Origin of the sequence: Pseudoalteromonas sp. SG43-7, from assembly GCF_014164295.1 — a bacterium.
GTDB lineage: Bacteria > Pseudomonadota > Gammaproteobacteria > Enterobacterales > Alteromonadaceae > Pseudoalteromonas > Pseudoalteromonas rhizosphaerae.
Genome location: NZ_JACJEY010000043.1, coordinates 1 through 42,275, shown reverse-complemented (window position 1 = coordinate 42,275; position 42,275 = coordinate 1). Strand labels below are relative to the sequence as shown.

Below are 42,275 nucleotides of genomic sequence, written 5' to 3'. Positions count from 1 at the left end.
GGAATGGCGCCTAACACACCGGCTATAATCCACGTTACTGTGGCGTAAATAAGTGCATCTCTGAATGTTGCGGCGGTTAGATCAGTTTTACGTAAATTGATAAGTAGCACTAAAGCGACAGAGATGCAAGCCACGGTCATCCCCATCATGACGAGCCCCGAGTTTGGTATGCTAAATTATTTGATATCAGCTTTTTTATATTGGCAGGGATCCAATTTATTGTCCTAGCAATCATTAGTGCATTGTATCTAGTGGTTGGCACTCAAGCCGACGACTACCGGCAACAGGGGAATATTAGTGTGTATACCTCGGATGTTGGCGCGTTTGGCAAAGCAACGCATTATTTTTCTTATCAATGCACTGATAAAAATGGCTTTTATACTTTAACACCGATAGCCACCCTCGATTGGTTAGGGTCGTTCACATTTAGTGAAAAAGCGAATACCTTAATCATCAAGCATGACGATCACAGTGGTAAAGGCGAACAAATTAAACCAATAGATATCAGTGGATTTGGCTGTAATGTGTTAAGTTTTAAACGGTAAGCTTTAAGTTGCTCTGAGCTAAATTTAATATCAGCATGATAAATTTATATTATTTGCGTTTGTAGGTTTACTGTACGAGGTTAATAAGCGAATGATTGTATTTTAGATACTAAAGGAAGCTTTTTATATGGCTAAAAAAGAGTTGGTCGACCAAGATGGACAAGTCGACTTTGGTATTTTTCCAGATGGAGTAGATGACATCAATTACTTGGATTTTGACCTGCGTAGTACTATGGGTAAATCCAGAAGTACGCTTTTTAAAAAGTTAAGCTTTAATCAATTTCAATTTATTAGTTTGAGTTGTGAGCAGTTAATTATTGGTTTAGCGATTGTTGATTTAAAAATTGCGAGTCACTGTTTTGTATATGTATACGACCCACAAACGACAGAATTCGATGAAGTCAGTTTTATCAGCTTACTGGCTTTAAATACGTGTATTGATAGCACACCAAACACCGGGCAAGCGACTTTTCGAAAAGGGCGTAACAGCGTAACTATTAATACAACCGCTAAGCCGCAAATACGCTCGGTAGAGGTAAATTTAAAGTCCGGGCTGAAAATTAGTGCCTGTATTGATGAATCGATAAATTATAACCCGCTTGCGGTGTGTGTTCGTGCCGGTTTTACAGGCTTTCATTTTACCCAAAAAACTGCCGCATTACCCTGTACTGGAACACTTCAGTGGCGTGGTAACAAATATGTATTTGAAGAGCTTAAAATACTGGCAAGTGTTGATTGGAGCGCGGGTTTCATGCGTCGCGAAACCTTTTGGAACTGGGGGAGTTTAGCCTGCACATTAGCTGATGGCCGCCGCTTAGGTTTAAATTTAAGTGCGGGGGTTATTGAAACAGGTTTTACCGAAAACGCCTTGTGGCTCGATGGCACGCTTTATAAAATTGATATGGTCGATTTTCAATTTGAGCGCTATGGTAATGCTAAAGCAACGAGTAAATGGCGGCTGCGTTCAAACGACGGTATCATCAATTTATACTTCGAACCCGCAGGTAAACGCCAAGATAAAACCAACTTAATTATTATCGCGACTAACTTCACTCAACACTTCGGCCGTTACTATGGTGAAATAACTCTTGCAGACGAAGTTATCACACTTAACGGCGAATGGGGATTTACCGAAGACCACTATGCGAAGTGGTAAAGAGTACTTAATACCAATCGACTTAAATATTTAACCACCCTAGCGAGCTAAATAAAGCGCTAACTGCGTTATAATTTTTTCAAGTAGAACAACTGCATGTCAAAATTTATGCCTTGTTATCACTGCATTTATCTGTAGTTATAAATGGTCAGTAACTTTACACGATTGGTATAACCTGACTATCGTTTAAAAATGAACTTAACATCTATCCCAAGATCAGCTCGTTGCCGCGTCACTAAATTCAATCGATTTGTTCAACGACTATAGTGCTTAATGCACTGTGTGATAAACCAAATCGAATCTTGTATTAGGTAAACACCGACAGCACCCAACGTGAGTAAAGTCGCGGCAGCTTGCAACAGCAAATGCTGCGACACATGCTTCGCCAGCAAGCCGTTGTTAAGATAGCTCCCCAGCAGTGAGCCAAGTCCCAAAAAAATCTCACTATAACCAAATTGCTCAGGCGTGAACCCCAGCGCTGCGAATTAAATCCGCCCAGTTGGTAATAAGAAAAAAGGGAAATGTTGTAAAGTGCCACCAACAATTACCACTGACATTTTTTAACTAACTCAAACCAAGAACGAGTAAACTTTTTAGGGAGGATTTTCTTTGGTGGTACGATAGGGACTTCGAGCTTTTTAGCAAAGTAACGGTGTACAAAGGTTTTCATTTGATCGCTTTCTAATTGCTCGTAAGCTATTTGCAATTGTGCTACGTCCTTTCGGCTAACATAATTTCCTTTAAGTTTTTTAAAACGCATTTCCAGCCACAGTAATAAAGCTTGTTTAGCCTCATTGGGAAAGGCATGGGTTAAAGTGGATGTGGGTCCGTATAATCTTTCAAAGTTTATTGTTTGATCTTGGATCAAAAATACCATTAACAGATTTAATCCTGCAGAAATTTGTCCCGCTCGCTTGTCAATAATTTGATAACGGCTTAAGGCACTACGAAAATAATGTTCAGCTTCTGGGATTTTATTCTCATCAAGTGCCAAATAGCCCAAGTTACTTTCTATCATGGCGACAACGTTAGGGAGGTTTAAACGCACCGTGAAATTATAGCTTTCGGCATATAGGTTACGCGCTTCGTCATTGTTATTTTGCCATAGCGACCAGTGCCATACTGTTGGTAAGCGTCAAGCGTTGACGATCATTTTCAGCGTATTTATAACCACATTGAAAACTTAGTTGGGCATCGTCTAAATACTCTGCATAGCGTAGCCAAATACCTAACGCACTCATAATAGACGTTATTCTCTTTTTGAAATAAGGGGCTTGCTGCTGACTAAATATCGCATCTACAGACTGATGAAGGCGGTCAAATTGGCTGGTCGGAACGGCTGCTCGGGCGTTAATAAGATGCCAACGAATAAATAACTCAGGTGAAACTTTATCGATATCGTCAAGATTTTCAAGAATAATAATAGATTGCGCTGGGTTGACAACAAGGTAGTCTTCAGCTTCGTTTAACTTATTTTCAAAAGTGCTTAGTTCAGTAGCAAAAGCTTGCTGAAAACCAAGTAACAGGAACCAACATATAACGAAAAGCCGTAACAACTTGATCTCAATTACTTAATGATGTAATTGATAATTATAGTTGCCGCAGTCATACAAATCAAAGCTAATAAACCAGAATAACTTCTTAGCTATCAAGTATGTTGTATTTAAAGGTGATATTTATCATAAAAGAGAAAATAACACAGATAGAAAAAGCCCTAGATCTATATAGATTTAGGGCTTTCATTTATTTATTGTTAATGTCAATCAGCTTATCGGTTAGAACTTTTCAGCTCTCTATTATTCGTCTATCGATCTCAATAATGCATTAATCCCTACTTTTTCGCGGGTTTGCTGATCTACTTTTTTCACGATAATTGCAGCGTACAAGCTGTGAGTACCGTCTTTTGATGGCAGTGCGCCTGGAACAACCACAGCACCTGCTGGTACGCGGCCGTAGTGGATCTCGCCAGTTTCGCGGTCGTAAATGCGAGTACTTTGGCTGATGTAAACACCCATTGAAATAACAGCGCCTTCTTCAACGATCACGCCTTCTACAATTTCAGAGCGTGCACCAATAAAACAGTTATCTTCAATGATAGTAGGATTGGCTTGTAATGGCTCTAAAACGCCACCTATGCCAACACCTCCTGACAAGTGTACGTTCTTACCAATTTGTGCACACGAGCCTACAGTGGCCCATGTATCAACCATAGTGCCATCATCAACGTAAGCACCAATGTTTACATATGATGGCATCAATACTACATTTTTACCGACAAAGCTGCCTTTACGGGCAACAGCGTTTGGTACAACGCGCATGCCACCTTGCTGAAATTGCTCCGGTGTATAGTCGCTAAATTTAAGTGGTACTTTGTCATAAAACTGGTTTACGCCGTCGTTCATTGGTTGATTGTCACGAATACGAAACGACAGTAACACGGCTTTTTTTAGCCATTGATGGACAACCCACTCACCACTGATTTTTTCAGCAACGCGTGCGGCACCACTATCAAGTAGCTCAAGTACATCGATTATGGCTTGTTTTACATCACTAGGTACTGTGCTCGGGCTGATGCTATCACGGTTATCCCAGGCGTTTTCAATGGTGGTTTTTAAATCTGACATAAGATCCTCTTATTCGGTTTCTGCGTTGAGTTTTTTACGCAATGCTTGATGAATTTTTGCTTGTTCTTCGTCGGTAAGAGCTTGGTATTCGTTATTCGATACCACGAAGAAATCTTCTGCACGTTCACCTACGGTGGTGATCCGCGCGGCGTGTATATGTAATAAATGGGCTTGAAACACTTCGGCAATTTTGGTTAATAAGCCAGGAATATCTACCGCTTGAATTTCGATTAAGCTGCGGTCTTTACGCGGGTGAGGGCGCAGGATAATTTTTGGTTTAATATTAAAATCTTTAAAGCGTTGTGAGCGATTCTTTTTAAAGCGAATTTTCTTTTTCGGATCAGCAAGCGCTTGATCAAGGCCGCGTTTGATTGACTGCGCTTGAGCGCTGGCAATCGGGTCGCCACTGACTTCAAGTACTACAAAGCTAAACAGCACATAGCCGTCGCGAGTGGTGAGCACTTGAGCATGTTGAATTTGCGCTTTTTTAGAGCCGATCACACTTACTAAACGGGCAAATAAACCGCCGGAGTAGGGGCTATAAACAAAAATCTGTGTACCGCCGTGCATGGCTGTATTTGATACCGCAACACTGGGTTGGCTTAAATCAACGCAGTTTAGTAAATGTTCGGTGTGCCATGATAGTTGTTGTTCACTAAAGGCCGTAAAGTAATTTGCTTTAAAACGGCTCCAAATTAAATCAATCTGATTTTCATCATAGCCATTGTTGATTAACCGTTGTTTGGCTTGATGCTTTTTATCGCGAATTTGGTCGCGCTGATCCATAGGATTTTCAAGGCCTAACCGTAACGCCCTTTGAGTATGCAGGTAAAGCTCACGCAACAAGGTGTTTTTCCAATCATTCCACAAGTTGTCGTTAGTGGCGCGAATATCTGCGACGGTTAAGCAGTATAGGTAATCAAGTTGTCGTTCGGTTTTAACTCGAGTAGCAAAGTCTTTGATCACATCTGGGTCATTAATATCTTTGCGCTGTGCAGTTACAGACATAAGTAAATGGTTACTAACTAGCCAAGCAATCAATTTGCCATCGGAAGTTGAAAAACGATGTAATTTGGCAAAAGCAATGGCATCAACAGCACCGAGTTCTGAGTGATCGCCGCCACGGCCTTTGGCAATGTCATGGAAGATGCCTGCTAAATACAGTAGCTCGGGCTTGTCCATGCGGGTGACTATTTCACAACAAATAGGAAACTCACTGACGTTTGCTTTATCAAAATATTGATAAATGTTATTGATCAACTTATGAGTATGTTCATCCACAGTATAAGCGTGAAATAAGTCAAATTGCATCTGTCCAAAAATGTTTCGCCACTGGGGTAAATAAGCGGCAAGCATGCCGTGCTTGTGCATTAAAGTAAATGCACGGCCCATGCCGTTAGGGTGTTTAATTAGCCGTAAAAAGGCTTCACGACAGGCGGCATAATCTTGCAAATCTCCTAACAGACGACGGCGCACTTGGCGGATGGTACGGATAGTACTTGGGTAAATATGGGTAATTTCAGGGTTATCGGCAATGTGTTCGAACAATACAAATAGTTGATCACGGCGAAAGAACACGGACGGATTTTTTACCCTAATTTGATGGCCAACACGTTCGAAATTACGATCGAGTTCAACCACTGCTTGTTCGTTACTTTCCGGTAAAATGCTTTGTTCAAAATATGATAACAACATTTGATTTAGCTCACGGACCCGGCTCATGATCCTAAATAATCGCTTCATCATCCGCTCAACTGAGGCTTTACCATCGCTACCAAAGCCAAGTAAATCAGCAGCCAGTGGTTGATGATCAAATAACAACCGGTTCTCAGAGCGTCCAGCCGCTAAATGCAGCGCAAAACGGATATTCCAGAGATTTTCTAAACACTCCAACAGCTCTTGGTATTCTTCATGAGTGAGATAGCCGTGGCTAATAAGCTCTTGTAAGGTTTCGGCTCTAAAATGTTTTTTAGCAACCCAAATGATGGTTTGCAGATCTCGCAGGCCACCGGGATTTTCTTTGATATTTGGTTCGAGGTTGTATGCTGTACCGTGACATTTTTTATGACGCAGTTGTTGCTCATGTACTTTTGCTAAAAAGAATTCGTCAGAGTGCCATACAGGCGTATCAAGAATATGCTCTTTGAGTTTTTCATATTCAATGTGATTACCGAACAGTAGTCGACTTTCAAGCAAGCTAGTGGCAAAAGTTACGTCGGCACGTTTTTGCTCAATCGCTTGCTCAATGGTACGCACACTGTGGCCAATTTCTAAATTAAGATCCCATAGCATGGTCACAAATTGGCCGATTTTTTCACACACTGCATCACTAGGTTGCTCAGAAACTAGCAGTAAAAAATCGATATCTGAATAGGGGTGCAGCTCACCGCGACCGTAACCGCCAACGGCGATCAAGGCTAAATCTGGCTCATGGGCTAAATCATAAACATGAAACAGTTTAATCAGTAAGCGGTCGATAAACTCAGCCCGGGCATTAATCAAATTACCGACTGGCTGTTTTGAAAACTCGTTTTGTAACCATTTATAAAAATAATTAGAACAATCGCGATAATCGGTTAATTGCTCAGCATCGCTGAGCAATTTTTTAACTTTATTGGGTAATGCCACGTGGGCTGGCTCCTTAGCACACTAATTTCACCCTAAGTCGGGTGAGTCAGTATTTAATGTTCAATGATCCGGTCAATCGTATCATCTGATCGAAGCGTTAAAATTTCAACACCATTTTCAGTTACTAATAAAGTGTGTTCCCACTGCGCAGACAAGCTACGGTCTTTAGTAACCACAGTCCAGTCATCTTTTAGTAGTTTACACTGGCGTTTACCCGCGTTAACCATTGGCTCAATAGTCAAACACATACCTGCTTTTAGGGCTTCGCCAGTACCAGCGCGGCCATAATGCATTATTTGTGGTTCTTCATGAAACTCTGCACCAATACCATGGCCGCAATATTCACGAACAATTGAGTAGTTAAAGCTCTCTGCATATTTTTGAATCGCTTCGCCGATATCACCTAAACGCACGCCTGGTTTAACCATTTTTATAGCTAAATAAAGGCTTTCTTGCGTTACTTCAGCAAGACGCTTGCCTTGGATGTTTGGCGTGCCAACATGAAACATTTTTGATGTGTCGCCGTGGTAGCCATCTTTGATAACCGTGATATCGATATTGACACTGTCGCCATCTTTTAATGCTTTGTCGTTAGGAATACCATGGCAAATTACATGGTTTACTGAGGTGCAAATTGATTTAGGAAAACCATGGTAATTTAGTGGGGCAGGAATTGCCTTTTGCACATCGACAATATAATTATGACAAATTGTATTTAGTTCATCAGTGGTTACACCGGGAACTACATGTGACTCTATCATTTCCAGGACATCTGCCGCTAAGCGCCCGGCTACACGCATTTTCTCTATTTCTTCAGGGGTCTTGATCACAGCACTCATGGAGGCTCCATTGTCGAGTTTTACACATTTATCGTCGCACAAATTTTGCACGCGACGTTGAATATTTGTTTTTAATATGGTATAAAGCGCGCCGTCTTTTTACAAATAAATTCTTAAATGATTTTTTGTATTTAAGGCAAACACAATTTTATTTTAACACACACACGTATCGTCACATACACTTGGGTGCATTTCAGTTTCATTTAACTGCGGTGTTGGTGCTATGGGGTATGTGGAGGCCTAACCCTAAACTAAACAGAGGAAATACAAAATGGCAAACGTTTCAATGCGCGACATGCTTCAAGCTGGTGTTCACTTCGGTCACCAAGCACGTTACTGGAATCCTAAGATGAAGCCTTTCATCTTCGGCGCACGTAACCGTGTTCATATCATCAACCTTGAGCAAACTGTTCCAATGTTCAACAACGCACTTAAGTTTTTAACTGGTGCTGCGTCAAACAAAGGTAAAGTTCTTTTCGTTGGTACTAAGCGCGCAGCAAGCGAGTCGGTTAAAGAAGCCGCTATCGCTAGTGATCAGTATTACGTAAATCACCGTTGGTTAGGTGGTATGTTGACTAACTGGAAAACAGTTCGTCAATCAATCAAGCGTCTTAAAGACCTTGAGATCCAAAGCCAAGACGGTACTTTCGAGAAGTTAACTAAGAAAGAAACGTTAATGCTTAACCGCGAAATGGAAAAGCTTGAAAAGAGCCTTGGCGGTATCAAAAACATGGGTGGTCTTCCTGACGCACTTTTCGTTATCGATGCAGACCACGAGCACATCGCTATCCGTGAAGCTAACAACCTAGGTATTCCAGTTGTTGCGATCGTTGATACTAACTCTAACCCAGACGGTGTTGATTTCATCGTACCTGGTAATGATGATGCTATCCGTGCAATCAACCTTTACACAGGCGCAGTTGCAGCAGCAATTACTGAAGGCCGTGAGAGCAATATCGTTGCTCAAGCTGAGAAAGACGACTTCGTAGAAGCTGAGTAATTAGCTGTCATCAAGTCTTCATCTAATTTTAGATGAAGACTTGCTATTCTTGTAGAGCGGGTAACCCGCTTATCTAAACCTGAATTCAGATTTGAGGATTTACTAATGGCTGTAACTACTGCCCTAGTTAAAGAATTACGCGAGCGTACCGGCGCTGGCATGATGGATTGTAAAAAAGCGTTAACTGAAACTGATGGCGACATCGAGTTAGCGATTGAAAATATGCGTAAAAGTGGCGCTGCAAAAGCTGCTAAAAAAGCAGGTAACATTGCTGCTGAAGGTACTATCATCATCAAGCAAAACGCAGGTGTTGCAGTACTAGTTGAAGTTAACTGTCAAACTGACTTCGTAGCAAAAGACGTAAGTTTCTTAGCATTTGCTAATAAAGTTGCTGATGCTGCTATTGCAGAAACGATTTCTATCGAAGACTTACAAGCTAAGTTCGAAGAAGATCGTGTTGAACTAGTTACTAAAATTGGTGAAAACATCAATGTACGTCGTCTACAGTACATCGCTGGCGAAACGCTAGTTGAGTACCGTCACGGTGAGCGTATTGGTGTTGTTGTTGCAGGTGTTGCTGATGAAGAAACACTTAAGCACATCGCAATGCACGTTGCTGCTTCAAACCCAGAGTACCTAACACCTGAAGATGTACCTGCTGACGTTGTTGAAAAAGAAAAGCAAGTACAAATCGAAATCGCGATGAACGAAGGCAAGCCTGCTGAAATCGCTGAGAAGATGGTTGTTGGTCGCATGAAAAAATTCACTGGTGAGGTTTCTCTTACTGGACAAGCTTTCATCATGGAACCTAAAAAATCTGTTGGCGAAATTCTTAAAGAGAAAAACGCAACAGTTACTGGCTTCGTACGTGTAGAAGTTGGTGAAGGTATCGAGAAGAAAACTGAAGATTTTGCTGCTGAAGTTGCTGCACAGATTGCTGCTGCTAAAGGTCAATAAAATCGATTTCCTTTGACGAAAAAGTGAGTTAGATGAAATTATTCTGTTATTTGCTTTTGCGTCATCGCTGAAAATTCTTTAAAATAACCGCGCTCTTTATGTGAAAATCATAAGCGCGGTTATTTTTTATCCTTTTTTTATAAAGTTGGCCCAAATACTATGACAATCAATCGTAAACCTATTTTTAGACGCGTTCTTCTCAAATTAAGCGGTGAAGCACTGATGGGAGACGAAGGCTTCGGCATCGACCCAAAAGTATTAGACCGTATGGCGCAAGAAATCAAAGAGCTTGTAGAACTCGACGTAGAAGTGGGTTTAGTTATCGGTGGCGGTAACTTTTTACGTGGCGGCTCACTTGCTGAAGCAGGTATGAATCGCGTAGTTGGCGATCATATGGGGATGCTAGCAACTGTCATGAATGGCCTTGCAATGCGTGATGCGTTGCACCGTGCATTTGTAAATTGTCGTTTAATGTCAGCTATCCCACTTAACGGTGTGTGTGATGCATACAACTGGGCTGAGGCAATTAGCTTATTAAAAACGGGCCGTGTAGTTATTTTTGCAGCCGGTACTGGTAACCCATTCTTTACAACGGATTCGGCCGCGTGTTTACGTGGTATTGAAATTGAAGCCGATACCGTGATTAAAGCCACCAAGGTTGATGGTGTTTACAGTGATGATCCGGTAAAAAATCCAGAGGCGACACTTTACCGTCACTTGAGCTACAATGAAATCATTGAAAAAGAATTAAAAGTAATGGATCTTGCGGCATTCACCCTTGCGCGTGATCACAAGATGCCGTTGAGCGTATTTAATATGAATAAATCAGGCGCATTAAAGCGTGTAATTATGGGCGAAGAAGAAGGCACTCTTATCTCTTCACAAGCCTCAGATGAAGTTATTAACTAGATTAGGATTGAACCGTGATAAACGATATTCAAAAAGATGCTGCAGAACGTATGCAGAAAAGTGTAACGGCACTTAGCAGTCAACTATCTAAAATCCGTACTGGCCGTGCTCATCCGGCAATATTAGATGGCATTATGGTGCCATACTACGGCGCACCAACGCCATTGAACCAAGTTGCCAATGTAACGATTGAAGATTCACGTACACTTGCGTTAAGTGTATTTGATAAATCGCTTGCACAAGCGGTAGAGAAAGCAATCATGGCATCTGACTTAGGTTTAAACCCAATGTCAGCAGGTTCTGTGATCCGTGTACCACTTCCTCCGCTAACTGAGGAACGTCGTAAAAACTTAATTAAAATCGTTCGTGGTGAAGTTGAAAGCGGCCGTGTTGCAATCCGTAATATTCGTCGTGATGCTAACGGTGACGTTAAAAACTTATTGAAAGATAAAGATATTTCTGAAGATGAAGCGCGTCAATCTGATGATGCAATTCAAAAGCTTACGGACAAATTCATTAAAGAGATGGACACTCAATTAGCGGCGAAAGAAGCCGAGTTGATGGAAATCTAAGCTAGTAAATTTATTAGTTTTGAAACGCCGTCTGGGGTATACTAGGCGGCGTTTTTTTATGGAATACTCGATATTTATGGTTCTTAACGCTGATAAAATTTCCCAGCAATGTTTACCCAAGCATGTCGCTATAATCATGGATGGCAATGGTCGTTGGGCACAAGCCAAGAATAGGCCACGTGTGTACGGTCATAAAAAAGGCGTGGATGCGGTTCGTCAGTCTGTGCAGTTTTGTACTAAATTAGGAATAGAGTCATTGACTCTATTCGCTTTTAGTAGTGAAAACTGGCATCGCCCCGAAGATGAAGTCAGTACCTTGATGGAGCTGTTTTTGTTTGTGCTGAGTAAGGAAGTTAAAAAGCTACACAAAAATAATGTTAAGTTAACCATTATTGGTGACTTATCTCGTTTTTCAGATACTTTGCGCAGCAAGGTTGATGCAGCACATGAATTAACGGCTAATAATACAGGTTTGCAACTGAATGTAGCGGCAAATTATGGTGGTCGATGGGATATAACAAATGCTGCAAAGCAATTAGGTAAGCTGATTGCTGCAGGGACGTTAAACCCTGATGATATTACAGAGCACGATTTAGCCGCCCATATGAGTATGCAAGATCAGGCTGAACCTGACTTGTTGATCCGTACTGGTGGCGATTTACGCATAAGCAACTTTTTATTATGGCAAGCTGCTTATGCTGAACTTTACTTTACCGATACGCTTTGGCCTGACTTCAATGAAGCAGCTTTTGCTGATGCTATCGCTTGTTACGTTGCCAGAGAGCGACGGTTTGGTTGTACTGGCGAACAAATAAAACAATTACTCGCTGAAACCTAATTAAAAAGGGTAACACTTTGCTAAAACAACGAATTTTAACCTCTTTAGTGCTAGCGCCTTTGGCACTGGTGTTGGTTTTTTATACACCTCTTACATTGTTTAGTTACATCGCTGGCGCGATTGTTTTATTAGGCGCGTGGGAATGGTCGGCATTTATGGGGTTATGCGATAAAGTTAAACGTTTTTCGTTTGTGACGTTTATTGGCTTGTTACTGGTACTGCTTAATTGGCATTGGCCAATTGATGGACTGTGGGTCGACGGCCAGCTCGTAGGAGACGCAAATTATATATTCACACTGTCATTTTCGTGGTGGATTGTAGCCACCTACCTAGTGTGGCGCTACCCAGCAATGGCTAAAGCATGGAACGAAGGAGTGGTTATGCGCGCTATTGCCGGTATTCTCACCTTAGTACCGCTGTGGCTTGCGCTTAATACACTGCGCAGTGCTAACTATGAGCAATCAACGCACTTTGGTTCGATGCTTATTTTAGTGGTACTGGGGATCGTATGGAGTGCTGACATTGGTGCATACTTTACGGGTAAAAACTTTGGCAAGCATAAGTTAATGCCAAAAGTGAGCCCTAATAAAACCATTGAAGGTTTAGCTGGTGGCTTAGTTGCTGCGGTAATTTTTGTTTTAGCGTTTTGTCATTTTACCAATGTAGATATGTCTGTTTGGCCAATTTACGCGATTATGACTGTATTCATCGCGTTATTCTCAGCTATTGGCGACTTACTCGAAAGTATGTTCAAACGCGAAGCTGGTCTTAAAGATAGTGGCTCATGTTTGCCTGGCCATGGGGGGATTTTAGATCGCCTTGACAGCCTAACTGCTGCAGCCCCCATTTTTGTGTTGTGCTATGCATGGACACTTAGTTTATGAGTTGTAGACAACAACTCGTCATTCTCGGCGCGACAGGTTCCATTGGTTTAAGTACCTTAGATGTTGTTGCGCGTAATCAAGAACAGTTTGCTGTATTTGCACTTGCGGCAGGTAATAATAGTGAATTGATGGCGCAATTGTGTATTGCTCATCAACCACGCTTTGCAGTGATGGCAGATGACAGCGCTGCAGCTAAGTTAAGCCAACACTTATCGGGCAGTGGCTGCAAAACAGTGATCCGCAGTGGCATTGCCGCCATGAGTGAACTGGCCGCTCACCCAGACGTTGACGCGGTAATGTCGGCGATTGTTGGTGCAGCAGGGCTCATACCTACACTCAGTGCGGTAGAAGCAGGTAAAAAAGTATTACTGGCGAATAAAGAATCTTTAGTCATGTCAGGTCAGTTGTTTATTGATAAAGTAAAACAGCATAAAGCCACTTTACTACCGATTGACAGTGAACATAATGCCATATTCCAGTGCCTGCCAAGTGCACTGCAAGGCTCTAAAACCAATGCACAGTTACATGAACATGGGGTAAGTAAAATTTTACTTACCGGTTCTGGTGGGCCTTTTTTAACGTGTGATATTGCCTCTTTAAAAGACGTTACTGTGGCACAAGCCGTGGCGCATCCAAATTGGTCTATGGGACAGAAGATATCTGTTGATTCAGCCACTATGATGAATAAAGGCCTTGAGTTTATTGAGGCTAAATGGCTATTTAACTGCCAGGCAAACGATATTGAAGTGGTCATTCACCCGCAAAGTATTATTCATTCAATGGTGCAATACCAAGATGGCTCGGTGCTAGCACAAATGGGGAATCCAGATATGCGTACACCGATTGCTCATGCTTTAGCATACCCACAGCGTATTGATGCTGGAGTAACACCACTGGATTTTTCACAGCTTGCTGATTTTACCTTTACGAAACCAGATTTTGCCCGCTATCCCAATTTACAATTAGCTATTGCTGCGTGTAATACTGGACAAGGTGCTACAACGACAGTTAATGCTGCCAATGAAATTGCTGTGCAGGCATTTTTACAAGGGCAGATAGGCTTTACTGATATATACCGCATTAATGCACAAACATTAGACACAACGGTTGATGTAAACGTACACACGCTCGATGAAATTCTTGAATGTGACCGTTTAGCTCGACTTCAAGCGACGCAACTCATTGCAAAGGTAGTACGCTAATATGTTCGATTTTCTGTGGAATTTAGGTTCTTTTATTCTAGCGCTGGGAATTTTAGTAACAGTGCATGAATATGGCCATTTTTGGGTTGCCCGCAAAGCGGGTGTGAAGGTATTAAGGTTTTCTATTGGCTTTGGTAAACCGCTAATAAAATGGCACGATAAACACGACACTGAATATGTTATTGCAGCAATTCCTTTAGGCGGCTACGTGAAAATGCTTGATGAACGTGTTGATGAGGTGCCTGCTGACCAACGCCACTTATCATTCAATGCCAAGTCAGTACAAGCGCGTATCGCGATTGTAGCGGCAGGGCCGCTGGCTAACTTTATATTTGCTATCTTTGCTTTAGCTGCGATGTACATGGTTGGAGTTCAATCGGTGAAGCCGGTGGTCGGCTCAGTAAATGAGGGTAGCCGCGCTGAGCAGGCCGGTATTATGCCTAGTCAACAAATTGTAAAAATTGGCGATGCTAATATTGCGACTTGGCAAGATGCTACGTTTGCATTAATGGCCAGCCTAGGTGATAAAAGTGTTGCTGTTACCGTGCGTGACGAGCAATTTCAAGAACAGGTTAAAATGCTTGATATTGATGGTTGGAAACTTGATCAACAAGATGTGCCACCATTAGCTTCATTAGGTATTGTGCCGTTTCGTCCGCAGGCTACTTTAACCGTTGCTACAATTTCGCCAAACTCTGCTGCAGCAGACGCTAATTTACAAGCAGGCGATGAAATTATCGCCGTAAATGGTGAAACAATAACCAGTTGGACGCAGTTAGTTAATGTTATTCAGCAATCCGCTAACAAATCATTACAATTTAGTGTAAAAAGACAAGATAGTATAGAACTGCTAAATGTTACCCCGAAAGGACAACGTAATAGTGATGGCTTGCTACAAGGCTTTTTAGGTGTAGCACCGGTGGTTGAAAAATGGCCAGATGGTTACATTGAAACTAGACATTATGGCCCACTCGATAGTATGGTGCTGGGCGTAACTGAAACATGGCGCTTGATCAGCCTAAGTTTTGATATGATTGGTAACTTAATTACTGGTCAAGTATCAGTGAAGAATTTAAGTGGTCCAGTTGGTATTGCTGTAGGGGCGGGAACTAGCGTAAGCTATGGCTTAGTGGCGTTTTTAGGCTTCTTAGCATTGATAAGTGTAAACTTGGGCGTATTTAATTTATTGCCCTTACCAGTGCTTGATGGTGGGCACTTAATGTATTACATAATTGAACTTTTTCGTAAAAAGCCGGTCTCTGAAAAGACACAAGAATTTGGTTTTAAAGTGGGTGCCTTGCTACTCATTTTTCTTACATGTTTCGCTTTGTTCAATGATGTATCGCGATTGTAAGCAATTGCGACAGTCTCGAATTAAAACACGATTGTAAAACACCGCTAAAGTATAATTTTAAGGTGTTGAGCGGTAATACCGTTGTAAAGGATAAAGATAATAAAATGGCTATAAAAAAACATTTGGCAGTAACAAGTTTATTAGGTGCTAGCTTTGCAGCCCTAGGCCAAAACTCCTTTATTGTTGACGATTTAAAAGTTGAAGGTTTGCAGCGCGTAGCGTTGGGAGCAGCATTAACACATATTCCTATTAACGTGGGTGATAGTGTTGATGACTATACAATTTCAAAAACGATTAAGTCTTTGTATAACTCAGGTCACTTCGACAATATCAAGGCACTACGTGATGGCAATAATGTTATTTTTAGAGTAACAGAGCGCCCAACAATTAGCGTTATTGAGTTTGAAGGTAATAAAGACATTAAAGACGAGCAGCTTAATCAGTCGCTTGATCAGCAAGATATTCGCCAAGGTGAACCACTGGATAAAACTGTGGTTGATAACATCGAGAAAGGCTTAATAGAGTTTTTCCACAGTATTGGTAAGTACAACGCAAAAATTGATGTCAGTATCACTAAGTTACCGCGTAACCGCGTTAAGCTAAAACTTAAGTTTGATGAAGGTGATGCCGCATCTATTCGTCAGATCAACTTAGTTGGTAACGAATTGTTTAGTGATGAAGACTTGTTAGCACTTGCTGAGTCACAACAAGATTTACCTTGGTGGCAGTTTATGGGCAGCGATCGCTACCAGAAACAAACCATTGAAGGCGATCTCGAGAAAATTCGTAGTTATTATTTAGACCGTGGTTACTTACGTTTTAATATTGACTCAACACAAGTATCAGTAAGTCCTGAACGTGAATCTGTGTATGTAACAGCTAACATCACCGAAGGCGTTAAATACAAAGTGAAAGGCTTTGACTTCATTGGTGATCTACTTGGCCGTGAAGAACTGATCAAAAGTGTTATTCCACTGCGTGCCGGTGAACTTTATAATGGCTCAGTGGTTACCTCATCTGAAGAATTTATCAAAAGTTATTTAGCGCGTTTCGGTTATGCGAATGCGGAAGTTCGCACCATTCCTGAAATTGATGACGAAACCAAAGAAGTTCAGTTAACACTCTCAGTTAATCCTGGTCAGCGTGTTTATGTGCGTCGTATTATTGTTGGTGGTAACCAAAATACCGCAGATGAAGTATTACGTCGTGAAATGACCCAGCTGGAAGGCGCATGGTTATCGAATCAGAACCTTGAGCGTTCAAAGCTACAAATTCAACGTCTTCCTTACATGGAAAGTGTTGATTTTAATGTTGTGCCAGTCCCTGGTATAGATGACCAAGTTGATGTCGATTTTACCGTTAAAGAGCAATCAGCTGGTAGCTTTAACGCAGGTCTTGCTTATGGTTCTTACTTAGGTCTGCAATTTAATATCGGTGTGACTGAATCTAACTTCTTAGGTACGGGTAACCAGATTGGCTTTAACATCAATACTTCGCGTGGTTCAGAACGTGTTAGTTTATCGTATACCGACCCTTACTTCACCCCAGATGGTGTGTCGCAAGGCAGTAGTATTTTCTACAGTAATTACGATGCAAGTAAGTTTAGCCTCATCGATTACAAATCAAAAAGCTACGGCATTGGTACAAATATAGGCTTCCCAATTGATGCGGTAAACCGTATCAACTTTGGTGTACGTTGGATCCAAGAAGAGTTATCTGAGATTGCTGAATATGAGCAAACGCTTGTTATGCGTGAGACCTTCCTAGACGTGAATAACCCGGATAAAGGATTTGATTTTACTAAGTACGAACTCAGCGTTGGTTGGTCTCGTGTGACAGTAAACCGTGGTTTATTCCCAACGGCAGGTTCGCGTCAAACATTAAACTTAACCGGTACTACGCCAAACTCTGATTTAACTTACTTTAAGGTAAATTACGACTCGCGTTTTTATTGGCCACTTACTAATAACCACCGTTGGGTATTCTCAACGCGTGCTGCATTTGGCTATGGTAACGGTTATGGCACAACCAATGGTTACGATCAAACATTACCATTCCAAGAATATTTCCGTATAACCGAAATGGAATTACGTGGTTTTGACCGTAATACTATTTTGCCGCGTGCAATATCGCGTACACCACAAGTAATTCCAGGCAATTCATTGGCAGATGGTAGTCTAACTGGCAATATAGGCGGCTCGCCAGAGTTTGATGTGTTAACACCGGGAGGACGTATTGGTGGTAATGCCAAAGCGGTTGCAGGCATGGAGTTAATTGTGCCAACCCCATTTTTGGATGAAGATAATACCAGTTCTGTACGTACTAGTTTCTTTGTTGATGCTGCAAACGTATGGGATACTGAATTTAACGTTGACCGTTATAAAAATTTAGGGCCGAATGAACGCGCTAAGCTTGAGGATTATTCAGATCCGCTGCGCTTTAGGGTATCAACCGGTTTATCATTACAGTGGATCTCACCTATGGGTCCAATGTTGATTAGTTTTGCGTATCCATTGCAACAAGAAGAAGATGACGATACGAAGACCATCAGCTTTAACATTAGTAATACATTCTAAAGGAGTTTTTTGTGAAAAAATCATTTAAATCATCGGCAATTGCCATTTTAGCAACACTTATGATGGGTACTTCTGCAAGTGCTTTTGCACATAAAGTTGGTATTGTAGATATGCAAGAAATCTATAAGCAAATCCCACAAATGGCAAAAGTTGAGCAAACACTGCAAGCTGAATTTGCTGAGCGTCGTCAAGAACTTGAAAAGCTACAGGGCGATATCCGCTTTGAAGCAGAAAAATTCAAGCGTGAAAGCACTACAATGAGCCAAGCGCAAAAAGATGCGTTGCGTGAAAAAGTGGAAGGCATGCAAAAAAATCTTGCTGAAAAAGGTCGTCCTTTAGAGCAAGAAATTAAAACTCGTCAAAACCAAGAACTAGCTAAAGTTCAAGGTATTATTATCAAAGCAATCGAAGATATTGCTAAAGATGGTAAGTACGATGAAGTTAAAGTTAAAGATACTACTATCTACTTTAACCCTAAAACGGTCGTTGATTTATCAAGTAAAGTTGTTGATAAAGTAAGTAAGCAATAGAACTGATATATGCATAATTATACGCTTTCGCAGATTGCGGAACTTCTAGGCGCCACGCTTGACGGTGATGGCGCTTGGGAAATCTCAAAAATTGCTACACTTGCAAATGCCCAGTCTGGGCATATTGCATTTTTAGCGAATAAGAAATATCGCTCACAACTTAGTGATACTAAGGCGGGGGCAGTGATCCTATCTGCCGCAGACGCAGAGTATTATCAAGGCAATAAGCTCATAGTGGTTAACCCCTATGTTTGCTACGCGAAATTAGCCCAGTTACTCGATACAACGCCACGCTCAGCGTCACCAGGTATTCACCCAAGTGCGGTGGTCCATCCTGATGCTACAGTTGCAAGCACAGCCGCTATTGCAGCTAATGCGGTGATTGAAGCCGGAGCGGTAATTGGTGATAACGCGCAAATAGGCGCTAATTGCTTTATTGGTGAAAACACAAAAATTGGCAATGGCACAAAACTGTGGGCAAATGTCAGTGTTTATCACGATGTAGAAATTGGTAGTGATTGCTTATTTCAATCAAGTAGCGTAATCGGCAGTGATGGCTTTGGTTATGCAAATGATAAAGGCCAATGGATAAAAATTCCTCAGCTTGGTCGCGTTATTATAGGTGACAAGGTTGAAATTGGCGCTGGTGCTACGGTTGACCGTGGTGCAATTGATGACACGATTATTCACAGCAATGTGATTATTGATAACCAATGTCAAATTGCCCATAATGTTGAAATTGGTTCAGGCACAGCAATTGCTGGCTGTACCGTGATAGCAGGTAGTACAACTATTGGTAAAAATTGCCAGATTGCCGGGCTTGTCGGCATAAATGGTCACATAGATATCTGTGATGGTGTTATACTTACGGGTATGAGCATGGTGACTAAAGCGATTACGAAACCTGGTATTTATTCCTCAGGACTTCCACACTCTTCAAATAAAGAGTGGCGCCGAAACATTGCCCATTTCCGTAATTTGCCAGAGATGAAAGTTCGCCTTAAAGCGCTAGAGACTCTGACTAAGTCATTAAACGTTGATAATTAATAAGGATGCTATTTTGGCAAACGAATTAAATAGCCTTGATATACAAGAAATTTTAAGCTTACTTCCGCATCGTTACCCGATGCTACTAGTTGACCGTGTACTTGATTACACCCCAGGTGAATCATTACATGCAATTAAGAACGTAACTTTTAATGAACCGATTTTTACCGGCCATTTCCCTAACCAGCCAATTTTTCCTGGTGTATTAATTTTAGAAGCCATGGCACAGGCAACCGGTTTATTGGGGTTTAAAACTGTCGAGAATCGCAGTGAAAATGAACTATATTTATTTGCAGCGATAGATAATGCGCGCTTTAAACAACCTGTAACGCCTGGTGACACCATGCATTTACACGTTCAATTTTTAAAAGAGCGTCGTAATATTTGGAAGTTTGCAGCAGAAGCAAAAGTTGATGGCAAAATAGTATGTAGTGCCGAAATCATGTGTGCGAGAAGAGAGCTTTAATTGTGATCCATCCTACAGCGATAATCGAACCAGGTGCAAAGTTAGGTAATAATGTATCGGTTGGCCCGTATAGCTACATTGGCAACGATGTGGTTATTGGTGACAATTGCATTATCGAATCTCATGTTGTGGTCAAAGGTCCGTCAACAATAGGTTCAGGCAATCATATATTTCAATTTGCGTCTGTAGGTGAAGCCTGCCAAGACAAAAAATATAATAATGAGCCAACCACACTTATCATTGGCGATAACAATGTTATTCGTGAATGCGCTACCATCCACCGAGGTACAATTCAAGACCAAGGTGTGACTAAGATTGGCAGCAATAACTTATTTATGGCTTACACTCACGTAGCCCATGATGCGGTGATTGGCGATAACGTTATTTTTGCTAATAATGCATCTGTTGCAGGCCATGTACATATTGGTGACTGGGTTATCTTAGCGGGCAATTCAGGTATTCATCAGTTTTGTAAAGTGGGGGCACATGCCTTTGTTGGTATGTACTCTGGCGTGAACAAAGATGTGCCGCCGTTTGTAACAACTATAGGTACGCCAGCAGGTCCTGTGGCAATTAATACTGAAGGCATGAAGCGCCGTGGCTTTGAAAGCGATGAAGTAATGGCAACACGTCGTGCTTATAAAACACTATACCGCAAGAGTTTAGGTGTTGAAGAGGCAATTGCAGCGCTTGCTGATGATGCCGCTAAGTACCCAGCAGTACAGTTAATGGCTGATTTTGTGAAAAATTCTGAACGCGGTATTATTCGTTAATTCGTTTATGCAGTGTATAAAAGCCACCAGTTATTAAGTTAACTTGGTGGCTTTTTTGTATTCACTGTTTTGTATTTACTTTAATTCAGTTGCAGCTCAGTTGATACCTGCTACCTTCATGCATTCTAAGGGAGCGTTGAATTTTGATTAAAGCACTTTTAATTAGCTTATCACTGGCTATTTTAGCTGGCTGTAGTAGCTCGCAGACAAACTATTCAGCAACAAGCACAGGTATTCGTGAGCAGGGAAATGCTAGCTTTTATGCCGATAAATATCATGGTCGGCTGACCGCTAGTGGTGAAAAGTTTGACCAACAAGCCATGACTGCGGCGCACAAACAGCTCCCTTTTAACAGCAAAGTTAAAGTCACAAACACAGCAAATAACCGTTCAGTGGTCGTTAGAGTGAATGATCGCGGTCCTTTTATTCCCGGCCGTATCATCGATTTAACAAAGCATGCGTTTGAGCAACTCGCAGAGCCAAGCTCGGGCGTTATTAACGTAACCGTTGAAGTAATTGATTAAAAGCGTGTGATCAAGTTCATGTAATCAGGTTGCTCTGCTAATAGTTGCTGATGCGTTGCAATCGCTTTTATTTGCCCTTGCTCTAACCAAATTACGTTATCCATATTGGCAAGTAAGGCAGGGTCGTGAGTTATGCTGATCACAGTACAGTGCCCCATGCTGGTTAATATCGCATCCATAACTTGATGCTTCGATTGATTGTCGAGGCCTTCGGTTGGCTCATCAAGCACTAAAATAGCCGGTGCTCTGAGTAAGGCTTGCGCTAACGCTAAACGCCGTGATTGCCCGCGCGACAAACTTCTGCCACCTGTGCCTAAGCGGGTGTCTAATCCTAGTTTTAACTCGCTAAGCCAGTCACCTAACTGTGTTTGTTGACAGGCTGTACGCATTTGTTGTTTAGTTGCTGAGGGTGCCGCATAGCGTAAGTTTTCAGCAATGGTGCCATCAAAAATATGATGTTGTTGTGCGACTATGTTAATCAGTTCGCAGCGATTTTGTTGACTGATCGTGTTAATTTCTATGGTTTTGTCTGCTGAGTTCAGGTTTATTTCACCATTTTGCTGTGGCCATAAACCACTGAGTAAATTAACCAGTGTACTTTTCCCACTGCCGCTTTGCCCCACAATCGCGACTTTTTGCAGTGGCTCAATAGCAAAACTTAAGTTGTTAAGCGCAAAAGTATCGCCGTGGTAACAATAACTAAGATCTTTAAATTCAAGCCCTACAGGTTGCACTGATAACGACTCCTGAACGCTTGTAGTTTCAGGGCGCAGTTTATCTTCTAAATCAAAAATACGCTTTGCAGCGCTTAGCGCTACGGGCAATTGAATAAACGCATTTGGCAGCGTTAGCACCGTTTCAAAACTAGCAAGCACAAATAAACTAAGCATTGCCAGTTCAACATTGGCCATAGCTCCGCTGTAAACTAGCGGTGCAATTATCACAATGGCACCGAGCATACTCAGTTGTACTATTAATAGTGATACGCCATTACTATGTGCTTCGGCGCTATGGCGAACAAATAGTTGCCGATTATAGCGTTCACTGGCTGCCCGACATTGCTCAATTTGTTGCTCGGTGGCTTGATAGATAGCCAGCTCTCGTAAGCCACTTAGGGTATCTGATAATTCAGCACGTAAAGTCGCCGAATAGTGAGTTTCGAGGTTGGCAGTTTGCTGAAGTTGTTTACTTAGTATGAGCGGTAGGGCAACGCCTACTATTAAGAGTGCAGTAAAGCATAGTAGCGCAACATTACTGTTGTAGGCTGCCATAATTGCAACCACAATTGGCACGCTGATTAGCGCAACAATCATCGGTAATAATACGTTTAAGTAAAATTTATCGAGCGCTTCAACATCATTTTGCATGCGGTTAAATAGATCGGCGCTGCGGCTCATGGCTAAATCAACATTGCTTAGCTGGCTTAGCGTGTTAAAAACACTGACACGAATTTCACTTAATAATAAAAAGGTGGCGTTGTGGGTTACCAATCGCTCGCCGTAACGAGAGGCGGTTCTTACGATTGCCAAAAATCTAATTGTGCCGGCTGGTGTGAAGTAATTCATTTGCGTGCCAGCCAAGCCAGCTGCAGCCATGGCGGCTAAAAACCAACCAGAAATAGCCAATAAGCCAACGTTTGCCAGTACTGTTAAGGTTGCTAAAAATGCCCCTAACAGCATTGCACCTAGGTGCGGTCTACACAGTTTTAATAAACGTAAAAAATTAGTCATGCTGTTTACTCCTTGCATGCACTAAATCAAACAGCGCGCCTTGGTTATCGATGAGGGTTTTAAAGCTACCTTGCTCAATAACAGCACCATCTTTCATTACAATAACTTGTTTAGCTTGTGCAATGGTATTTAAGCGATGGGCTATCACCACAACGAGATGTTGCTGTGCATAATGATTGATAGCCGCTTGCACCTGTTGCTCAGTTTGGCTATCGAGGTGTGCGGTTGGCTCATCAAGGATCAAAATTGGCGCTTGTTTTAAAAATGCCCGAGCTAAAGCGATCCGCTGCTTTTGCCCGCCTGAGAGTCCTTCGCCTTGTTCACCAATTTGAGTGTCAAAGCCCTCTGGTAATTGATTGATAAACTCAAGTGCACCAGCTTGCTCTGCTGCAGTTTCTAGCTGCGTGAGTGTGGCATCCGGTTTGGCCAATAGTAAGTTAGCTTTGATACTGTTAAATAATAAAGTAGGTTGTTGTGGGATCCAGGCAATATGTTGCTGCCATTGCTTAATATGTGATGCGGCTAGTTGTTGCTGATTTACCGTAACTGCACTGATCACCTGAGGATGAAACCCTAATAAACAATCGAGTAAGGTGCTTTTACCAGCACCACTTTGACCAACGATGGCATGCAGGCCTGTGCCTGCAAATGTTAGGTTTATATTGTTAACGCCTTCATTACTTTGTGGGTAATGAAAATTTAAATTATCAATATTGAGTTGTTCGATAGTTGGTAAGTTTAAGCTATTTTGAGTATTTGGTTGTATGTTCTCAAGATCCTTAGCAGGGAGTGGCTCATTCAATATTTTTAGCATATCAGCGGCGGCACTAATCCCTTCTAAGCGGGCATGGTAATGGCTGCCGAGTTGGCGCAGCGGTAAATAAAACTCCGGAGCAAGTAACAGCACAACAAAGCCGGTCGAAAAATCTAAGGTACCAAAAAACAACCGAAAACCGATTATCACCGCTACTAACGCGACACTAATGGTCGCTAAAAATTCGAGTGCGAAAGATGATAAAAATGCGATTTTTAATACGTTTAAAGTCGCATGGCGAAAGTCATCGGAAATTTTGGCAATTTGCTTTAGTTCGCGCGTAGTCGCATTAAATAACTTTAGTTGGGTTAAGCCTTGTAAGCGGTCAAAAAAGTAATTACCTAACACAGCTAGTTGTTGCCAACGTTGTTGATTCAGTTGTTCTGCTTTGTGGCCAACCAAAATCATAAAAAACGGAATTAGAGGGGCGGTGAATAAAAAAATCAACCCAGCTTTCCAATCGGTAGGAAAAATCACCATCAGGATAGCCAAAGGAATAAGCGCACTGTAAGCCACGCTCGGTAAATAATTAGCATAATAATCGTGCAGTGCTTCAACACCATTGTGTAGGGTGTTTAAAGTCGCGCCATGACCTTGTTGTTCAATATAACTTGGCCCAAGTAAGGTGAGTTTCTCGAGTAAAGTATGGCGCATAGCAGTTTTAATTTTAAGTGCGGCTTGGGCACTTATGCGCTGCGAAAATCCAAGTAATATTCCGCGCCCTAAAATCAATGCTGCTAATGGCCAAAGTAAAGGGGTAATAGTGGCTAAATTGGCGTGTTCAAACATCACTAAATGAATTGATCGTGCCACTAAATAAGCACTGGCAATCATCAATAATGCGTTAAATGTTCCTAGCGCAATACTGATTTTTAAAAGACTGCCAGCGTGATTGGAATGCGTTTTTAAAAACGCGCGCAGCGTAGTTTGTTGCGCGCGATTTGGTCGGGGGTTAGTCGTCATTTTGGCGATTAAGCCTATCGTGTAATTCTTGTTCGTCGTCAGCGATACTGTCTTTGTTCTGGCCAAATTCGTACCACATAACGTTGATCACACCTAACGTACAGGCTAATAAAACACCGAGTATCCAAGCAAAATACCACATAGATCAAATCTCCTTAGTAACTGCCATGGCTGTTATTTTCAATTTCTTCTACGGTTACTTTGCGCCACATTTTCACATAACACCATGTGGTGTAAAGTAAAATAAGTGGCACAAAAATACTTACTGCAATAAACATTACATTCAATGTTCTATGGCTAGAAACCGCATCCCATATTGTTAAACTAATATCAGGGTGATTACTTGATGGCATAATAAATGGGAATAAGGACATTCCAGCCGTCATGATCACACCGCCAAGCATTAAGCTTGTTGCTATTAATGCCAGCCCCGGCCTATTAATTTTTGAACATATCCACGCTAATGCAGCCATTAAAAAAGCGACCGCAGGGAACAGCATAGTTAAAGGCATTTGTTGATAATTGTTTAACCAAGCACCTGCAGAGGTGGTTACTGTTTTATCTAGTGGGTTTGCAAAGCCTTGCGCATCACCCATCGAGATTATTTGGTAACCATCAAGATTAGCAATCCAAATACCTGCAACAGCAAATAACATGATGAATGCTAACAGTGCATAACGACCATATTGCGCTGAGCGACGAGCAACATCACTGTCTGTACGCAGCTGTAACCACATACCGCCATGGGCAAGTAACATAGTTACGCTGATCAAGCCGGCTAATAAGGCAAATGGATTTAATAATGCAAAGAAAGATCCTTGGTAGCTGGTTCTAAGGTATTCATCAATACTAAATGGCACACCTAAAAACAGATTGCCAAAGGCCACGCCAAATACCAGAGCAGGAATGGCACTGCCAGCAAATAAGCCCCAATCCCAATTGTTACGCCAGCGTGGAGAGTCAATTTTGCTGCGATAGTCAAAACCCAAAGGTCTAAAAAATAAGGCAAACAATACCAACATCATAGCAAAGTAAAAGCCCGAAAATGCAGCCGCATAAACCATCGGCCACGCTGCAAATAAGGCACCCCCTGCGGTGATAAACCATACTTGGTTACCATCCCAGTGTGGACCTACCGTATTGATCACCACACGGCGTTCACTGTCGGTTTTACCAACTAACTTGATAAGCATAGCCACGCCCATGTCCATACCATCGGTGATTGCAAAACCAATTAACAATACGCCGATGATAACCCACCAAAGTAACTTTAACGTTTCATAATCGAAAATCATGATTTTGCTCCTTGCTCGTCAGTTATTTGGTCGCCATTAGTATGGTCATCTAAATGTTCAAAGTGATATTTACCAGTGTGCAATGAACTTGGTCCTATTTTAACAAATCGCAGCATCAGCCAGCCTTCGACAATAGCAAGGCCGGTGTAGAATACGATAAAGCCGGTTAAGCTTATTAAAATATCATTGACAGTCAGTGACGAGGTCGCTAAAAAGGTCGGCAGTATTTCAGAGATTGCCCACGGCTGACGGCCATACTCTGCAACTATCCAGCCAAACTCGATTGCTATCCAAGGTAGAGGAATACTCCACACCGCAGCCCACAATAACCAACGTTTCTGTTCAATCACACGATGTGCATTGTAATAAAAAGACAATACAAATACGCCCAGCATAATCACACCACAGCCAACCATGATCCTAAATGACCAAAACATCGGGCCTACTTGAGGGAACGAATCTTTAACGGCTTGCTGAATTTGTGCTTCAGTTGCATCCACTACATTTGGTGTATAACGCTTTAACAATAAGCCGTAACCTAAGTCGTCTTTTAACGCGTCAAACTTAGCAATGTTTTCAGCAGATTCATCACCATCGCGCAGTTTTTCAAGGTATTTATAAGCGATCATACCGTTACGAATACGCACTTCGTGTTGTTTTTCTAAATCATTAATGCCGATGACTTGCTCATCTAGCGAGCGGGTCGCTATTAAGCCTAGTGCATACGGGATTTTAACGGCAGCATGGGTCACTTGTTTATCGGAATCAGGGATCCCAACTAACGTAAACGCAGCGGGTGCTTCCTCGGTGTGCCATTCAGCTTCAATGGTTGCCAGTTTTACTTTTTGTACTTCACCGACTTCATAGCCTGATTCATCGCCAAGTAAAATAACACACAATACTGAGGCTAAACCAAAGCCGCTGGCGACTGAAAAAGAGCGTTTTGCAAAAGCGAGATCACGGCCCTTAAGGATATACCAACTACTGATCCCCAATACGAACATGGATGCGGCAACATAGCCCGCAGACACAGTATGAATAAACTTAACTTGTGCGACAGGGTTAAACACAAGCTCGGCAAAACTAGTCATTTCCATGCGCATAGTTTGATAGTTAAATTCAGCACCGACAGGATTTTGCATCCAACCATTAGCGACTAATATCCACAGCGCAGACATATTAGTACCAATAGCCATTAAAAAGGTTGCACCTAAATGCTGGCGTTTACTGAGCCGCTCCCAGCCTAAAAAGAACATACCCACAAAGGTCGATTCTAAAAAGAATGCCATTAACCCTTCTATTGCAAGGGGAGCGCCAAATACATCGCCCACATAATGAGAGTAATAAGACCAGTTAGTACCAAATTCAAACTCCATGGTAAGGCCTGTGGCTACACCAATGGCGAAGTTAATGCCAAATAGTTTACCCCAAAACTTGGTCATATCACGGTAGATTTCTCGGCCGGTCATTACATAAACCGACTCCATGATCACTAAAATCCAGGTCATACCTAGAGTCAGTGGTACAAATAAAAAGTGAAACAGGGCGGTGACAGCAAACTGTAATCGCGATAGATCCACAAAGGTTTCATCTATCATTTTTTATAGCTCCTTGTATGTGCGGGCGAGTCACAAAACAAATAAAGTAAGCAAAAGTTAGTTAATGAAGTTTCAGTAATTATTGAAACCTCATGCATTATTCTCTTTTGGTTAATTATTGTCAATCACAACATGGATAAATATTACCCCATTATGATTAATGCGACGCTTTTTAATCAGCTTTAGTTAGTGAAACACAGAGCTTAACTATTTACCAATATATGTTTGAAAAACAGGCAAATAGTTCTGGTTGTATCAGTAAAGGTACGTTGCTGAAGGTTTCTCTAATTTATTCAGGGTGTGTCATTTAATCGCGCAGTAAAACAAGCTAGACTACTGCCTATGACCGTCTTGTTGACTTGTGAATAAAAAACAGCCATGAATAAAGATAAACAGCCACTACGTATAGCGATTGTAGTTGGAGAGCTCTCTGGTGATATTTTAGGTGAAGGCCTAATTAAAGCATTGAAACAGCGCTACCCTGATGCCATTTTTGAAGGTATTGCAGGGCCGAAAATGCAGGCGCAAGGCTGTAGTAGCTTATTTGATATGGAAGAGTTAGCTGTAATGGGCTTAGTGGAAGTGCTAGGCCGATTACCGCGGTTATTAAAAATTCGCAAGCAACTAGTCCAACACTTTATTGATAACCCGCCAGACGTTTATATAGGTATTGATGCACCTGACTTTAATTTACGGGTTGAAAAGCCGTTAAAAGATGCTGGTATTAAAACGATTCAATATGTAAGTCCATCAGTGTGGGCATGGCGAGAAAAACGTATTCACAAAATCAGCGCTGCAACCAATATGGTGCTGGCTTTATTACCGTTTGAAAAAGCATTTTACGATAAACATAATGTGCCATGTACTTTTGTTGGCCATACACTGGCTGATGATATTGCCCTTGAGCATGACGACAGCGCAGCGCGTCAACAATTAGGTTTAAGCCTTGATGATAAAGTACTGGCATTATTGCCAGGTAGTCGAGGCTCAGAAGTAGGGTTGCTTAGTGAAACTTACCTTAAAACAGCGGCCGGGCTACAAGCTAAAAATCCTGATTTAAAAATAGTGGTGCCATTAGTAAATGAGCAACGCAAAGCACAATTTAGTGCTATTTTGGCAGCTACAGCGCCACAACTAAATATTCAGTTGTTGGATGGACAATCGAACCTTGCTATGCAAGCGGCAGATGTGATTTTAATTGCATCAGGTACCGCGACCCTGGAAGGGATGCTTTATAAAAAACCTATGGTGGTTGGCTATAAAATAAAAGCCCTAAGTTATTGGATTTTTAAAAGTTTATTCACTTTTAATATTAAATACTTTTCGTTACCAAACTTATTAGCTGACGAAGAGCTAGTGCCTGAATTTATGCAGCATGATTGCAGCGTTGAAAACCTAACGAACGCCCTTGAACCAATGCTAAATAGTGATAATCGCGAGTTGAAAGCGCGTTTTTTAGCCATTCACCAGCAAATACGCTTAAATGCTAGTGAGCAAGCAGCCACTGCTGTTGCGGAGATTATAGATGCAAATTGAACGACCTAACCTCAGCTTTATCGCTGGCGTTGACGAAGTCGGCCGTGGGCCATTAGTTGGCGATGTAGTGACCGCTGCGGTGATCCTCGATCCAGCTAAACCGATAGCTGGTCTTGCGGATTCAAAAAAGTTAACCGATAAAAAACGCCAAGCACTGGCAATTGAGATCAAAGAAAAAGCGCTGTGTTGGTCCATTGGCCGATGTAGCCCCACAGAAATCGACGAGTTAAATATTCTCCATGCCACTATGCTGGCAATGACTCGTGCGGTTGAAGGCTTAAGTACCACCCCTGAGTTTGTATTTGTCGATGGCAATCGCCTACCTGCGCTCAGTATGCCGGCACAAGCCGTAATAAAAGGCGACAGTCTAGTGGCAGAGATCTCAGCAGCATCCATTATTGCTAAAGTTGCCCGTGATGATGAAATGATTGAGCTTGATAAACGCTATCCAGAATATGGTTTTGCAGGTCATAAAGGCTACCCAACCAAGGCACATTTTGCTGCTCTTGAGCAGTACGGCGCCATTAGTGAACATCGTAAAAGCTTTAAACCAGTACAACGTGTACTGGCGATGCTGGAGAAGTAATGGCAGCTCCAGATTTTGTGCATTTACGGGTACATTCAGACTTTTCAATGGTCGATGGTTTAGCGAAAACTAAACCGATTGTCGCCAAAGCGCAGGAATTACAATTACCGGCATTGGCCATTACCGACCAAATGAACTTATGTGGTTTAGTGCGCTTTTATGACACCGCTCATAATGCGGGTATTAAACCAATTGTTGGTGCTGATTTTTGGTTACACAGCCCAGAGTTTCCAGAAGGGCCTTGTCGGTTAGTTATTTTAGCTAAAGATAATGTCGGTTATAAAAATCTTACCCTTTTAATCTCTAAAGCGTATCAACGTGGGCATTTATTTCATCGCCCTGTTATTGAACGAGATTGGTTAGTTGAGCACAAAGAAGGGCTTATTTTACTCTCTGGTGCCAAAGATGGCGATTTAGGTAAAGCGCTTTTAAAAGGCAACCCAGCCACAGTTGAGTCGGTGGTTAGTTTTTATAAACAGCATTTTAGTGATAACTACTATATTGAGTTGATACGTACTAAGCGTACACAAGAAGAAGATTATTTACACTTAGCGGTTGAGCTTGCAACCGTTGAGCAGTTGCCAGTAGTGGCTACCAACGAAGTGGTATTTTTGAAGCCTGAAAACTTCGAGGCCCACGAAATACGCGTAGCAATATTTGACGGCTATACGCTTGATGATAAACGCCGACCAAAGCGCTTCTCTGAAGAGCAGTACTTAAAAACCCCAGCACAAATGGCTGAGCTGTTTAGTGATATCCCTGAAGCGCTGCAAAACAGTGTGGAAATCGCCAAACGCTGTAATGTGACGGTGCAGCTTGGTACGTATTTCTTACCAGATTACCCAACCGGCTCATTAAAAATTGAAGACTTCTTGGTGAAAGTATCCCGAGACGGTCTTGAAGAGCGCCTACAGTTTTTATTCCCTGATGCAGCGGACCGAGCAGAAAAACGTGTTGAATACGACGAGCGTTTACAAATCGAGCTCGATGTAATTAACCAAATGGGTTTCCCTGGTTACTTCTTGATCGTAATGGAGTTCATCCAGTGGAGTAAAGATAACAATATTCCAGTTGGGCCAGGGCGTGGTTCAGGTGCGGGTTCGTTAGTGGCGTACGCGCTGAAAATTACCGATCTTGATCCGCTTGAATTTGATTTACTTTTCGAGCGCTTCTTGAACCCTGAACGTGTATCAATGCCGGATTTCGACGTCGATTTCTGTATGGATAGACGCGATGAAGTAATCGATCACGTATCGGCTCTGTATGGACGAGATGCGGTATCACAGATCATTACTTTTGGTACTATGGCAGCAAAAGCGGTAATACGTGATGTTGGCCGAGTACTTGGCCACCCGTACGGATTTGTTGACCGTATATCAAAACTGATCCCAGGCGATCCCGGCATGACGTTGGCAAAAGCGTTTGATGTTGAGCCACGCCTGCAAGAAGCTTACGATGGCGATACAGAAGTAAAAGACTTAATCGATATGTGTCGCATCCTTGAAGGCTGTACACGTAACGCTGGTAAACATGCCGGTGGTGTGGTTATTTCACCGACTACAATTACTGATTTTGCCGCCCTGTATTGTGACGATGAAGGTAAGTTTCCGGTTACTCAGTTTGACAAAAATGACGTAGAGACCGCCGGATTAGTAAAGTTTGACTTCTTAGGTCTACGAACCCTGACCATTTTGCAATGGGCAGTTGATATGACTAATGAGCGCTTAACCCGAGAGGGCAAAGAGTCAATAGATATCAACACCATTCCACTGAATGATAAAAAGAGTATAGAGCTGCTATTAAGAGCAGAAACTACCGCGGTATTCCAACTTGAATCCCGGGGTATGAAAGACTTAGTAAGGCGCTTAAAGCCCGATTGCTTTGAAGATATGATCGCCTTGGTAGCCTTGTTTCGTCCCGGGCCATTACAGTCAGGCATGGTAGATAACTTCATCGACCGAAAACTTGGTCGCGAAGAAATTTCTTATCCAGATGCACAATATCAACACGAAAGCTTAAAGCCTATTTTGGAGCCGACTTACGGCATTATCTTGTATCAAGAACAAGTAATGCAAATTGCTCAGGTACTGGCAGGTTACACCCTAGGTGGCGCCGATATGTTACGTCGTGCAATGGGTAAGAAAAAGCCAGAAGAGATGGCAAAACAGCGTTCAACATTTGAAGATGGTGCGCGAAATAACGGCATTGACGGCGAACTGGCGATTAAGATCTTCGACTTGGTAGAGAAGTTCGCAGGCTACGGTTTCAATAAATCACACTCCGCAGCCTATGCGTTAGTATCGTACCAAACGCTGTGGATGAAAACCCATTATCCTGCTGAATTTATGGCGGCGGTGATGTCGGCTGATATGGATAACACTGAAAAAATCGTCACCTTGGTTGATGAATGTGAGAACATGAAGCTCACTTTATTACCGCCTGATGTAAATGCTGGTGCCTATAAGTTTACAGTAAACCTCAAGGGTGAAATTGTTTATGGTATTGGTGCTATCAAAGGCGTGGGTGAAGCGCCTGTAGATGCAATTTTAGAAGCGCGAAGTAACGGTGGGCCATTTAAAGACCTATTCGATTTTTGTGCGCGGGTAGATTTAAAACGTATCAATAAACGCGTAACCGAAAAACTTATTTACGCCGGTGCGCTTGATCAACTCGGTCCCGAGAAAACGCAACCAGCGCGTGCTACGTTATTGGCAAGCTTAAAAGATGCGATGAAAGCGGCTGATCAGCATCATAAAGCAGAGTCGTTAGGGCAAACTGATTTATTTGGTTTATTAGCGACAGAGCCGGATGAAGTCGAGCAAGCATTTATAAAAGCCACGCCACTGACTGATAACCAATGGCTTGATGGGGAAAAAGAAACCTTAGGCTTATATTTAACCGGGCACCCAATAAATCAGTATCGTAAAGAGCTGAAATATTACACCAGTGGTAAATTAGTGGATTTACAGCCAACTAATCGTGATGTGCAATCAACCGCTGCAGGCCTTGTTATAGCTGCACGTACACTAGTAAATAAAAAGGGAAATCGTTGGGGGCTTGTAACTTTAGATGACAAGAGTGCCCGTATTGATGTACGCTTATTCCCAGAACAGTTTGAAATGTACCAAGATATGCTGCAAATCAACAATATCTTGGTAATATCTGGACAGGTCAGCTTTGATAACTTCTCCGGTGGTATTACAATGACCGCCAGAGACATATGCACCATCGCGCAAGCGCGCGAAAAACGTATTAAAGCGATTAAAATGACGCTAAATATGGTGCAAATCGAAGCCAACTTCTTCGATAAATTACAAAAAGTACTCGAACCTTATAAGTTTGGTACTTGTCCGATTAAGGTTTACTATCAGCGTCCAGATGCGTTGGCACAGTTAACCCTCGGGACAGAATGGTGTGTTACGCCTAGTGATGACTTAATTCATAAGTTATCGTTAATGGCGGCGCAAGATGTAGAACTAGAATTTAACTAATTAGGTAGTTTAGAGCATGAGCCTCAATTATCTTGATTTTGAGCTTCCAATCGCAGAGTTAGAAGCAAAAATTGAAGAGTTACAAAATATAAGCCGCGCTGGCGATTTAGACCTTGAGTTAGAAGAGGAAGTCAGTCGATTAAAAGAGAAAAGCGCTAAAATGAAAGAGGAAATATTCTCTAAATTAGGTGCTTGGCAGGTTTCTCAGTTAGCCCGTCATCCGTTGCGTCCTTATACTCGAGATTATATCGAGCGTATTTTCACGGAATTTGACGAGTTTGCTGGCGATCGTACTTTTGCGAATGATCCGGCAATTTTAGGCGGTGTTGCACGCTTTGAAGGTCAACCAGTGATGGTTATTGGCCAACAAAAAGGCCGTGACACAGCTGAAAAAATTAAACGCAACTTTGGTATGCCAAAGCCTGAAGGTTACCGTAAAGCATTACGCTTAATGGAAATGGCAGAGCGTTTTAAAATGCCAATTATGACCTTTATCGACACCCCAGGTGCATACCCAGGTGTTGGCGCTGAAGAGCGAGGCCAATCTGAAGCAATCGCACGTAACCTTAAAGTGATGGCAGCATTAAAAGTGCCAACAATTTGTACGGTTATTGGTGAAGGCGGCTCAGGTGGTGCTCTAGCCATTGGTGTAGGTGATCGCGTTAACATGTTGCAGTACAGTACTTACTCGGTGATTTCACCAGAAGGTTGTGCATCAATTTTGTGGAAGAGCGCTGATAAAGCACCTCTTGCTGCAGAAGCGATGGGTGTAACCGCTGAGCGTGTTAAAGAGCTTGATTTGATCAACAGCTTAGTTGAAGAGCCATTAGGTGGCGCACACCGTAACTACGAAGGTATGGCGCGTAACCTGAAAAATCAACTTAAGCGCGATTTAGCTGATTTACAAGCTCTGTCACTGGATGAGATGCTTGATCAACGCTATAAACGTTTAATGTCGTTTGGCTATTGTTAAGATAAACAAAACAACCAAATTGATGAAAAAAAGCCGCTATTGCGGCTTTTTTGTTTTAGAATGCTTTGGAGCTTGGAGCACTACTAAATTTAAGTTGATGGTTACTCATGCAAACAACATCGTTATACCAACAAGTAAAAAATGCCATTACGCCTTATACCGATGAGCACAAAACCGCATTTACGGTAGCGCTCTCTGGTGGTGTGGATTCGGTGGTATTACTGCATATAATGAATGCGCTAAAAGCTGAAATACCGCAACTGCAATTAAGCGCAGTTTATGTTAATCATGGTTTAAGTCAGTATGGCGACGATTGGCAGCATTTTTGCGAAAAACTATGTGCAATAGTAAAAGTTCCTTTTTACTCGGCTCAGGTAAAAATCACCAATAAATCACGCACGAGTCTAGAAGAGCTCGCCCGCGATGCTCGGTATCAGGCACTTGATCAGCATAGCCCAAGCGGCAGTATTATTTTGCTAGGGCAGCACTTAAATGATCAACTAGAAACGTTTTTACTGAGGCTAAAACGCGGCTCAGGATTACAAGGCTTAGCATCTATGCGGCAAACTCGCACCTTGAGTTCTGGGCGAGAATGTTTACGGCCACTGCTGAACAGCACACGACACAGTATTGAACAATTTGCTACCGAGTTTAAGCTTGAGCATATTACCGATGATTCAAATACAGATGAGCGCTTTGATCGCAACTTTATTCGTCAGCAAATAGTACCTCTATTAAGTGAACGATTTAGCGGCTTTGAGAAAAGCGCAGCACGCAGTGTTAAGCTTCTTCAACAGCAGCAAGATGTACTTGATGAATACACTCAGTTAGATTTAAGCCAATGCCAAAACATCCAGCAAGGGTTAAGTTGTTTACAGCTAGCAAATTTTAGCGCTGCGCGCCAAGCAAATGTTTTGCGTTGTTGGCTTGGGCAGTTTACGACGCTTATGCCATCACAACAACAAACTCAGCAAATACTTACACAAGGTTTAACAGCAAAAGCTGATGCGCAGCTACTTATTCAGTTAACCGAAGGGCAAGTACGCCGGCATCAAAACTTTTTATATTTTGTACGTGAAACAACCGTTCCTGACAGCCAATCACTAACTGCTCAAAAACAGTTACTTTCAGATGGTCGTACCCTCATACAATTATCAGGTATAGGAGTTAGAAAGCCATTGCCTGATGAACACGTTTCTGTTCAGTTTAATTGCCCACAGGCGCGTATTAAACCGCTTAAAAAACCGGGCCACAACAGCATTAAACATTGGTTTAAAGATGCCAAAGTAGCGCCATGGTTACGTGCTAATGTGCCACTAATTTTTTATAATGAGCAATTGGTTTATGTCGTAGGGCATTTTATAAGTGCAGAACACGCCGATGAAAAAGGTATATTTTGGGAGATAAAAACATGACAACGTCACAGCCACACGTTGGTTTATCACTAGTCAATAAAGCGCCGTTAGGGCTTATAGTTACAGCCGTTGTAGCGGGCATTGCCACGGTAATGTTTGAGCTGGCGCTATTAACGTTAGCGTATTCGGTTGCAGGTGGTTTGGTGTGTGCTATTATTTTAATTGCGTACTGGTTAGGTAAAGGCGGACTATTTTTTATTGTTGGGGTGAGTATTCCATTATTAATGGTCATTGTTGTACCACTGACCAGCATGGCTGCTTTGTTATACCTAATTAGTGGTTTCTTTTTTGGTTTTTGCTTAGCACTATTAGGCTATAAGTTATTGGTCAAGTCAAAAAGTTAGTATAAGTATCAAAGTAAGGCCTAGCGGGGGAACTAGGCTTACCTTTAATTAATACGCTTTCGCGCAGTTACGCCCTGATGCTTTGGCCTTGTATAAACCTTTATCGGCGCGGGCAAAAATCTCATTCTCACAATCTTTGCTGTTTGCCAAGGTAAATCCAATGCTGGTGGTGACTTCATATTGTTTCATTAAACTTGACTGCGCCACTAACTGCATCACTCGCTGAGCAATCACTTTATTTGTGGTAAATTCAGGATCATCAATTAATACCGCAAACTCATCGCCACCAAAGCGAAATACAGAATCTGTGCCGCGAATACTACTGCATAAAACGTTGGCAAACTCTTGTAATACGTCATCGCCAATTTTATGACCGTAGCTATCATTAACTTGTTTAAAGTTATCTAAATCTAACAACATTAAACTAAATGGACGATGATGGCGGCGAAAGCGCTCTAATTTTTGCGTCAAAATAGCATCAAACTGACTACGATTATTAAGCCCTGTTAAGGTGTCTTTAGTCGCTAGTTTTAGTACGCGGCTATACATTAATGCATTGCGTAATGGGTAAACCAATGCGCAGTGTAAGCCAACTAACTTTTGTTCAATATTGCCCGAAAGCGGATATTGGCAAAAATAGATAAGCTGTCCTAAATGTTCATTATTTATGTCTAAATTAAATGAATATGGCGGTTTGCTGTTATCACTATTAGCAATTTGTGCCACCCCAAGAGATGACTGAAACTGCAAGCCTGAAAAATTAATAAGCTGCTTTGCGTGTTCAGCATAAATCGTTAGTAGCTCTTCTATGTTCAACGTTGTTTGCAGTTTCTCGAGCAAACTATGGATAGCTGCGGGCTCATTATTACGGTAATGCTCTGCCGAAAACGGCAGGAACTCGCCACGTGCTGAGATGCGCTGCGTCAAAATATGGACATTTTCCATGGTTTTCTCCCCCTAGGAGTTTGTTATTACTTTTCTAAGCGATTTTTGTGCCACTATTCCAAACTGGCTGAAAAACAGATAGTTGCTATAGTTAACTCTTAAGCAGCTAAAATTTTGACGGTATGGCAATAATATAAATAGGAGGTTTATTTGCAAAGTGTATTGGCTCAAATATTTGGCTTATTACTGGCTGCTGTGGTGCTGGTATGGTTATTTAAGCGCATTGGCTTACCGCCGATCCTCGCTTACCTTGCTACTGGCTTATTAGCGGGTAGTCATGGCATTGGCTGGATGGCGCAAAGTCATGAAATACATTTTGTAGCTGAGCTTGGTATTGTATTTTTATTATTTAGTTTAGGGCTGGAGTTTTCTGTTGGCCGCTTAATGGCAATGCGCAATATTGTATTTGGCTTGGGCACGTTGCAAGTAATAGTCACAAGTATTGTGTTTATGCTGATTTTATTGCTGATGGATTTGTCTGTGCTGAGTAGTTTTACTATCGCGACATTAATGGCGCTGTCATCAACAGCGGTGGTGGTTAAATTACTTAAAGAAACCGGCGAACTTAAACAGCGGCGAGGGCAGCTTGCTATCGGAATGTTATTATTTCAAGATATTGCGGTGGTGCCGTTACTGATTACTTTACCTTTACTGGCCCAAAGCAGTGGTACTGAAGGCATTGCCTGGGCGCTGACTTTCGCTTTAACTAAAGGCGCGTTTGTATGTTTGTTGTTATGGATGATAGGCAAGTGGGTATTGCCAAAAGTCTTTAGCGAAGTTGCATTAATGCGCACCGATGAATTGTTTGTTTTGACTACTTTAGTGGTTGCCTTATTTGCCGCAGGCTTAACGTATTTATTTGGCTTATCGATGGCGCTGGGCGCATTTTTAGCAGGAATGATGCTCGGCGAAAGCCAGTACCGACATCAGTTAGAAGCCGATATTCGACCATTTCGCGATATTTTAATGGGCCTATTTTTTGTCACTGTCGGCATGCAGCTCGATATTTTATACGTGTTTGGCGTATGGTATTGGATAGTGGCTGCATTAGCGCTAATGCTAGTATTAAAAATTGGTGTTATTACTTTTTTAGCGCAACTGATGGGCGAGCGAAAACAAGATGCAATTGCAGCAGGCATCATGCTGTGGCAAATGGGCGAGTTTGGTTTTGTATTAATTGCGCTTGCTACTAAACACCAATTATTAGCTTTAGATCACGCCTCATTTTTAATCGCTATTGCAGTCATGTCGATGGGCTTAACACCTTATTTAATAGAATCGACGCCTTGGTTATTAAAACAACTTGGGGTATTAAAAAATCCCAACGGTGAGTGGCAGCAACAGCCTAACAGTAGCACTTTGTATCAAAACCATGTAGTTATCTGTGGGTTCTCTCGGGTTGGGCAAACTATTGCGCGGTTTTTAAAGCCAGAAGCAATAGAGTACGTTGCTGTTGAAAGTAACCCAATACTAGTTCAAGAGGCCAAAGCAGCTGGAGAGCCCGTTATTTTTGGTCATGTAAAACAAAAAGATATTTTAAAATCAGCAGGAGTCGAACGAGCTCGACTAGTGATCATTACTTTCACCGATTTTGAACATGCGCAAATCGTGATCGATGCGATAAAGCAAATAGCTCCTGACGTGAAAATACTGGTACGCATGCGCGATGATAGTCATCTCGAAGCACTCAAAGAGCTTGGCGTGACTGAGGTGGTGCCCGAAACGCTGGAAGCGAGCTTAATGTTAGTGTCGCACGTGTTATCTATGTCGGGCGTACCAATGTCGCGTATTGTTAGGCGGGTTAGCAAAGAGCGGCGTAACCGTTACCAATTTTTACATGGTTTTTTTGCCGGAGATCAATTTGATAGTGAAGAAAATAACGCCGAGCGGCTTGAGTATTTACACGTTATGGCACTGCCAGAAAACGCCTTTGCGGTTGCTAAAAATATTAATGAATTAAATCTCGAAAAACGTAAAGTATCAGTGCGAGCATTACGGCGCAAAGACCGTGAAATTGATAGTCCATCGCTGCACACTATTTTACTCGCCGGAGATATTCTTGTACTACAAGGTAAACCTCGACGAGTAGAGCGGGTAGAGTGCTATTTACTCGATGGTACGGATTAGTGAATAGTTCGCTGTTAATCGAGCTCTAAAAATTCGCGTATCTGCGGCAGTTTCTCTAAACCATCTTTATAACCAATTTCAATCAAATGCTGGGTATAGCGTTTTTCAAACAATAAGTAACTGGTTAAACTCGATTGAGAACGTTTTTTAACCCCGATCATTCGCAGTAATATTTTAATGGCTAAAGGCATATCACTGTAATAGTTTGCGGCAATGGCATTAAAGTTTTCTGATGGATTGATCACAAAACTTTGTATTTGCTTTAATTCTTGGTGTTTATCACGCCCAGGTAACAAACCTAAAGTTCGGTTAATTCGTTCAAGGCGCTCAAGATCTGACTGTAAGGTGTCGGTAAACACACTGTCGAGCAAATGGCCCGCAATTGAGGATAACCCTGGGAAGTGAGGGAGATAACCCGGTGGATGAGCTTCTTTGGGCTGATCAACACCAATAATAAATATTTTTTCAGCGCCTAAATGGACACATGGACTCAGTGGCGACAATTGGTGAATAGAGCCATCACCAAAGTAGTGGTTGTATACATTTACGCTCGGAAACACCATAGGAATTGCACTGGACGCCATTAAATGTTCAACGTTAATACGGGTCGCTTGGCCTTCGCGTTTAGCGCGCCGCCAAGGTGATTGTGTATTAGATTGAAAAAACGCCACAGAATCACCCGTGGTATAGCTTGATGCGGTGATTGACAGCGCATCTAAATAATTACGGTGTAAATTACGCTCAATGCGAGTTAAATCTAAAATTTCATTAAGTAAATTACGTAAAGGCTGATTATTCAACAAGCTCGCTGGTGGATGATTAATATGTTCAGATTGAAAACTGGTCAGCATGTTACGCATTAAATGGCCAAACACGCTGATAAAATCACTTTTATATACCATTGACGTAGAAAAGTTTTTCCAAACAGATTCCAGTTTACGTACCGCCAAATGGGTGCATGAAGCATAGCTTGCTAGCGCGGCTGAATTGATCGCTCCGGCAGATGTACCATTAATAATAGTAAATGGTAGCGGGGCGGTACGCGGCATACTTTGCGCGAGCGCTTTAAGAACCCCAACTTGGTAAGCGGCACGTGCACCACCACCGGTCAGTAACAGAGCAACTTTAGGTTTGTTTTTATCGATTTGCTTGATTTTCATAGTTGAGTTTCGTCGTTGCAATTAAGCGGTTAAGCGTCTTTACTTTATTTATTAACTGTAAGTCTTTAAGCTAGAAGAATCAAAGGATACCTTAGCTACGTTAATAATTATTAGTGTAGGCTATGAATTAAATCCATTTAGGGTACTCTTACTGTTATCGCATTTTAATATTTATGGAGTTCGTATGTCAGATCAACCATCAGCGTCAGATGTTCAAAAACGTCCACCGAATAATAACCTTTTATTTGCAGGCATCATTTTAATTATTATCATTATTGCTGCAGCGTTTGTGTTATTAAACTCAAGTGATGAGTCACAATCAGCAACCGAAGTTGAGCAACACGTAGCAGAGCGCCCCATGATGGAGCTAAAACCAGAGAACGATCCGGTTGTTAATGCCCCATCTGTTAATCCTGAAAAGCCTGCTGATTTAGCCGTGCCAACGCCACGCCCAGTAGAGCCTGAGCCGCAAGTAGAGCCACTACCTACTCTTGATGAAAGCGATCCTGTCGTTGTTGCTAAGTTAGACGAATACCTAAGTGATGCCGCTATGAGTTTGGTTATAAACGACGATGTTATTCGCCGTGGTGTGGTATTTATAGATAATCTTGCCAAAGGTAAAATTGCGCAAAAACACACTCCCGTTATTAAGTTAGAAGAAGGCTTTAGTGTGGTAGAGGGTGATATTCTTACCATTGATCCAAACAGCTATGAGCGTTATACCCCTTATGTAAAAATCTTTACTAGCATGAGCGCAGCGCAAATCGTACGTTTATACGATGAGTACAAACCACTGATCAATGATGCGTATACAGAAATTGGCTATCAAGGTGATGCATTTAATCAAACACTTGAAGAAGCGATAGACCTATTATTGGATACCCCAGAGCCAAAAGGGGATATGCCACTGTTACGTGATTCAGTAACTTATCAATATGCTTACTCAGAATGGGAACGCCTACCAGCGGCACAAAAACAACTGCTACGCATGGGCCCTGAAAATATGAAAAAAATAAAAGCTGTACTACGTAACGTAAAAAAAGAGTTAGATAATCAATAATCTTACTTAAATCGTTTAAAAAATAGTGCGATTGTATGTTTAACATGCAGTCGCACTTTCTTTTTATGTTTCCCCTTGAATAACACAGCAAAAGTAGAGATAATCCCTCCCGCGCCAACCAAGGCCCTCAATGGTAGTCTTATTGGTCCTCTCGCAACACTAGCAGGCGAACCTGGTCAGGCCCGGAAGGGAGCAGCCACAGTTTGTGACGTGTGTGCCGAGATGTGGCTGGTAAGACTGCCACCCAAATTCCTCATTTGGTGTTGTTTGAAGTATAAGTTGACATATTTGTACTAAAAGATGACATAAATTGGAAGTATAAGGTGGCATAGTCTAGTATTTAACCGAATGGTTAGATGGTTGACTCACATGTACAGAAGAAAACTAAAACACTCCCGTGTTAAAAACCTCCATAAATTTGCTAGTCAAAAAAATAAATCTACTTGTTTAGTTGAATCCTCTTTAGAGTTTGATGCTTGCTTTCATTTTGAATTTTCACCATCAATAGCCGCATTTGAAGCACAACCACTAGGTTACGAATATGAGTTTGATAACCGTATTTGCCCTTACACGCCTGACTTTTTACTTACCCACACAGACGGTACGCAAAAATTTATTGAAGTAAAACCGCAAAGCAAAATTGCTGATGAAGACTTTCGTGCACGTTTTATTGAAAAGCAATCTATCGCTAATACCAATCGGCATAAAGATTAAGTCAATTTTATCCAGTCTCTAGAGCATATGCTTTTAACCGTATCAGGAACAGAAATGAATTTATTCCACGCTTGCGAAACCTGTTCGACTATTTCTTCAT

37 protein-coding genes and 1 other RNA gene are annotated in these 42,275 nt (G+C 41.9%); 26 read left to right on the top strand and 12 right to left on the bottom strand.

What is annotated here, in order from left to right:
* Positions 1–200: 200 nt before the first annotated feature.
* Positions 201–545: a hypothetical protein gene (locus H5200_RS17090; RefSeq protein ID WP_182761970.1), complete on the top strand. Its 345-nt coding sequence runs from the start codon at positions 201–203 to the stop codon at positions 543–545.
* Positions 546–672: 127 nt separating this feature from the next.
* Positions 673–1,701, top strand: coding sequence for a DUF2804 domain-containing protein (locus tag H5200_RS17085; protein WP_182761968.1), 1,029 nt, complete (start codon positions 673–675; stop codon positions 1,699–1,701).
* 544 nt (positions 1,702–2,245) lie between these two features.
* Here the strand turns inward: H5200_RS17085 and H5200_RS24100 are convergent.
* The 5 genes from H5200_RS24100 to map all read right to left on the bottom strand — a co-directional run bounded on the left by H5200_RS24100 (position 2,246) and on the right by map (position 7,792).
* Positions 2,246–2,719, bottom strand: coding sequence for a hypothetical protein (locus H5200_RS24100; RefSeq protein WP_259398829.1), 474 nt, complete (start codon positions 2,717–2,719; stop codon positions 2,246–2,248).
* Positions 2,720–2,795: 76 nt separating this feature from the next.
* The gene (locus H5200_RS24095; protein WP_259399228.1) at positions 2,796–3,257 is read right to left on the bottom strand and encodes a hypothetical protein; all 462 of its coding nucleotides are present in this window, start codon (positions 3,255–3,257) and stop codon (positions 2,796–2,798) included.
* A gap of 240 nt (positions 3,258–3,497) precedes the next feature.
* The gene (gene dapD / locus H5200_RS17075; RefSeq protein WP_145240464.1) at positions 3,498–4,325 is read right to left on the bottom strand and encodes a 2,3,4,5-tetrahydropyridine-2,6-dicarboxylate N-succinyltransferase; all 828 of its coding nucleotides are present in this window, start codon (positions 4,323–4,325) and stop codon (positions 3,498–3,500) included.
* Between the two features lie 9 nt (positions 4,326–4,334).
* Positions 4,335–6,953 (bottom strand): [protein-PII] uridylyltransferase, encoded by a 2,619-nt coding sequence (glnD, locus tag H5200_RS17070; protein WP_182761966.1) that lies wholly within the window; start codon positions 6,951–6,953, stop codon positions 4,335–4,337.
* A gap of 53 nt (positions 6,954–7,006) precedes the next feature.
* On the bottom strand, positions 7,007–7,792 hold the full coding sequence (map, locus tag H5200_RS17065; RefSeq protein ID WP_145240468.1) for a type I methionyl aminopeptidase: 786 nt from the start codon (positions 7,790–7,792) through the stop codon (positions 7,007–7,009).
* Between the two features lie 271 nt (positions 7,793–8,063).
* Here map and rpsB point away from each other — a divergent pair, with 271 nt between their 5' ends.
* From rpsB to H5200_RS16995, 14 genes are all read left to right on the top strand, one after another.
* Positions 8,064–8,792 (top strand): 30S ribosomal protein S2, encoded by a 729-nt coding sequence (gene rpsB, locus H5200_RS17060; RefSeq protein WP_145240470.1) that lies wholly within the window; start codon positions 8,064–8,066, stop codon positions 8,790–8,792.
* Positions 8,793–8,897: 105 nt separating this feature from the next.
* Complete coding sequence (tsf, locus tag H5200_RS17055) at positions 8,898–9,749, top strand: translation elongation factor Ts (protein ID WP_182718689.1); 852 nt, start codon at positions 8,898–8,900, stop codon at positions 9,747–9,749.
* A gap of 159 nt (positions 9,750–9,908) precedes the next feature.
* The gene (pyrH, locus tag H5200_RS17050; protein ID WP_145240474.1) at positions 9,909–10,658 is read left to right on the top strand and encodes a UMP kinase; all 750 of its coding nucleotides are present in this window, start codon (positions 9,909–9,911) and stop codon (positions 10,656–10,658) included.
* Positions 10,659–10,708: 50 nt separating this feature from the next.
* Positions 10,709–11,230, top strand: a complete 522-nt coding sequence (gene frr, locus H5200_RS17045) for a ribosome recycling factor (RefSeq protein WP_215909106.1) — start codon at positions 10,709–10,711, stop codon at positions 11,228–11,230.
* A gap of 58 nt (positions 11,231–11,288) precedes the next feature.
* On the top strand, positions 11,289–12,068 hold the full coding sequence (locus H5200_RS17040) for an isoprenyl transferase (protein ID WP_149982995.1): 780 nt from the start codon (positions 11,289–11,291) through the stop codon (positions 12,066–12,068).
* A gap of 17 nt (positions 12,069–12,085) precedes the next feature.
* The gene (locus H5200_RS17035) at positions 12,086–12,952 is read left to right on the top strand and encodes a phosphatidate cytidylyltransferase (protein ID WP_145240480.1); all 867 of its coding nucleotides are present in this window, start codon (positions 12,086–12,088) and stop codon (positions 12,950–12,952) included.
* Complete coding sequence (gene ispC, locus H5200_RS17030) at positions 12,949–14,154, top strand: 1-deoxy-D-xylulose-5-phosphate reductoisomerase (RefSeq protein WP_182718688.1); 1,206 nt, start codon at positions 12,949–12,951, stop codon at positions 14,152–14,154. Before H5200_RS17035 ends, ispC begins: the two co-directional genes overlap by 4 nt.
* A 1-nt stretch (position 14,155) precedes the next feature.
* Positions 14,156–15,508 carry a sigma E protease regulator RseP gene (gene rseP, locus H5200_RS17025; protein WP_182718687.1) on the top strand — a complete coding sequence of 451 codons (1,353 nt, stop codon included), beginning with the start codon at positions 14,156–14,158 and terminating at the stop codon, positions 15,506–15,508.
* Between the two features lie 104 nt (positions 15,509–15,612).
* Positions 15,613–18,084, top strand: a complete 2,472-nt coding sequence (gene bamA, locus H5200_RS17020) for an outer membrane protein assembly factor BamA (protein ID WP_182718686.1) — start codon at positions 15,613–15,615, stop codon at positions 18,082–18,084.
* An 11-nt stretch (positions 18,085–18,095) separates the two neighbouring features.
* The gene (locus tag H5200_RS17015) at positions 18,096–18,614 is read left to right on the top strand and encodes an OmpH family outer membrane protein (protein WP_149982990.1); all 519 of its coding nucleotides are present in this window, start codon (positions 18,096–18,098) and stop codon (positions 18,612–18,614) included.
* 9 nt (positions 18,615–18,623) lie between these two features.
* Complete coding sequence (gene lpxD / locus H5200_RS17010) at positions 18,624–19,661, top strand: UDP-3-O-(3-hydroxymyristoyl)glucosamine N-acyltransferase (RefSeq protein ID WP_182740510.1); 1,038 nt, start codon at positions 18,624–18,626, stop codon at positions 19,659–19,661.
* 13 nt (positions 19,662–19,674) lie between these two features.
* Entirely contained in the window at positions 19,675–20,127 is a 453-nt protein-coding gene (gene fabZ / locus H5200_RS17005; RefSeq protein ID WP_145240491.1) for a 3-hydroxyacyl-ACP dehydratase FabZ, read from the top strand.
* Between the two features lie 2 nt (positions 20,128–20,129).
* Positions 20,130–20,900 (top strand): acyl-ACP--UDP-N-acetylglucosamine O-acyltransferase, encoded by a 771-nt coding sequence (gene lpxA, locus H5200_RS17000; RefSeq protein ID WP_182761963.1) that lies wholly within the window; start codon positions 20,130–20,132, stop codon positions 20,898–20,900.
* Positions 20,901–21,040: 140 nt separating this feature from the next.
* Positions 21,041–21,424 (top strand): septal ring lytic transglycosylase RlpA family protein, encoded by a 384-nt coding sequence (locus H5200_RS16995; RefSeq protein WP_310736246.1) that lies wholly within the window; start codon positions 21,041–21,043, stop codon positions 21,422–21,424.
* Here H5200_RS16995 and cydC read toward each other — a convergent pair.
* From cydC to H5200_RS16970, 5 genes are read right to left on the bottom strand one after another with little or no spacing between them, the layout of a single operon-like run.
* Positions 21,421–23,154, bottom strand: coding sequence for a thiol reductant ABC exporter subunit CydC (gene cydC / locus H5200_RS16990; protein WP_182761959.1), 1,734 nt, complete (start codon positions 23,152–23,154; stop codon positions 21,421–21,423). The two genes, H5200_RS16995 and cydC, sit on opposite strands and share 4 nt — an antisense overlap.
* Positions 23,147–24,931 carry a thiol reductant ABC exporter subunit CydD gene (gene cydD, locus H5200_RS16985; protein WP_182718681.1) on the bottom strand — a complete coding sequence of 595 codons (1,785 nt, stop codon included), beginning with the start codon at positions 24,929–24,931 and terminating at the stop codon, positions 23,147–23,149. Before cydD ends, cydC begins: the two co-directional genes overlap by 8 nt.
* Entirely contained in the window at positions 24,921–25,073 is a 153-nt protein-coding gene (gene cydX, locus H5200_RS16980) for a cytochrome bd-I oxidase subunit CydX (protein ID WP_064667585.1), read from the bottom strand. Before cydX ends, cydD begins: the two co-directional genes overlap by 11 nt.
* Before the next feature lie 13 nt (positions 25,074–25,086).
* On the bottom strand, positions 25,087–26,226 hold the full coding sequence (gene cydB, locus H5200_RS16975; protein ID WP_182718680.1) for a cytochrome d ubiquinol oxidase subunit II: 1,140 nt from the start codon (positions 26,224–26,226) through the stop codon (positions 25,087–25,089).
* Positions 26,223–27,824: a cytochrome ubiquinol oxidase subunit I gene (locus H5200_RS16970; RefSeq protein ID WP_182761957.1), complete on the bottom strand. Its 1,602-nt coding sequence runs from the start codon at positions 27,822–27,824 to the stop codon at positions 26,223–26,225. Before H5200_RS16970 ends, cydB begins: the two co-directional genes overlap by 4 nt.
* A gap of 378 nt (positions 27,825–28,202) precedes the next feature.
* On the opposite strand from H5200_RS16970, the gene lpxB reads away from it, so the two are divergent.
* The 6 genes from lpxB (at position 28,203) to H5200_RS16940 (ending at position 36,169) form a co-directional block, all read left to right on the top strand.
* Positions 28,203–29,360, top strand: a complete 1,158-nt coding sequence (gene lpxB / locus H5200_RS16965; RefSeq protein WP_145240502.1) for a lipid-A-disaccharide synthase — start codon at positions 28,203–28,205, stop codon at positions 29,358–29,360.
* Positions 29,350–29,946, top strand: coding sequence for a ribonuclease HII (rnhB, locus tag H5200_RS16960; RefSeq protein WP_182761955.1), 597 nt, complete (start codon positions 29,350–29,352; stop codon positions 29,944–29,946). The genes lpxB and rnhB overlap by 11 nt, the downstream gene beginning before the upstream one ends.
* A complete protein-coding gene (gene dnaE, locus H5200_RS16955) occupies positions 29,946–33,437 on the top strand; it encodes a DNA polymerase III subunit alpha (RefSeq protein WP_182718677.1) in 3,492 nt (1,163 codons plus the stop codon). The genes rnhB and dnaE overlap by 1 nt, the downstream gene beginning before the upstream one ends.
* 16 nt (positions 33,438–33,453) lie before the next feature.
* A complete protein-coding gene (gene accA / locus H5200_RS16950) occupies positions 33,454–34,410 on the top strand; it encodes an acetyl-CoA carboxylase carboxyl transferase subunit alpha (protein WP_145240508.1) in 957 nt (318 codons plus the stop codon).
* 107 nt (positions 34,411–34,517) lie between these two features.
* A complete protein-coding gene (tilS, locus tag H5200_RS16945) occupies positions 34,518–35,825 on the top strand; it encodes a tRNA lysidine(34) synthetase TilS (protein WP_182761953.1) in 1,308 nt (435 codons plus the stop codon).
* Entirely contained in the window at positions 35,822–36,169 is a 348-nt protein-coding gene (locus H5200_RS16940) for a hypothetical protein (RefSeq protein ID WP_182761951.1), read from the top strand. The genes tilS and H5200_RS16940 overlap by 4 nt, the downstream gene beginning before the upstream one ends.
* A gap of 48 nt (positions 36,170–36,217) precedes the next feature.
* On the opposite strand, the gene H5200_RS16935 is transcribed toward H5200_RS16940, so the two are convergent.
* On the bottom strand, positions 36,218–37,114 hold the full coding sequence (locus tag H5200_RS16935) for a diguanylate cyclase (protein ID WP_149982978.1): 897 nt from the start codon (positions 37,112–37,114) through the stop codon (positions 36,218–36,220).
* Between the two features lie 150 nt (positions 37,115–37,264).
* On the opposite strand from H5200_RS16935, the gene H5200_RS16930 reads away from it, so the two are divergent.
* On the top strand, positions 37,265–39,241 hold the full coding sequence (locus H5200_RS16930) for a cation:proton antiporter (RefSeq protein ID WP_182761949.1): 1,977 nt from the start codon (positions 37,265–37,267) through the stop codon (positions 39,239–39,241).
* A 14-nt stretch (positions 39,242–39,255) separates the two neighbouring features.
* Here H5200_RS16930 and H5200_RS16925 read toward each other — a convergent pair whose 3' ends face one another.
* Positions 39,256–40,401, bottom strand: coding sequence for a patatin-like phospholipase family protein (locus tag H5200_RS16925; RefSeq protein WP_182761947.1), 1,146 nt, complete (start codon positions 40,399–40,401; stop codon positions 39,256–39,258).
* A 184-nt stretch (positions 40,402–40,585) separates the two neighbouring features.
* Here H5200_RS16925 and H5200_RS16920 point away from each other — a divergent pair, with 184 nt between their 5' ends.
* The 3 genes from H5200_RS16920 (at position 40,586) to H5200_RS16910 (ending at position 42,175) form a co-directional block, all read left to right on the top strand.
* A complete protein-coding gene (locus H5200_RS16920) occupies positions 40,586–41,461 on the top strand; it encodes a DUF3014 domain-containing protein (protein ID WP_182761945.1) in 876 nt (291 codons plus the stop codon).
* Between the two features lie 140 nt (positions 41,462–41,601).
* Positions 41,602–41,698: signal recognition particle sRNA small type (ffs, locus tag H5200_RS16915), an RNA gene on the top strand.
* A 132-nt stretch (positions 41,699–41,830) separates the two neighbouring features.
* Positions 41,831–42,175: a Tn7 transposase TnsA N-terminal domain-containing protein gene (locus tag H5200_RS16910; protein WP_259399227.1), complete on the top strand. Its 345-nt coding sequence runs from the start codon at positions 41,831–41,833 to the stop codon at positions 42,173–42,175.
* Positions 42,176–42,275 lie beyond the last annotated feature (100 nt).

Excerpts from the sequence above, each read along its gene's own strand:
- H5200_RS17085 (WP_182761968.1), top strand. The coding sequence starts at position 673 with ATGGCTAAAAAAGAGTTGGTCGACCAAGATGGACAAGTCGACTTTGGT.
- H5200_RS24100 (WP_259398829.1), bottom strand. The coding sequence starts at position 2,719 with ATGATAGAAAGTAACTTGGGCTATTTGGCACTTGATGAGAATAAAATC.
- dapD (WP_145240464.1), bottom strand. The coding sequence starts at position 4,325 with ATGTCAGATTTAAAAACCACCATTGAAAACGCCTGGGATAACCGTGAT.
- map (WP_145240468.1), bottom strand. The coding sequence starts at position 7,792 with ATGAGTGCTGTGATCAAGACCCCTGAAGAAATAGAGAAAATGCGTGTA.
- rpsB (WP_145240470.1), top strand. The coding sequence starts at position 8,064 with ATGGCAAACGTTTCAATGCGCGACATGCTTCAAGCTGGTGTTCACTTC.
- tsf (WP_182718689.1), top strand. The coding sequence starts at position 8,898 with ATGGCTGTAACTACTGCCCTAGTTAAAGAATTACGCGAGCGTACCGGC.
- pyrH (WP_145240474.1), top strand. The coding sequence starts at position 9,909 with ATGACAATCAATCGTAAACCTATTTTTAGACGCGTTCTTCTCAAATTA.
- frr (WP_215909106.1), top strand. The coding sequence starts at position 10,709 with ATGCAGAAAAGTGTAACGGCACTTAGCAGTCAACTATCTAAAATCCGT.
- H5200_RS17040 (WP_149982995.1), top strand. The coding sequence starts at position 11,289 with ATGGAATACTCGATATTTATGGTTCTTAACGCTGATAAAATTTCCCAG.
- ispC (WP_182718688.1), top strand. The coding sequence starts at position 12,949 with ATGAGTTGTAGACAACAACTCGTCATTCTCGGCGCGACAGGTTCCATT.
- rseP (WP_182718687.1), top strand. The coding sequence starts at position 14,156 with ATGTTCGATTTTCTGTGGAATTTAGGTTCTTTTATTCTAGCGCTGGGA.
- bamA (WP_182718686.1), top strand. The coding sequence starts at position 15,613 with ATGGCTATAAAAAAACATTTGGCAGTAACAAGTTTATTAGGTGCTAGC.
- lpxD (WP_182740510.1), top strand. The coding sequence starts at position 18,624 with ATGCATAATTATACGCTTTCGCAGATTGCGGAACTTCTAGGCGCCACG.
- cydC (WP_182761959.1), bottom strand. The coding sequence starts at position 23,154 with ATGACTAATTTTTTACGTTTATTAAAACTGTGTAGACCGCACCTAGGT.
- cydD (WP_182718681.1), bottom strand. The coding sequence starts at position 24,931 with ATGACGACTAACCCCCGACCAAATCGCGCGCAACAAACTACGCTGCGC.
- cydX (WP_064667585.1), bottom strand. The coding sequence starts at position 25,073 with ATGTGGTATTTTGCTTGGATACTCGGTGTTTTATTAGCCTGTACGTTA.
- cydB (WP_182718680.1), bottom strand. The coding sequence starts at position 26,226 with ATGATTTTCGATTATGAAACGTTAAAGTTACTTTGGTGGGTTATCATC.
- H5200_RS16970 (WP_182761957.1), bottom strand. The coding sequence starts at position 27,824 with ATGATAGATGAAACCTTTGTGGATCTATCGCGATTACAGTTTGCTGTC.
- lpxB (WP_145240502.1), top strand. The coding sequence starts at position 28,203 with ATGAATAAAGATAAACAGCCACTACGTATAGCGATTGTAGTTGGAGAG.
- rnhB (WP_182761955.1), top strand. The coding sequence starts at position 29,350 with ATGCAAATTGAACGACCTAACCTCAGCTTTATCGCTGGCGTTGACGAA.
- dnaE (WP_182718677.1), top strand. The coding sequence starts at position 29,946 with ATGGCAGCTCCAGATTTTGTGCATTTACGGGTACATTCAGACTTTTCA.
- accA (WP_145240508.1), top strand. The coding sequence starts at position 33,454 with ATGAGCCTCAATTATCTTGATTTTGAGCTTCCAATCGCAGAGTTAGAA.
- tilS (WP_182761953.1), top strand. The coding sequence starts at position 34,518 with ATGCAAACAACATCGTTATACCAACAAGTAAAAAATGCCATTACGCCT.
- H5200_RS16940 (WP_182761951.1), top strand. The coding sequence starts at position 35,822 with ATGACAACGTCACAGCCACACGTTGGTTTATCACTAGTCAATAAAGCG.
- H5200_RS16935 (WP_149982978.1), bottom strand. The coding sequence starts at position 37,114 with ATGGAAAATGTCCATATTTTGACGCAGCGCATCTCAGCACGTGGCGAG.
- H5200_RS16925 (WP_182761947.1), bottom strand. The coding sequence starts at position 40,401 with ATGAAAATCAAGCAAATCGATAAAAACAAACCTAAAGTTGCTCTGTTA.
- H5200_RS16920 (WP_182761945.1), top strand. The coding sequence starts at position 40,586 with ATGTCAGATCAACCATCAGCGTCAGATGTTCAAAAACGTCCACCGAAT.
- H5200_RS16910 (WP_259399227.1), top strand. The coding sequence starts at position 41,831 with ATGTACAGAAGAAAACTAAAACACTCCCGTGTTAAAAACCTCCATAAA.